Consider the following 57,671-nt stretch of genomic DNA (forward strand, 5'->3'; position numbering starts at 1 on the left):
GGGTCCGGTTGCGGGGGACGCCGTAAATACGTCCCTGTAGGCTTGGCCGCGGCATTCATGCCGCGGACACCCCCGCAACCGGACCCACCCCGCCTTCGACAGATCTCCGCAATCTGTTGGGATGGCATGACTTGCTCTTGGTGGGTGTCGACCTTGGTCGACACGTAGATCCACGCCATGCGTGGATGAATCTCCATCGAAATCGAACATTTCGACAATTGATTGAAGAGCATCCACGCATGGCGTGGATCTACCAGACACCTGGAAACTGTCAGAGGTGGGGTGGCGTCGGATTGCCGGGTGTCAGCCGCATGGATGCGGCTGCCAAGCCTACAGGGACGTATTTACGGCGTCCCCGCAATCCGACACCACCCCGCCATCCCACGGAACGCCGCTGTTGACGTTGCTTCGGCTGTTGCCTTGGCTCCGGCCTCTGCGGGGGCCGGGCGCAGCCCGGCCAGAGCCCTTACTCTGCCGGCTTGGCGGCCGCGCTCGCGGCCACGCTCGCTGCTCGCCGTGACAGCACTGCCTCGCGATGGGCGATATAGGCGTTGGCGGCGAGGATGATGCCGGCGCCAACGATCGTCCAGCGATCAACCGTCTCGGCGAACAGCAGCCAACCGCACAAGGTCACCAGCGGCAGCTGCAGGAAGCTGATCGGGGTCAGCGCCGAAACCTCGCCCAGACGCAATGCACGCGTCCACAGCAACTGGCCGATGGTGCCCAGCACGCCGGTGGCCAGCAGCCAGACCCAGGCGATGCCGGCGGGCCAGACCCAGACGAACAATGCCGGAATCAGTGACAGCGGCACCCAGAACACGTAGGTGTAGAGCACCACCGTATCGGCGCTGTCGATGCGGGTGAGCTGCTTGATCTGGATCGCCACCAGTGAGCTGAGCACGGCGGCAGCCACGGCGATCAGGCTGCCGGACGTGAAACCGGCAGTGCCTGGCCGCACGATCACCAGCACGCCGATGAAGCCCACCACCACCGCCGCCCAGCGCCGTACGCGGACCTTTTCGCCCAGCCACAGCACCGCAGCGATGGTGACGAACAACGGCGTGGAGTACGACAGCGAAACGGCCTGTGCCAGTGGCAGGTGGCCCAGCGCCCAGAACGCGCACAGCATCGACCCCAGGCCGATCGCGCTGCGCACGAAATAGCGCGGCAGCTGCTGGGTCTTCAACGGCGCGTGGCCCGGGCGCAGCAGCATCGGCAGCAGCGCGAGCAGGCCGAAGGCATTGCGGAAGAACGCTACTTCCTGGGTCGGCACGTAGCGGGTGGCATAGCGGATCGCCACCGCCATCAGGCCGAAGGCCATCGTACTGCCGAGCATCAGCAGCGCCGCCCGCAACGGGGTGGCGCTGACGGGTAGGGCGGGCGTGCTCACCACTGTGCGCCGAGCAGGCGGGGCTCCGGTTCGATCGGCACGCCGAACTTCTCCAGCACCGAGGCGGAGATCCGACGTGCCAGCGCCAGCAGTTCAGTGCCGGTGGCGTTGCCGTGGTTGACCAGTACCAGCGCGTGGCTGGGCGCAACGCCGGCATCACCCTCGCGGAAGCCCTTCCAGCCGCAGGATTCGATCATCCAGGCGGCCGAGACCTTGCGACGGTCGTCCCGGTCTGCCGGGAACACCGGCAGCTCGGGGAAGTGCTGCAGCAGGACTTCCACCTGTTCCAGCGGCAGCACCGGGTTCTTGAAGAAGCTGCCTGCATTGCCCAGCACATCCGGGTCGGGCAACTTGCGGCGACGGATCGCGATCACCGCATTGGCGACGTCCACAGCGCTGGGCAGTTCCACGCCCTGTGCCTGCAGTTCTTCGCGGATGCCGGCGTAGCCCATGCGCAGGTCATGCAGCAGAGGCAGCTTCAGTTCAATGGCGGTGATCAGGTAGCGGTCCGGCTGCTGCTTGAACACGCTGTCGCGGTAGGCGAAGCCGCATTGTTCATTGTCCAGCCGTACCCAGGTCTTTTCCTGGCAGTCCCAGGCCTCCACGGTCTGGATGAATTCGCCGACCTGGGCACCATAGGCGCCGATGTTCTGGATCGGCGATGCACCGGCCGTGCCGGGAATCAGCGCCAGGTTTTCCAGCCCGGACAGGCCTTCCTGCAGCGACCACATCACCAGCCCGTGCCAGGACACGCCGGCTCCAGCGCGGATCACGGCGTGGTCGGCGCGATGTTCAAGGAAGGTGATTTCACGGTTGCCGAACACCAGCACGGTGCCGGGCAGGTCGTCGGCGATCAGCACGTTGCTGCCGCTGCCGAGCACCAGCAACGGGCCATCGGCCACGTCCGGCAGGGCCAGGACCTCCGGCAGCAGCGCGGCATCGTGCAGTTCCAGCAACTGCGCGGCGCTGGCCTGCACGTGGAAGGTGTTCAGTGCCTGCAGGGGTGCGTTGCGGGTGAGGGTCCAGCGCAGCGGGGCTGCAGTGTTGTTGGTGTCATCCATGGGGGTACTCACAGCGGTGCCACCGCGCCGCGGCTGGGCGCCTCGCGTCGGCGGCGGATCGCCTCCACACAATCGGCGACCAGCGCCGGGCCCTTGAAGATCAGGCCGCTGTAGCACTGCACCAGCGCTGCACCGGCGGCCATCTTGGCCACAGCGTCGGCACCGGACAGGATGCCGCCGACACCAACCAGCGGCACCGATTCGGGCAGGCGCGCGCGTAGGCGGCGCAGCACCAGGGTGGACTGCTCAAGCACCGGGGCACCGGAAAGGCCGCCGGCTTCATTGGCCAGCGGATCGCCGGCAACCCGGCTGTGGTCGATGGTGGTGTTGGTGGCGATCACGCCGTCCACCTGCAGTTCGCCCAGCACGCGCGCGGCGGCATCGATATCGCGCTCGCTGAGGTCCGGCGCCACCTTCACCAGCATCGGCACACGCCGGCCATGCTGCGCGGCCAGCGCTTCCTGGCGATCACGCAGCTGGCTGACCAGCTGCCGCAGCGCGGTCTCTTCCTGCAGCTCGCGCAGGCCAGCGGTGTTGGGCGAGGAGATGTTGACGGTGATGTAATCGGCCAGCGGGTACACCTTGTCCATGCAGGCGATGTAATCATCGGCGGCCTGTTCGTTGGGGGTGTCCTTGTTCTTGCCGATGTTGATGCCGAGCAGGCCGCGCCGGTTGCGCGCGCGTTCTACGTTGCGCACCAGCGCATCCACGCCCGCGTTGTTGAAGCCCATGCGGTTGATGATCGCATTGTGCGCCGGCAGCCGGAACAGGCGCGGCTTCGGGTTGCCGGCCTGCGGTCGCGGCGTGATCGTGCCGATCTCCACGAAGCCGAAGCCCAGCGCGAACAGTGCATCGATGTGCTCGCCATTCTTGTCCAGGCCAGCGGCAAGGCCGACCGGATTGGGGAACGTCAGCCCGAACACCGTGCTGGGCATCGGCGCGATGCGTGCGGCCACCAGCGGCGTGGTGCCGGTGCGATAGGCCATGTCCAAGGCGGACAGGCCCAGACCGTGGGCGCGTTCGGCATCGAGCGAGAACAGGAAGGGGCGGGCAAGCGAATACATGCGTAGGTTTCAGTCCAGCGTGCCGAGGAAGGCTCGGGTTCGATATTCAAAAGCGACCTGGCCGTCGACCGCGTGGGCGGCGAACAGGTTCTGCAGCGCAGCCAGCATCGGCGCGTGGCGCGGATGGCCGGGCTGCGGCGCGTAGGAAGAAGACAGCAGGCGCCCACGCAGGGCGTCCAGGTCCAGGTGCTGCACGTTCGGCAGCTGCACCATGCCGCGCAGGCCGGGGCCGAACCAGGCCTGCATGGTGGCGTCGTCCTGGTAGCGTTCGGCCACCGCGGTGTAGTCGGTGCCGTAGTCCAGCAGCAGTTGTTCGTAGCCGACCAGGAACGGGCTGGCATCGAGCAGGCGCGAGTTCCAGTAGATCAGTGCCAGGCCGCCTGGGCGCAGGATGCGCTGCCATTCGGCGCGCACGGCCACGGTGTCGAACCAGTGGAAGGCCTGCGCGGCACTGGCCAGGTCAACGCTGGCATCGGCCAGACCGGTGGCCTCGGCGCGGCCATCGACGGCGGAGAAGTGCGGATACTGCGGCGCCAGCCATTGCTCGGCGGCGGCGCGCATGGCCGCATTGGGTTCGACGGCGACCAGTGGATGGCCGGCGGACAGGAACTGCCGGCTGGAGATGCCGGTGCCTGCGCCGATGTCGGCGACCAGCGCGTCGGTTGCCACGGCCATCGGGCCATGCAGCCAGTCCATCAGCGCGGCCGGATAGTCGGGGCGGTAGCGGACGTAGTCCGCGACGCGGCTGCTGAAGCGTTCAGTGCTGTCCGGGGAGGTCATCGTGCTTTCACCAGCGCAGTCCAGGTTTGGCGTCGGCGCCGGCGGCCACCATCGCGAAGATCAGGATGGCCACCAGGCCCACCGCAGCGAGGATGTTGAGCCAGCCCATGATCAACCCAGCCAGGGCCATGCCATCGCCGTCCTGTTCGCCAGCGCGGCGGCGGATTTCGGCGCGGGCCAGGTGCCCGGTGATGATGGCGACGAGGGCGGCGACACCCGGCAGCACGGTCCAGCTGCAGATGCCCGCGATCAGGCTGACCACGGCCAGGGCGTTGCTCTGTCGGGGTGGCACGCTCATCGAGTCCTCCGTGGCGGTGCCTACATGATAGTGCCTCTGCCCTGGCAATCCCATGGGCAGTGCCCTGTAGAGCCGAGCCCATGCTCGGCTGACGCTTCGGCTGGTACGGCATCGCCCGCGCTGCGCGCGCAAGCCGAGCGTGGGCTCGGCTCTACAGATTCAGCCCATCAACACCTGGCCGCCATCGACGTTGAGCACGTGGCCGGTGATCCAGCGTGCCAGCGGCGAACACAGGAACAGCGCGGCATCGGCGATCTCGCGCGGTTGGCCGAAGCGGCCGAACGGAATCTTCGCCAGGGTGCCGTGGTACAGGGCGGGATCTTCGACACGACGTCGATCCCAGAGACCATCGGCGAATTCGATCGAACCCGGAGCAATGGCGTTGACCCGGATCCGTTCCGGGGCCAGAGCCAGCGCCTGCGAGGTGGTGTAGTGCGAGAGCGCGGCCTTGGCCGCCGCATACGGTGCACCGCCGGGACGCGGCTGCTGCGCGGCGATCGAGGAAAGATTGAGGATGCAGGCGTCCGACGAGGCGCGCAGCCACGGCAACGCAAGGCGCGATGCGCGCACGGCGGCCATCAGGTCGATCTGCAGGCTGGCGGCCCAGCCGTCTTCGTCATCGGCCATGCCGTAGCCGGTGGCGTTGTTGACCAGCACATCGATGCCGCCGAGCGTGTCGGCAGCGGCCTGCAGCCAGGCGCTGATCAGGGCAGGGTCACCCAGATCGGCGGCGAAGGTGTGCAGCTGCGTGCCCTGTGCCTGCGCATCGGCCTGCAGGGCATCGAGCCCGGCCTGGCCACGCGCGCAGACCGAAACCTGCGCACCGGCGCCGGCAAATGCCAGCGCCAGTTCGCGACCGATGCCCTTGCTGCCACCGGCGATCAACACCCGGCGGCCGCTGAAATCGAGGGTCGGAGCCCCTGCGGGGATCCGACCCTGAGTGGTCGGCACGGCATGGGTCGGATCCCCGGAGGGGCTCTGACCCAGGTGCATGGCCGGACCGTTTGCCATCACAGGTCGAACTTGATGCCCTGTGCCAGCGGCAGCGAATCCGAATAGTTGATGGTATTGGTCTGGCGGCGCATGTAGACCTTCCATGCATCCGAACCGGATTCGCGACCACCGCCCGTGTCCTTCTCACCACCGAAGGCGCCACCGATTTCCGCGCCCGAGGTACCGATGTTGACGTTGGCGATGCCGCAGTCCGAACCGGCCGCCGACAGGAAGCGCTCGGCGGTCTTCAGGTTGGTGGTGAAGATCGAGGACGACAGGCCCTGCGGCACGCCGTTCTGCATGTCGATGGCTTCGTCCAGCGTGCTGTACTTCATCACGTACAGGATCGGCGCGAAGGTCTCGTGCTGCACCACTTCATCGCTGTTCTTCAGCCCGGTGACGATGGCCGGCAGCACGAAGTTGCCGGGGCGGTCGATGCGCGTGCCGCCGGTTTCGATGGTGCCGCCGCTGGCCTTGGCCTTTTCGATCGAGGCCAGGAACTGCTGCACGGCGCCGTCGCTGTTGAGCGGGCCCATCAGGTTGGCCGGGTCGGTCGGATCACCGATCTTGCCTTCCACCTGCTTGTACGCCTTAACCAGCGTGGCCAGCACGTCGTCATGGATGGATTCGTGGACGATCAGGCGACGGGTGGTGGTGCAGCGCTGGCCGGCGGTGCCGACCGCACCGAACACGATGCCGGGGATCGCCAGCTTCAGATCGGCGGTTTCGTCGAGGATGATCGCGTTGTTGCCGCCCAGTTCCAGCAGGCAACGGCCGAGGCGGTGCGCGACCTTCTCGGCGACCGTGCGGCCGACCTGGGTCGAACCGGTGAAGCTGATCAGCGGCACGCGCTTGTCGGCCACCATCTTTTCCGACAGCGCGGTGCCGGCGTCGTTGATCAGGAAGAACAGGTCCGGGAAACCGGCATCGCGCAGCGCTTCATTGCAGATGCGCATGGAGGCGATGGCGGTCAGCGGGGTCTTGTTGGACGGCTTCCACAGGCAGATATCGCCGCAGATCGTGGCCAGGAACGAGTTCCATGCCCACACCGCCACCGGGAAGTTGAACGCGCTGATGATGCCGACCAGGCCGAGCGGCTGGTACTGCTCGTACATGCGGTGGCCGGGGCGCTCGGAATGCATGGTGTAGCCGTACAGCATGCGGCTCTGACCCACGGCGAAGTCGGCGATGTCGATCATCTCCTGCACTTCGCCATCGCCTTCCGGCTTGCTCTTGCCCATTTCCAGCGCGACCAGCGAACCGAGGGCGTCCTTGTGCTTGCGCAGTGCTTCGCCGCACAGGCGCACGGCTTCACCGCGACGCGGGGCCGGGGTGGTGCGCCAGACCTTGAAGGCTTCCTGGGCACGCGCGATGACGGTTTCGTACTCGGCTTCGGTGGTGGCGCGGACCTGCGCGATCGGCTCGCCGGTGGTCGGGTTGATCGGGGTGATCAGTTCACCGCCGGTAGCGCTCGACCACTCCCCGTTGCCCAGGTAGGTGCCAGCGTTGATCGCGTCCAGACCAAGGGACTTGAGCAGCTCGGAAGACATGCAGACTCCTGTGTTTCGTTACGTTGTGTTTGGTGTCGTCGCGGGCAGATGGGGGCGCGACGAACTTAGCCGCCGATGGTAACAGAGCGACCCGAACTGCCATGGTGCGCCGCGCCAGTGGCAGTGGCGTGGCAGATGAATGCTTGGAGGGCAGGGCGGCTTGCCTGTAAACTTGACGACTGCATGGCCCCGTAGCTCAGCTGGATAGAGCGTCCCCCTCCTAAGGGGAAGGTCGCCCGTTCGAATCGGGCCGGGGTCACCATAAATCAGTCACTTACGCTTATTACTGTGTCGCCGATTTTCTGTATTCCTCGGCAATTCTCAATGCCTTGGTCACAGTGGTCACAACGGCGAATCAATAGGTTAGCTTCGCCAGCGCACCGTCATCGCCCTCAGGGGTCAGATGCGCGTAGTACTTCTCCGTGGTGGCGTAATCCGCATGCCCCGCCAGGATCTGCACCCGGCGAAGCGGAACCCCGGCCATGACCATGTGGGCGCAGAACGTGTGTCTCAGACGGTGAAGGCTCCCGCCGATTCCTGCCGCCTTGGCATCGGTTGAGAACCAGTCGCTCACCGTGTCCTTATGGACGCTCACCAGTGGATCGGGCAGCTCAGCAAGTGCAGCAGCGGCATGTTTGTTCAGAGGGACCTCCCGCCACTTGCCGGATTTGGTCCGTCCGTCGCCATCCTCGTCGGGGTCGCTTTCGACCAGTAGACGCCCGGCCACTACATTCTCATGGCTCAGGTGCATCAACTCGCCGCGCCGGATCCCGGTGTGAGCCATGAACAGCCACAGCGCTGCCCGGGCAGGGTTGGCACGATACAGCTTGCGCATCGCCGCCCGGTCGTAGAACCGCACCGCCACGCTACGAACCCCGCGCGGTGCCTGGGTTTCCTCCAGTGGGTTGAAGTCCAGCTCCTTCCATTTCACTCCGCGACGGAGCGCCGCCTGCAGCCTGCGCACTTCCTTGCCTACGGTTTCCGGGGCCACCTTGTCCTTGGTCAGGCGGTCCGTCTTGTAGGACTCCATTTCCATCGGCCGCAGGGTGTCGATCGGTCGATGGCCGAAGCGGGCAACGGCGTGGCCACTGCTGGCATTAGTGAGGATGACCTCGACGTTCCTTCGCACGGCCGCTGCCCGCGCAGCCGCCGCGTCATGGCCGCAGGAGATGACGCGTGAGCACTGGCACCGCTCTGGAAAAGGCCAAGAAGAAGCTCCGCACCCGGGACGTTAACCGCGAGGTGCGCAAGCTGGTCGACCCCGATACCGGCGAGATGATCGGTGCGTTGGTGCCTGCGCACCCGGTGGACCAACGTTCCCTGCCAGAGCGCAAGTTCGGCACAGGTCGGCTGCTGCGCGCTACGCTGCGCCAGGACCGCAACCCGATGTTCTATCGCAAGGCCCATGTCCTTGCCGGCTGGCTTGCTGACAACGTCGAGTTGTTCACGGGACTGTCGCAGCACGATGCCTTGAAGAAGTTGCAGGAAGAGTCAGGCATCGGGTGCGAGGCCGTCGAATACGATCTACCGGGTATTGGCACGCTCACTCGAACAGAGGCCGAGTCGCTGAACATTGCTGACATGGACGAGGGGCGGTGGAATGAGCTGTGGGACGGGGGTTCCGGTGAAGGCGCCTGGATAGGCTGGCTGCGCCGTGGAGTCTTCGGGGACTGACAGCGGAGCGCCGAGAGGGCGTTGAACTGATCATTCAGAAACACCGAGGTGAATCGTGATGCCAAGTTATGCCCGCCGAAAGCGCTTAGCTGTTTTTCTTCATGCCGATCCGTCTCCGCAGCGCGCTCGCACTGAGCCTAGGAAAAATCGACGTTTTGTACTCAGCGCTGATTACCTTTGCTTGGATGGAAATGAACTGGACGCTCACTCCGCTGATCTGGAGCGACGCGCTATGGAGACGTGCAGCAGCGTCGTTCGAGTCGGACTCCTTTACGATTTGGATGTTCTTCTCAAGCTTTTCGCAGATTTTTGCCGTCTGAAGTATCAACGGAAGAAGTCTGTAGTCAGGTGCGTCGTGAAGGGAGATAGCTCGGAGAGAACTGGTCACCTGTTTGAGTTCTTCCAAGTTGACATCTCTGTAAGTCTTCGACGGTCTATCAGCATTTGTCGACTTATCGATAGCACCTGCAGCCAACTCTGTCGCCATCTCAATCAGATGCACGTAAACGTCCACCTTTCTGGAAAGCTCCATACGAGCGGAAGAGCTCGCGATTCGGCCTGCCGACCAGATAGCCAGGCCCGCAAGAATGGCTTGCCAAGCGGCTGCCCACACTTCCGGCTTCAAACAGGGATATCCGATTACCCACGGACAGTAGAGAGGGTCGGTCATGTTGGATTCCATTCCAGGGCGGAGCCGAAAGCATGAGGCGCGGACGCTCCCCTGGCAACAAGACCAACGTCCAGCTGGCCAGTCTCGACGGAATCAGGGGCATCGCATGCGTCGCCTGCTATGTCAGTACTTTCAGTAGAGAAAGAGTGCAACCCTGTGCTTACGTCTGATGCGCTCCAGTTGAAAAAGCGCGAAGTGTCGCGTCGACTGAATGTGTGCGCAGAGGATATTGATAGCCGGTGCATACTCCGAGCAATCCGATCTGTAGGCTTTCTCCCACAGATCCTGCAGGCTACGTCCGCTCTCCGCTGCACTCGCTACGGGCTGCTGTATAGAGACTGGAAGGTTTCCGTTTTCAGATCGGAATTGGAGCGATCTGTTGACTATCGCAAGCTGGGGGTGCGGCGGGCCGCTCGGCAAGCCGAGCTCGATTGGTTTCCGGAAGTTATTTTCACTGATCCGAGCCAGTTCTTCGACCCACTCCACTGCTTCGCGATAGCGATCGAATCTGTCCGCGCAGCGGATTCGCACAGGGACATATATCGCGAGCAACAAAGCGCCAATGGATCCAATAGCTTGTACCCAAGCAGGCATGGAGTCGCCGATATTGATGGGGCCGATGATCGCCAGAAGAGTGAATCCGATCAGAATTCCGAACGAGATACATACAGCAAACGTCAGTGCGATTGGCCAGCTGATCTTGTGGGCGGTACTCAAAATGTTCCCCTGTTCAACAACTTGTGAAGCGGTTGGTACGCGAAGGCGATGGGGAGAATGCCTGATACGCACCAATAACGCCAAGCCAATTACCAAGCCTGAGCCCTATCCCACGAAGGCCGTACGATGATCCACATCACCCTGCCGTACCCAATCAGTGCGAACCGCTACTGGGCCGTTCGCGTGATCCCGAGGAAGCTGAAGCCGCTGGCGATAACCTACGTGACCGAGGATGAGAAGGCGCACAAGGCAGCGGTCGGTCACCTGGCCAAGGCCGCGGGCATCAGGGTGCCGGCTACCGGCCGGGTGGTACTGCACATCAAGCTGTTCCCGCATCGGCCACAAGACTGGGCGAAGCGCGCGCGGAAGGATCCGCATACCTGGTACGACACTGTGGAGTGCATCGACCTCGGGAACTGCGAAAAGGTGCTGTCCGACGCCTTAAACGGTATCGACTGGGTGGACGACAAGCAGATCCGACTGACGCTGCTGGAGCGCATGGAGCCGGACGAGAAGGGAGCGCGGTTGGAGGCCACCATCGAGTATCTCGCAGCGGCACCTTCACTCCTGGAGGGGCTCGCCGCATGACCGGGGCCGAGCTGCGCATGCAGAAGCGCTAACGATCCTACGTGCAGAAGCCCGGCCGTTGCTCGGTCTGCCAATTCCGGGCTGGCGGCGCCGCAGGTTTCCACTGCAAGGGCTGGCCCGATCGGGGCGGCACTTGCGATACCGACAGCAAACTGCCGGTTTTCCGATTCGATGACGCCGTACTGGAGGGCATGCGCGATGCGCAACACTGATCCGCTGACCGAAGAACTGCGATGCTGGGGCCACGCCCAAGTGAATCGGTTTGCGTTGAGCCGCGCCGACAGGAGCGTGCATGTCTTGGACAAGGTTCGCGACCACGCCCCGCTGACACGGGAGCGGGCTATCCAGGATCTGGTTGGCCGCGACGGTACCGACCGACGCCGCCTGATGGCCGCTGGCGCCGGGGTCAAGGGCCTACCCATGGTGCCCCTTTGGGCGGCAGATCCCATCCGGGCCTCGAACGATGCCTGCCACCCCCAGGATCTCCCAGAGATCGCTGTCGATATCGGCATCCCGGACGACCTGCGCTGGGTAGATCGGGCTCTGGCATCCATGGAGCGGCAGCATCCCCTACGGGAGGCGGTAGCCAGGCTGGTGGACCGTACGCCCACCGAGCTGCCGCCGCCGATGCCCGGCCTGCCGCCGACACCTGAGCAGCTGCAGCAGGCCCGGCGCTTGGCCGAGGCCGGGACGACGGAGCTGGAGCGTCAAGGAGGCGCTGGAGCCGCGCAAGCCACCGGCAGCGACCAAGCCCAGGGCGAGGGATCCGCAGAAGGCGCGGGTGAAGGCAGGGCTGCAGCAGATGCGTCGGGGCGTGTGAGCTAAAATGGACGCAAGCCGGTCCCGTCCGCCTTTGGGAAGGTCGCCCGTTCGAATCGGGCCGGGGTCACCATCCACATCGGGCGCATCGACCCGCGCCCGCAAAACGCCGGCGCCATGGATCACGTCCTGCAGCCCGTCCAGCCTTCGCATTTCGCGGTCATCGCCGGCTGGCTCGACTCGCCTGTGGCGACCCTGCGCTGGGCCGGCCCCGGCGTGCCGTTTCCCTTGCCTGCCGATGCCTTCGCCGCTGCGTTGGCGTTGCCTGCGCGCCCGGGGTGGGCACTGCTGGATGGCGACGGCACCTGCCTGGGCTTCGGCCAGTATTGGCAGACAACACCCGGCAGCACGCACCTCGGGCGCATCATCGTGTCGCCACAGGCACGTGGCCGTGGCCTGGGCCGGATACTGATGACCGCACTGTGCGCCGAAGCCGTTCGCCACACCGATGCAGTGCAACTGACATTGAAGGTCTATCGGGACAATCCGACCGCCGTTGCGCTGTACCGCGACCTTGGCTTCGTGGACATCGAGGACGCATCCACGCCGGAACTGCTGTTCATGGCCTGCGGTACGGCCTGAGCCGGGGAAGAGGCCTCTACACTCCCGCTGCACAACCTGTGCACGCGCTGCTGCAAGCGGACTCGGCAGTCTGGGGCTGTCCCCCTCGGTTGCCTAGGAGCGCCCCCATGAATACCCCCGGCACCCCCAAGCCTTCCTGGCGCCAGCGCAACGTGCTGCTGACCGTTGCCGCAGTACTGCTGGTGATCGTGCTGATCCTGCTTTTCATCCCCTGGTAGCAGCACGGCCGCCGCCAGGCGCGGCGCGATTCCTCTTCCACTTCAATGCCGCCGATAGCCCATGGCCCGGCGGTTTTTTCGTGTGCGCCCGCGCCGGTCGCCTCGCCCCGGCTCCGAAAATGCGTGACGAATTGCCGGAAAGGGCGGTCCGGCTGCCGGATCCGTGCACGAGCCCCCGGAGGCCGGTTGCTACAACTGTGCTCGTGGGGCCGGCGCCAGATTCTGCAAAATTAAATGTGACGTACATCACACAAATGTTTGCATTGTGTTATCCTCGTCACAGTTTTGCGCACCTGACCAACAGGGTCCAGGGATGGTTGTAGTCGCCACGGAGCCGGCAGACACGCATTCGTACGCGTCTCCGGGTCCGGGAGAACCATCCCCGGCAACCCACTGAACAGCGGCTCCCTGCGGGGCCGATGACGGGGAAAAAACCAACATGTGGCAGTCGACGACGTCGCGCATCAGCGCGGGCGGTGAATCCGTTCATCCTGAAAAAAGTGCACACCCCGGCCGGGCCGGACGATGGCTGGCCGCTGGCCTGCTGTTGCTGCTCTCGGTGCTGCTGCCATCGTCGGCCTGGGCTGCGGCCTACGCGACCGGCGGCACCAGCCCCTACCGCAACACGGTGCTGTGGCTGACCTGGGGCGGCGGCTCGGCGCTGGGCACGCATGGGGTGACGCTGAACAATGGCGATACCTCGTCGATCTCCATGCCCGTTGCCTCCGGCATCGACCTCAACGTCAGCTGCAGCCTGGCCAACATCAGCGGTGGTGGCATCCTGCAGAGCTACCGTCCCGGCAACTTCAGCGGCGACAGCCTGGATGACCTGTACAACGTCGGGGGCGCTGGCGGTACCAACCAGCTGATCGCGGGCATCTCGCGCAGCACCGGCACATCCTCTTTCGAAATCAACTGCGTCTCGACGCTGGGCGGCGCGCCCTATCGTCTGCGCGGCGTGGTGATGGCCGACGCCGAGTCGATCAACAACAGCGGCGAGTTCGTCGAAGCCAGTGCACTGGGCACCTGGAACGTGGTGGAGATGCGCAAGAACCTCGGCGCAGGTGCCTACAACGTGACCAAGTCCAGCAGCGGCGGCAACAGCGTGATCCGCTTCGGGCCCGGCAACGACAACAACACCGCTGCGGTCACCTTTCTCAATTTCGACAATGCCGCGCATGCGCCGGGCAACCTCGCGGTAAACATGGGCTTCTCGATGCGCGGCGGCGGCACCACCGCCATCGCCATCGGCCTGCTGGTGCCCTACGCCGACTTCGGCGATGCGCCGCAGAGCTATGGCGACGCCATGCACGTGGTGGACGATCTGCAGTTCCGCCCGGATGGCCTGCCGGTCAATGCCACCCCCACCAACATCAACACCGCCGGCTATACACCGGGCGGCCTGGCACCGCCGCTGACCGACTTCCTCGGCACCGTGGGCCCGGATACCGAGCAGAAGAGCAGCTACAGCGCCGATGCGAAGGGTGACGACAACTTCCCCGCGGGCAATCCCAACGAAGAGAACGCCTGGCCGGCGAGCTACGTGCTGACGGTGATGCAGGCCGGTACCCAGATCAGCCAACCGGTGGCGTGCGTGGGCAACGGCAGCGTGGCCGGCTGGATCGACTTCAACCGCAACGGCACCTTCGACCCGGGCGAGCGCAGCAACATCGCTGCCTGTAGTGGCGGCGGGGCCAATCTGAGCTGGACCGTCCCCGCGCAGGTAAGCGCCGGTACCAGTTACGTGCGCCTGCGCTATGCGACCAATGCGGCGCAGATCCAGCAACCGACCGGCGTGGCCGATGACGGTGAAGTGGAAGACCATCTGATCACCATCACCGCACCCGCGCTGAAGGTGGTGAAGGGCAACAATGCCACCGGCGGCATCTGGAACTACGGCCAGACCGGTACCCAGTACACGCTGACGATCAGCAACACCACCAGCGTGCCGACCGGCAATCCGCCGAACGTGCCGGCGGGTGTGATCACCGTGCGCGACCAGTTGCCGGCGGGTATCGTGCCGAACTGGACCGGAACCCTCAGCAGCGGCAGCTGGAGCTGTACGGCGAGCGGCCAGGCGGTGACCTGCACCAGCAGCCAGGTGCTGTCGGCAGCCGGCACCGCGGGTGACAGCAGCAGCTTCACCCTGCCGGTGATCGTGTCCCCATCGGCAAGCGGCCTGCTGCGCAACCACGCCAGCGTTGGTGGCGGCTACGATCCGTTCAATGGTGGCAATCCGCCTGCACCGGGCGAGGCGTGCACCGACGCCAACCACTGCACCCGCAGCGATGTGACCGTGCCGGTCACCCGGGTGAGCTATGCGAAACGCTCCAACACCACCGGACCGGTGACGGTCGGAGCGACGGTGAGCTACACGGTCGATGTCACCATTGCCGACGGCAACAGCCGCGACGTGCTGACCCTGACCGATACCCTTGGCACCGGCCTGGACTTCGCCAGCGTGACCAATGCCGGCGCCTTCACCTGCAATGCTGCCAATCCGTTGGTGTGCACGCTGCCAGCGGGCACCGTACCGGGCACCTACAGCCTGACCTACGCGGCCACCGTCAACGCACAGGCCAGTGGCCAGGTGGTCAATACGGTGGTGGGTACCGGCACCGACACTCCCACCTGCAGCAGCAACTGCACCACCACGACGCCGGTGGCGGCGCCGCGCATCTCGGTATCCAAGGCCAGCGGTACGGCCGGCCCGGTCGCGGTGGGCGACAGCGTTGCCTACACGGTGAGCGTGGTCGTGGCCGATGCGCGCACCACCGCTGTGACCACGCTGACCGACACCCTGGGCACCGGCCTGGACTTCGGCAGCTTGACCAATGCCGGCGGCTTCAGCTGCGTGCCCGGCAATCCGCTGGTGTGCACGCTGCCAGCCGGCACCGTGCCAGGAACCTACGCGTTCTCGTATACCGGCATCGTCAATGCACAAGCTGTTGGCCAGGTGCGCAATGCCGTTGTGCCGAGCGGTCCCGACAATCCGTCGTGTGTCGGCAGCTGTGATACCACCACGCCACTGGCCAGCCCGCAGGTGAGCTACGCCAAGCAGGCGTCCACCGGTGGACCGGTGCGGGTGGGCGACAGCATCGGCTATACGCTCAGCGTGACCGTTGCCCGTTCGCGCACCACCGATGTGGTCACCCTCACCGATACGCTGGGCAGCGGCCTGGATTTCAGCAGCGTGACCAGCGCCGGCATCTTTACCTGCAATGCGGCCAACCCGCTGGTGTGCACGCTGCCCGCCGGGACGGTGCCGGGCACCTACAGCCTGAGCTACACCGCCACCGTGAATGCGCAGGCCAGTGGCACGGTACGCAATGCCGTGCTCGGCACCGGCACCGACACGCCTTCGTGCACGACCAACTGCGATACCACTACGCCGGTGGCGACGCCGGGCGTGAGCTACGCCAAGTCGGTGAACAGCGCCGGCCCCGTGTCGGTGGGTGACAGCCTGACCTACACCTTGACCACGGTGGTGACCAACTCGCGCACCACCGACGTGGTGACGTTGACCGATACGCTGGGCAGCGGCCTGGATTTCGGCAGCGTGACCAGCGCTGGTGCCTACACCTGCAATGCGGCCAACCCGCTGGTGTGCACGCTGCCGGCCGCTACCGCACCGGGCAGCTACAGCCTGTCGTACACCGCAGTGGTCAACGCCCAGGCCACCGGCCAGGTGACCAATGCGGTGCTGGGCAGCGGCGGTGACAACCCGAACTGCACGGTCAACTGCGATACCACCACGCCGGTGGCAGGCAGCCAGATCGACTACCGCAAGACCTCGGCCGCCGCCGGCCCGGTCAAGGTGGGCGACAGCATCGCCTACACCCTGACCGCGGTGGTCAGCCGCTCGCGCACCACTGCTGTGTTCAGCCTGACCGACACCATGGGGCAGGGCCTGGACTTCGGTTCGGTCACCGCCACCACGGGCTTCACCTGCAACGCCGCCAATCCGTTGGTGTGCACGTTGCCGGCCGCCACCGCACCGGGGACCTACACGGTCAACTACACCGCGACGGTGAATGCACAGGCCAAGGGCAGCGTCAGCAACGCCGTGCTTGGCAGCGGCACCGGTACCAATACCTGCACCACCGATTGCACCACCACCACCCCGGTGCTGGCGGCGACGGTCACCTACCGCAAGTCCTCCAGCACCGCATCGCCGGTCAACATGGGGGATGCGGTGGACTACAGCGTCGAAGTGGTGGTCGCCAACTCGCAGACCACCGATGTGCTCACCCTCACCGATACCCTGGGCACAGGCCTGGACCTGCAGGCGGTGACCCAGCCGGGCGCCTTCACCTGCAACGCCAGCAATCCGCTGGTATGCACGCTGCCGGCAGGTACCGCACCCGGTACCTACACGCTGGGCTACCGCGCGCAGGTCAATGCGCAGGCCAGTGGCAGCGTCCGCAACGCGGTGCTGGGCCGTGGCGGCGACACCCCGAGCTGCACGGGTACCTGCAGTACCGAGCACGTGCTGGCCGAGCCGCGCGTGGTGCTGGAAAAGCTGTCCGGCCCCGCCAGTGGCAGTGAAGTGCGCCCGGGTGACCGGCTGCGCTACACCCTGCGGGCCACGGTCGAGCGCGCGTCGCTGCGGCAGCCGCTGCAGCTGCTGGATACGCCCGATGCTGGCCTGAGCGTGGACACGCTGCCGGCAGGCTGCGTGCAGCAGGGCACCGACATCGTCTGCACGCTGCCGACCGGTACGCCGGTGGGACAGCATGAATTCGTCTACCAGGCCATCGTCAACCAGGAAGCACGCACGGAAGTGCTCAACCGCCTGCGCGGCCAGTACCCGGATGGCTCGCCGCCGCCGGAGTGCACCACCTGCGAAACGCGGCACAAGGTGATCTCGGACTTCGCGCTGCGCATCACCAAGACCGCCAACCCGCGCCTGGTGAAGGTCGGCGACCTGGTGCGCTACCAGCTGGTGGTCGAGAACGTCGGCAGCAGTCATTGGCGCGACGGCGTGGTGGTCGATACACCGCCGCCGGGCTTCAGCTATGTGGATGGCTCGATGCGCGTGGCCGACGACGACGGCGCGTTCTCGCTGGGCGGCAGCCAGACCCCGCTGCGCATCGGCGCGGTCGACATTGCCGTGGGCCGCAGTGCCACCATCACCTACCTGTTGCGTGTGGGTGCGGGCGTGCGCGCCGGCAACCACATCAACCAGGCCGTGGCCACTGCCGACGACGGCGCCCCGCTGTCGAACGTGGCGACCGCTGAAGTGCGCATGGATGCCGATCCGCTGCTGGAAGACAGCCTGGTATTCGGCACCGTGTTCGATGATCGCGATGGCGACGGCTGGCAGGACAGTGCCGAACTGACGGGCGTGCGCGTGCAGGGTGGTTTCGCACCGGCTGCCTACGTGCCGGGTTCGACCACGCTGGATCGTGGCGATGGCCCGCAGCCGTTGGCCGATGCCAGCGCGCCGTTGCTGCATGGCGTGCAGGTGGGCGTGGTGCATGGGCTTGCGTCCACCTCGGACACGGTCGAGAGCCACCAGGTGGTGATCCGCCAGCGCCTGCGCGAACTGGCCTTCACCGATGATTTCGTGCTGGAAAGCGCACAGGGCCATCGCCTGCAGCTGGATGCGCAGGGCGTTGCAACCGTGCAGCGCAGTGGCGAGGCGGCGAAGGGCCTGACCGCGGCCGAGCCGGTCGTGCATCGTGAGATCGCGCGGGTGGCCGAGGGCTATGAAGTGGCCTACGTGATCCGCAACCACGGTATCCAGGAACAGGGCATTCCCGGCGTGCGCCTGGCCACGGTGGAGGGCCTGCTGATCGAAACCGATCCGTTCGGTCGTTACCACCTGGCCGATGTGCACGGCGGTGATGCACGGCTGGGCCGCAACTTCATCGTCAAGCTGGATCCGGCCACGGTACCGGGTGGTTCCGAGCTGACCACCGAAAATCCGTTGCTGCGTCGGGTCACCCAGGGCGTGCCGACCCGCTTCAGCTTCGGCGTGCGCCTGCCGCCGTCGCCGCAGGCGGCCGCCGAGCGCGCCGAGCTGGCATTGGGGGAGGTGTTGTTCGCCCCGGGCAGCAGCGAACTGCGCGCCAGCTATCGCCCGGTGCTGGCGAAGATGGCCGAGGTGGTTGACCGTTACCAGGGCGGTGACGTGGTGATTGCCGCCAACGGCGAAAGCCAGGCATTGGCCTTCGCCCGTGCGGTGGCCGTGCGTGATGCGCTGCAGGCCGAAGTGGCTGAGGGTTCGCGCGCTGGCCTGACGGTGCAGTTGCGTACCGATGTGCGCGATCCGCACTCGCTGGTTGCTGGCGTTGATGCCGGTGGCGCGTTGCTCGGCAACGTGCTGTTCGACACCGACAAGGCGGTGATCCGCGAGGAATTCAAGCCGCTGCTGGCTGCGATCGCCGCGCGCCTGGAGCAGATGGGAGGCGGCCAGGTCAGCCTGGTCGGCCATACCGATGTACGTGGCAGCCATGTCTACAACCAGGCGTTGGGCCTGCGCCGTGCCAATGCCGTGTTCGAAGCGCTGCGCGTGCAGCTCAGCCCCGCCGTGCAGCAGCGTCTGCGCGTGCGCAACGAGGAGACCGCCGCCACCCGCGCGGCGGCCCGCCAACAGGAGGCCCGCCGATGAGCGCCCATCACTCTGTCGTCCGGCGTCCCGCCCGCCTGCACCGCGCTGCGTTGTACCAGGCGCTGCTGTTGGGCCTGGCAGCAACCGCGCAGGCGGCGCCACCGCCGGCCAACGCCGCGTCCAGCGACGCCGCGCCGATCCACTGCGAGAGCAACCAGTGCAGCGCCGACGGCGACCTGCTGTTCACCCTGCGTTCGCGCAGCTTCGATGAGCCGGTGACCGAAGGTACGTCGACGCGTTCGTCGTCGCAGATACTGCAGCCGGACCGCCGCGTCAGCGTCGCGCTGGACGAGCCGGGCAAGGCGACCGTGCGCGGTGAGTTCATGATCCGCCTGCCGGAAGGCGGCGCGATCTGGGCCACCGAAGACCCTGCGATGGGCCAGCCCGAGCTGTCGATCTCGGCGCCGGGCCTGGTGGCGTTCGACCAGGGCCGCATCGTGCGGCCGGTCGAATTCTTCGTGCGAGGCAACTACACCGCGTTCATCAAACGCCTGGAAGTGAGCATCTACCGCGGCAGCGACAGCGACCGGGTCGCGCCCCTGGCGACCTTTGAACTGCCCGTGGCTGCGGTCGGGCAGGGCAGTTGGGACGGTACGCTGCCGGCGTCCACGCCGCTGCGTCGTGGCGATCGCCTGGTCTATGTGCTGCGCGCGTACGATGCCGAAGGCAATGTCGATGAGACCTCGGCGCAGTCCATGCAGCTGGTGACGCTGGCCGAAGTGGAGCGTGGCAACCAGCAGCTGCGTGACGCCCTGGAAGATCGCCGCGGTACTTCCGTGGATGCCAACCAGGCCGCTTCGTTGTCGCTGCTGGAGCAGGTGTTCGACAGCAACGGCCTGCGTCAGCAGAACATCCCGGTGTACGGGTCGCGCGTGCGCCTGCGGGGTCGTGACCTGCCGCTTGGCGCGGCACTGAAGATCAACGGCGAAAGCTATCCGCTGGACCAGGACCGCAAATTCGCCGCCGAATACCTGATGCCGATCGGTCATCACGCGTTCGATGTGCGGGTCGAGCGACCCGACGCCCCGGCGATCGCGCGTACGCTGGAGGTGGATGTCAGCGGCCGCTATCTGTTCGGTGTCGGCCTGGCCGATGTCACGGTGTACCAGAACAAGGCCAGTGGTGCGGGCCGCGATGTTGCCCGTGGCGAGCGCGATGACGACGTGCTCAGTGACGGGCGCCTGGCGTTCTATCTGAAGGCCAAGACGCGCGGCCGCTATCTGCTGACTGCACAGGCCGATACGCAGAACCGGCCGTTGGACGAACTGTTCACCGGCTTCACCACCGCCGATCCGCAGGACCTGTTCCGCAGCCTGGACCCGGACCTGTATTACCCCACCTATGGCGACGATTCGCTGACCCAGCGTGACGTCGACAGCATGGGCCGCTTCTACCTGCGCATGGACTGGGACAAGAACCAGGCACTGTGGGGCAACTACAACACCGGCCTGAGCGGTACCGAATACGCCCAGTACGTGCGTTCGCTGTACGGTGCGGCGCTGTCGTGGCGTTCGCGCGGCGCCAATGCCTGGGGCGATGCGCAGACCGAACTGCGCCTGTTCGGCTCGCAGGCCGAGACCGCGCCGGGCCACAGCGAGTTCATCGGCACCGGCGGCAGCCTGTACTACCTGCGCCACGCCAGCATCCTGCGCGGCTCGGACCAGGTGGTACTGGAGATCCGTGACCGCACCACCGGCCGTGTCGAGCAGCGGGTGTCGCTGGTGCGCGGTGCCGACTACGAGATCGACGCGCTGCAGGGCCGCATCCTGCTGACCCGGCCGCTGGCCCAGGTCAGCCGCGAGAACCTGCGCCGGATCAGCCGCGACGTGCCGCTGGACGGCTACGAGCAGCGCCTGATCGTCGATTACGAATGGGTACCGACCGGCTTCGACAATGACGACATCACCGCCGGCGTACGTGGCAAGCACTGGTTCGGTGATCACGTGGCGGTGGGCGCCACCTATGTGGACGAACAGCGCGCCGGGCAGGACTATTCGCTGCGCGGTGCGGACCTGACCCTGCAGGCTGGGCGTGGCACCTACCTGAAGGTCGAACACAGCCGCAGCGAGGCGACCAGTGCGCCGGTGTTCTTCTCCGACAACGGTGGCCTGAGCTTCACCCGGCTCAACCCCGAAGGGCCGCGCGAAGGCGAGGCGACCGCGGTGGAGGCCCGGGTGAACCTGCGCGAGCTGGGTTGGACCCAGCGCGACTGGAGTGCCGGTGCCTGGTGGCGGCAGGTCGACGGTGGTTACTCGGTGGGCCGCTTCGACACCGGCCAGCGCGTGCGTGAGCAGGGCGCCGAGCTGCTGGGCTACGTGACCGACGATTTCAGCCTGTACGCGCGTTACAGCGAAGCACGGCGCGGCAATGAATCGTTGATCCAGGCACAGGCCACTGCCGAATGGCGGATCGGTGACAACGACCGCGTGTCGGCCGAGCTGCGCCGGGTGCAGGAGGACCGCAGTATCGGCAGCAATGCCGGTGTGCTGGCGGCCGCGCGCTACACCCATCGCATCGGCACCGCGCTGGACCTCTACGGCGGTGGCCAGTTGACCGTCGATGACGATCATGGCCGTTACGCCGACAATGATGCGGTGGTCGCCGGGGGTACCTACACCTTCGCCAACCTGTCCACGATCGGTGCCGAGGTCAGTGATGGTGATCGTGGCAGTGCCGCGCAGGTCAATGCCGAGTACAAGCTGACCCCGCAGCACAGCTTCTATGGTGCGTTCACCCAGTCCACCGACCGCAGTGAGTACGACCCGCTGTTCAGTCCGAACGCGCAGGATGGCTGGACGCTGGGCCAGCGCTGGCGCCTGTCCGACCAGGTCAACGTGTTCAATGAGAGCCAGTTCCTGAAATCCGGCCAGGAATCGGGCCTGGCGAACACCTTCGGCATGGATTTCTATCCGGCAGTGGGCTGGAACGCGGGCTTCACCCTCAGCGATGGCAAGCTGGATGCGAGCAGTGGCCAGGTCGACCGCAAGGCCGTCAGCCTGTCCGGCGGCCGTACGTCGCCGGGTACCGAGTGGCAGAGCAAGCTGGAGTGGCGTCGCGACACCGGTGCGGAGCGGCGCACGCAGTGGGTCAGCACCAACCGTCTCAGCCATCGTCTCAATGACAGCTGGCGGATCGCCGCGCGGTTCAACTACGCCGATACCGACGATGCGATCAACCCGGTGGCCGGTGCGCGCTTCATCGAAGGCAATCTCGGCTTCGCCTACCGTCCCTGGGACAATGACCGCTGGGCACTGTTCGGCCGCTACAGTTATCTGTACGACCTGTCGACGATGGGCCAGGTCAACGGCGTGGACTACGATCAGCGCACCCAGGTGCTGTCGCTGGAAGGCGTGTACCGCATCGACCAGCGCTGGGAAGTGGCGGCCAAGCTGGCCCGCCGCGAAGGCGAGGTGCGCTATGGCCGCGGCACCGGCCCGTGGTTCGATTCAGCGACGAACTTCGGCGCCGCGCAGCTGCGCTATGACCTGTACTACCAATGGCATGGCCTGCTGGAATACCGCCTGCTGGACGTGCGTGACGGCGGTCGCCGGCAGGGTTGGCTGGCGGGTGTGGACCGTGATGTCGGCCGCAACTTCCGGGTCGGCGTGGGCTACAACTTCACCGACTTCAGTGACGACCTGACCAAGTTCGACTACACCCACCGCGGCTGGTACCTGAACCTGGTGGGCCGTTATTGAGGACCGGGCCACGCCAGGCCATGCCTGGCGGGCCGGAGACGGTCGCTGCGAGTAGTGCCAGGCCATGCCTGGCAAAAAAGCAACGCTCGCTACCCGGTAGTGCCAGGCCATGCCTGGCAGAACAGCGGTCCCTCACTCCTGCTTGAGCAGCTCCACCAGCTGCCGCAACCGATACGGCTTGGGCAGGAATTCCACCTGCTCGGGCAGCGGCGGCAACTGCGAGCGCGCGTAGCCGGAGGACAGGATCATCCGTGCCTGCGGCTGGTCCCGCGCCACATGCTCGCTCAGCTCGATGCCGGACATGCCGTTGGGCATGCTGATGTCACTGAACACTACATCGAAACGCGTGCCGCCCTGCAGCAGGGCGACCGCTTCCTGCGCATCCGCGGTGGTCGCCACGTCGATGCCGAAGTCGCGCAGGGCCAGCCCGATCATCTCGCGCAGATCGGTCTGGTCCTCCACCATCAATACGCGGATCGGATCATCGGTCATGTGCGGGGTCCTCGGTAGCAGGGAGCAGCAGGCTGACCGTGGTGCCGACACCGGGCGTGGTGGACACATCAACGAAACCGCCGCTCTGGGTGGTGAATCCGAACACCTGGCTCAGGCCCAGACCGCTGCCCTTGCCGATGTCCTTGGTGGTGAAGAAGGGTTCGGTCGCGCGCTCGGCGATGTCCGGGGCCATGCCATGGCCCTCATCGCAGACGCTCAACGTCACATAGGTCCGTTGCCGTGATGTTTCGGCGTCGGGGTCCATGCGGTGTTCCAACGCGGTGGCGATCAGTACCCGACCGCCCCCCACCGTGGCGTCCGCAGCGTTGCCGACCAGATTGGCGAGCGCTGTCTGCAGCTGCACGGTGTCACTGAGTATCGCAGGCAGGCCGGCCGCCAGCGCGGTTTCCAGGGTGACGCCGGCAGGGCAGGTGGCCTGCAGGGCGGGCAGCCAGTCGTGGATACGCGCATTGATGTCCAGCGTTTCGCGGATCAGGGTCTGCCCGGTACTGAAGGCCAGCAGCTGCCGGGTCAACAGGGCACCCCGATCGCTGGCCGCCTGCGCGGTGGTGAGCAGGGCATTGGCACGCTCATCATCACCCATGCGTGCCGACAGCAGGTCCAGTGCATTGACGATGGTGGTCAGCAGGTTGTTGAACTCGTGGGCAAGGCCGCGGCTGAGCTGGCCGACCGTCTCGAACTGCTGGGTCTGGCGCAGCGCCCGCTGCGCGTCGCGCAGGAGCCGTTGCGCCTGCCACTGCTCGGTGATGTCGCGGGTGATCTTGACGAAGCCCACCAGCTCGCCGTTCTCGACCACCGACTCGATGACCACGCTGGCGCGGAACGGCGACCCGTCACGGCGCACCCGCCAACCTTCGGCGGCCTGGTGCCCGCTTTCCGCCGCCAGTCGCAGCAGCCGCTGCGGCTCGCCGGCATCGCGCTCGGCCGGCAGGTAGAAGCGCCCGAAGTGGGTGCCGATGACCTCTTCCGACCGATAGCCCTTGATGCGCTCGGCACCGGGATTCCAGCTGCAGACGATGCCGTCGGGATCGAGCAGGTACAGCGCATGATCGCGCACGCTGTCGATCAGCAATCGCAGCTGTCGGGAGGGGTCCGTCAACACGGACGGCGTCGAAGCGGCAGCGACCACGATGGAATGCGTATTACCTCTGTGAGGGACGAGAACGTAGGCAGTGGAGTGTGAAGAAGACGTGCACACAGCGCCCGTGCCATTGGTCGTATGCGGCTGAATGCGACACGGAGTAACATCACCCCCCTTTTCCAATGTGGAACCGACCTGCATGCGTCCTGGTGCGACTACGCGTGACCGCTGGATCTGGATGACCTCGGCGGTGCTGGTGGCGGCTACGGCCGCGCTGGAACTGGTGGTGCCGCTGGGCTATGCCGTATGGCTGGCCTATTTCATGGCCATCGGCGTCACTGTGTTCCAGCGCAGCGCCCGGGTGCCGTTCGTGGTGGCCGTCTGCGCCTGCGTGCTGCTGGCGGTGGGCTACAACGTGGCGCCGGCCAGCACCAACTCGTCCTTCTCGTTCGTCAACCGGACCATCGGCGGCGCCGCTTTCCTGATGATCGCACTCATCGCATCACGTGCCATCCAGGCGCGGCGCGAGGCGATGCGCGCGCTGTGGCTGCAGGAAGCGGAGAACGCAGTGGCGCTTGGCCTGCGGGGCGAGCTGGCGCCCGAGCAGATCGCCGAGGCGGCGGTGACGGCGCTGGCGACCCACCTGCGCGCGGATGTCGGAGCGCTCTATCGGCTGGAGGGAGGCCGCCTGCAGCTGACCGGGGGGCTGGCGTTGCCGACCGGCATCCCGGCCACGCTGGGCCTGCAGGAAGGGGTGGCAGGGCAGGTCGCCCGCGACCAGCTGGCGCGGCACCTGCAGGGCGGCGACGCGGCAACGTTGGAACTGCAGACGGGCCTGGGACGCGTGCCTGTGCGCGAGCGCATCCTCGCCCCGGTCAGCAGTGACGGCGCTGTGGTCGGTGTGATCGAGCTCGGCCGTTCGGTGGTGGGCGATCAGCGCGCGCTCGACGACGAGCTGCTGGAGCGCTGCGCCGAAACGATCGGCATGGCATTGCGCACCTCGATGCTGCGCGGACAATTGATGGTCCTGCTGGAGGAGTCGCAGCGCCAGGGCGAAGAGCTGCAGGCACAGCAGGAAGAACTGCGGGTGGCCAACGAGGAGCTGGAAGAGCAGAGCCGCAGCCTGATGCAGTCGCAGAGCCATCTCGAACAGCAGCAGGCCGAGCTTGAGCAGAGCAATGTGCAGCTGGAAGAGCGCACCCACGAGCTGGAGGCGCAGAAGCAGGCGCTGCTGGTCGCGCAGGGCCAGCTGGTCCGCAACAGCAACGAACTGGCCGCCACCTCGCGCTACAAGTCCGAGTTCCTGGCCAACATGTCGCATGAACTGCGCACGCCGCTGAACAGTTCGCTGATCCTGGCCAAGCTGCTGGCCGACAACAAGGACGGCACGCTCAGCGACGAGCAGGTCAAGTACGCCCGCGCCATCCTGTCGTCCAACAACGACCTGCTGGCGCTGATCAACGACATCCTCGATCTGTCGCGCATCGAAGCGGGGCATGTTGAACTGGCCGACGAAGTGATCGTGGTCGACAGCGTGTTGCAGCGGCTGCGCGAAACCTTCGAGCCGATGGCGCGGCAGAAGGGCCTGGCGCTGCAGATCGAGGCCGATGGCCTGGCCCCCAGCCAGCTGGTGGCCGACAACCAGCGCCTGCAGCAGATCCTGAAGAACCTGCTGGCCAATGCACTGAAGTTCACCGAGCACGGCAAGGTCAGCCTGCAGGTGCGCAACGGCGGCAATGGCAGGATCCGCTTCGAGGTCTCCGACAGCGGTATCGGCATCGCACGCGACCAGCTGCAGCTGATCTTCGAGGCCTTCCGCCAGGCCGATGGCAGCACCCGCCGCCGTTACGGTGGCACCGGCCTGGGCCTGTCGATCTCGCGCGACCTTGCGGTACGCATGGGGGGTGATATCCAGGTGGACAGCGAGCCAGGCCGTGGCAGCTGCTTCATTCTCGAGCTGCCCCTGCAGGGCGCGCCGATGTCCGAGGCCGGCGGAGACACCGCAGTCGCAGCGCCCGTACAGCAGGCCCCCGCCGCGACAGCGGCCCCTGCGCCTGTTGCCCAGCGGCCCAGTGCCGCGCCGGCCGCCCCGGTGGCCGATGACCGTGGCCGGCGTCGCCACGCCGGGCGACTGATCCTGGCCGTGGAAGATGATGCGGTCTTCGCCGAAGCCCTGGTGACGCTGGCGCACGAGCTCGATTTCGACTGCGTGGTAGCCACGACCGCCGAAGAAGCGCTGGCGCTGGCGGCGGACCTGCGTCCGAACGGCATCCTGCTGGACATCGGCCTGCCCGACGTCTCCGGCCTGACCGTGCTCGAACGGCTCAAGCGCAACCCCGACACCCGGCACATTCCGGTGCACGTGGTCTCGGGCATGGACCGCAGCCAGGTGGCACGCGAGCTGGGCGCGATCGGTTTCGCGATCAAGCCGACCACGCGTGAACGGTTGGTGGCGGCCATCGAGCAGCTTGAACAGACCAGCCAGCGCGACGTACGGCGCCTGCTGATCGTGGAGGACGACAACGATCTGCGCCGCAACCTGGAACTGCTGCTGGGCCGCGATCAGCTGCAGATCGCCGCAGTCGGTACGCTTGCCGCGGCGGTGGAACAGCTGAGCACGGTCACCTTCGACTGCATGGTGATGGACCTGTCGCTGCCCGACGGCAGTGGCTATGACCTGCTTGAGCATATGGCCGGCAACGATGACGTCGGCTTCCCGCCGGTCATCGTCTACACCGGCCGTGCCCTCAGCCGCGAGGAAGAACAGCGCCTGCGCCGCTACTCCAAGAGCATCATCATCAAGGGCGCGCGTTCGCCCGAGCGCCTGCTCGACGAGGTGACACTGTTCCTGCACAGCGTGGAGGCCAACCTGCCCAGCGACCAGCAGCGCCTGCTGCGCGAAGCGCGCCGCCGCGACACCGTGCTCGACGGACGCACCGTGCTGCTGGCCGAGGACGATGTGCGCAACATCTTCGCCTTGTCCAGCGTGCTCGAGCCGCTGGGGGTAACGCTGGAGATCGCCCGCAACGGCCAGGAGGCCGTTGATCGGCTGGCCCAGCGCGAGGTGGACCTGGTGCTGATGGACATCATGATGCCGGAGAAGGATGGCCTGCAGGCCATGCGCGAGATCCGCGCGCAACGCCACCTGCAGGACCTGCCGATCATCGCGCTGACCGCCAAGGCCATGCCTGACGACCGTGAGCGCTGCCTGCAGGCCGGTGCCAACGACTACATCGCCAAGCCCATCGACGTGGACAAGCTGGTATCGCTGTGCCGGGTCTGGTGCTCGCGGCAATGAACGAGCAGGCGCTGTTCGACCTGGAGCTGAAGGTCCTGCTGGAAGCGCTGTACCAGCGCTACCACTACGACTTCCGCAGTTATGCGGTGTCCTCGCTGCGCCGTCGCGTCAGCCAGGCCATGCAGCGCTATGAGTGCGAGCGCCTGTCGGATCTGCAGCATCGGCTGCTGCACGAGCCGGAGCTGTTCGCCCAGGCCATGCAGTTCTTCACCGTGCAGGTCTCGGAGATGTTCCGTGACCCGGAGTATTTCCGGCAGATGCGCGAACAGGTGGTGCCGGTGCTGCGCACCTACCCCTCGGTGAAGCTGTGGGTGGCTGGCTGCAGTACCGGCGAGGAAGTGTGGTCGCTGGCAATCCTGCTGCATGAAGAAGGCCTGCTTGAGCGCAGCATCGTCTACGCCACCGATATCAACCCTGCGGCATTGGCCACGGCCGAGGCCGGCGCCTACGGCATCGACCGCCTGGCCCAGTTCAGCCGGAACTACCTTGCCGCCGGCGGCACCGCGTCACTGTCGGACTATTACACCACTGCCTACGACGGCGCGGTCTTCGACCGCCAGCTGCGCCGCAACGTGGTGTTCGCCGACCACAGCCTGGCCACCGACACGGTGTTTTCGGAAGTGCACCTGGTGTCCTGCCGCAATGTGCTGATCTATTTCAACCGCGACCTGCAGGATCGGGCGGTGGGCCTGTTCCGCGAGGCCTTGGTGCACCGTGGCTTCCTCGGCCTGGGCAGCAAGGAGTCGCTGCAGTTCGGTCGTCATCACGATGCGTTCGAAGCCTGTTCGCGGGAGCACCGCCTGTACCGGAAGGTGGCCTGATGGTGCCGGTCCCGCGCCCTGCAGTGGTGGTGATCGGCGCATCGGCCGGTGGCGTGGCCGCCCTGCAGATCGTGCTTGGCGCGTTGCCGGCCAGCCTGCCGGTGCCGGTACTGGTAGTGCTGCACCTGCCGCGCGACCGTTCCAGCCGCATCGCCGATGTGCTGGCGCCGTACTGCACGTTGACCCTGCGCGAAGCAGAGGACAAGCAGCCGCTGCAGGCGGGAACGGTAACGTTCGCGCCGCCGGACTACCACCTGCTGGTGGAGGACGCGCAGGCCATCGCCCTGTCGATGGACGAACCGGTGCTGTTCTCGCGGCCGGCTATCGATCCGCTGTTCGAATCGGCCGCCGTCGTGTTCGGCACGCGCGTGCTGGCGCTCCTGCTGACCGGTGCCAGCAGCGATGGCACTGATGGCGTGGCTGCAGTGCGCGCCGCGGGTGGCCAGGCCTGGCTGCAATGCCCCGAGGAGGCCGAGGCATCGCTGATGCCGGCCTCCGCCCTGCAGCACGCCGGCGCCGACGCCGTGCTGTCCCTTGAACTGATGTGTCGTCGCCTGAAGGAGTTGTTTGCATGAACCTGTTGCCACCGGACCCTGCCCAGTCGCAGGCCCCGGTCAACCTGCTGATCGTCGACGACGTGCCGCAGAACCTGGTGGCGATGGAGGCGCTGCTGCGCCGCGAGGGCGTCAACCTGCTGCTGGCCGATTCCGGTGCGCAGGCGCTGGAACTGCTGCTGGAGCACGAGGTGGCGCTGGCGCTGCTGGACGTGCACATGCCGGAGATCGACGGTTTCATGCTGGCCGAGCTGATGCGCGGCTCGCAGCGCAGCCGCGATGTACCGATCATCTTCCTGACCGCCTCGCCGGATGATCCGCTGCGGGTGTTCAAGGGCTACGAGACCGGCGCAGTGGATTTCCTGCACAAGCCGGTAGCGCCGCAGGTGATCCTCAGCAAGGTCAACGTGTTCATCGAGCTCTACCAGCAGCGCCAGCTGCTGAAGGCGCGCAACGAGGCGCTGGAGCGCGCGCTGAAGCTCAACGAGACCATGGCGGCGGTGCTGACCCACGACCTGCGCACGCCGCTGTCGGCGATCCTGCTGTGCGCCGACAAGCTGTCGCTGGAACTGCCGGCCGACAACACCGGTGCGCAGCAGACGCTGAGCTATCTGGAAGCCAGCACGCTGCGGATGGCGCGCATGGTCGAGCAGCTGCTGGACTTCTCGCGGATCCGCAGTGGTGGCCTGCGCCTGCAGAGCGGTGCCTGCGACCTGGCCGAGGTCACGCGTGCGGTGCTGGTGGAAGCCGGTGCCGGTCATCGAGCCGACCGCATCGCGCTGGATGTCCGGGGTGATTCGACCCTGCAGGGCGACATGGATCGCCTGGGCCAGATCATCGCCAACCTGGTCGGCAACGCACTCACCCATGGTGCCGACGCGGCGGTGCAGGTGCAGGTCGATGGCGGCGATGCTCGCGTGGTCGCGCTGCGGGTAAGCAATGCAGGCCATGTCGATGAGGCGTTGTTGCCACGATTGTTCGAACCCTTCAAGGCAAGCTTCCACCAGAGCAACGGGCTTGGGCTGGGCCTGTACATCGTTGACCAGTTCGTGCGTGCCCATGGCGGGCAGTTGAGCGCGCGCAACGACGCCGGGCAGGTGGTGTTCGAGGCGTTGCTGCCGCGTCGCAGCGATGGGCGCAGCGTGGTCGTTTCCTGAATTCTTCAGCTGGCGCGTGAGCGTACTGAGACGAATTCGTCCGCAACTGCTACCGTGGCACCACTCTTGCAAAGGAAGCTCCATGCCACTGCGTGCCATCGCCTATGTCAGCCAGGCCAAACCGGATCTGTCCGCCGAGCGTCTGCAGACCCTGGTCGAGGATGCGGCGCGCTTCAACAAGATGGCAGGGGTGACCGGGGTGCTGCTGCATGACGGCGATCGCTTCCTGCAGTACATCGAAGGCCCGCCCGATGGCATCGATTCGGTGTACGAGCGCATCCTGCAGGCTGGCAGCCATGTCGACATCGTCGAGCTCGCGCGCGGCCGGGTTGGCCAGCGCCAGTTTCCCTATTGGGGGATGCGCGCGTTGCCGGTCGACGCTGCGCTGCTGCGCCAGCTTTCGGCAGGCGACTGGTCGGGATTCGCGCGCACGGCGCGTGGCGACAGTGGGTTGCCGACTGCGGTGGACCTGTTGACCGAAGTCGTGCGGCCGGCCCTCAGCGCCGGCTGACCGCTAACGCTGCGGTGCGCAGTACGCCGCGTGCAGTGCCTGCAGCACCCCCAGCGCCGGACCGTCCAGCAGCCGATAGTGCAGTGTCTGTGCCTGTCGTCGCGTTGCCACCACTTCCAGAGTGCGCAGCACGGCCAGATGCTGTGACAGCGCCGATGCGCTCAGCCCAGTGACGGTCAGCAGTTCCTGCACCGGTGCTTCGCCTTCCACCAGACGGCACAACACCCGCAGGCGCGCCGGGTGGGCCAGCGATTTCAGCAGGGCGGCCGCCTGCGCGGCATGCGCGGCCATCGCGGCGCTGTCCGTGGTGATGCTGGGCATGGCTTGACCGGGTAGTTCAGGAAAGTCTAATTTAGAGAAATCTAAATTGAAGGGCAAGCCGATGCGCACGATGCAGAGGGGCAGGGCATGAACCTGCCATGGGCGGCAATTGCCGGCGGCGGCCTGATCGGTGCGTCGGCGGTGCTGCTGCTGGCCACGCTCGGTCGGGTGGCGGGCATCAGCGGCATCACCGCCGGCACCGTGGCCGCACCACGTGGTGATCGTGGCTGGCGCTGGGCGTTCCTGCTCGGACTGATGGTGGCGGCTGCAGCGGTGCTGAGCTGGCAGGCGGGCGCGGGGCAGCCAGCGCGCGCGTTGTTGCGTGACGCACTGCCGGCCTGGCAAGTGATCGGTGCCGGTTTGCTGGTCGGCTTCGGTACGCGGCTGGGCAATGGTTGCACCAGCGGCCACGGTGTCTGTGGCCTTGCCCGGGGTTCACGACGATCGCTGGTGGCGGTGTTGGTGTTCATGGCCTGCGCGATGCTCACCACGTTCCTGGTGCGCCACGGCGGAGGCCTGGCATGAGCCGCAGCTTGTGGGCCGCCTGTGCTGCTGGTGGCCTGTTCGGTGCCGGCCTCGCGCTGGCCGGCATGACCGACCCGCGTCGCGTGCTGGGCTTCCTCGATGTGGCTGGCGACTTCGATCCCACGCTTGCCTGGGTGCTGGCGTCGGCGCTGCTGGTCAGCGCACTGGGCCAGTTCTGGCTGCGGCGGCGGCAACGTCCATGCTGCGCCGAGCGCTTCCAGCTGCCGACGGCGCAGGCGGTCGACGGGCGGTTGCTGCTGGGCGCGGCAGTGTTCGGTATCGGCTGGGGCTGGGTCGGCTACTGCCCTGGGCCGGCGCTCGCCGCGTTCGCGGTGGGGGCGCGCGAAGCCCTGTGGTTCGTGCCCGCGATGGCAGCCGGTTTCTGGCTGCATGACCGCTGGCTGCGCTGAGGTTTCACGTTTGCCTCACCGGTGCGGGGTTCAGATCACTTTTCCCGGGGAACGGAGCACGACATGGCACGGATGAAATGGAAGGGCAGCGCGTTGTTGATGGCGGCACTGGCGACGGCGGCGATGCCGGCGCTGGCCTGCACACGCGCGGTGTATCTGGGCGACAACGGCGATGTCATCACCGCCCGCTCGATGGACTGGAAAGTGGACGTCGCCACCAATCTCTACGTATTGCCGCGTGGCATCGCGCGCACCGGAAAGGCCGGGCCGGGGTCGATCGCCTGGACTGCGCGCTACGGCAGCGTGGTGGCCACCGGCTATGACATCTCCACCACCGACGGCATGAACGAGAAGGGCCTGGTCGCCAATCTGCTGTGGCTGGTCGAGTCCGAGTATCCGGCCCAGCGCAGCGGCAAGCCTGGCCTGTCGATCTCGTTGTGGGCGCAGTACGTGCTGGATAATTTCGCGACGGTGGACGAGGCCGTGACCGCCCTGCAGCGCGAGCCGTATTCGATCGTCACCGACAAGGTGCCGGGCGAGGACCGCCAGGCGACGCTGCACCTGTCGCTGTCCGACGCCACGGGTGACAGCGCGATCGTTGAATACATCGGCGGGCGCCAGGTGATCCACCATGACCGCCGCTACCAGGTGATGACCAATTCGCCGGTCTTCGACCAGCAGCTGGCGTTGAACAGCTACTGGCAGCAGATCGGTGGCACGGTGATGCTGCCAGGCACCAACCGTTCGGCCGACCGCTTCGCGCGCGCCTCGTTCTATATCAATGCGATTCCGAAAGCGGAAGATCCGGTGGAGGCGCTGGCCAGTGTGTTCAGCGTTATCCGCAACGTTTCGGTGCCGTTCGGCATCACCACGCCGGGCGAGCCCAACATCTCGTCCACCCGCTGGCGCACGGTCGCCGACCACAAGCGGCGCCTGTACTTCTTCGAGTCGGCGCTGACCCCGAACACCTTCTGGGTGGATCTGAACAAGGTCGATTTCGGCGGCAAGGTGCTCAAGCTCGATCTCGGCCGCGACCAGCGCAATACGTTTGCCGGCGATGCACTGGGCCATTTCGTGCCCAGCGCACCGTTCACCTTCCTTGGCGTGGAGGGTTAACGCGAGGCTGTGCCGCCAGCGCCTGGCAACGTTGCGGGCCGGCAGCGGCGCGCGCACACTCGTTGAATGGGCGCGATCTTCCATCTACGGCACTACGGCCAGGCCACCGGCCTGGATCGCCACGACTACGCGCAGTGGGTGTTGCCCCTGCAGGGTGAGCTGCAGTTCGAGATGGAGGGCAGGGGCGGCCGTCTTGACCTGTTGCAGGGCGCCTTTGTAGCTGCCGGCGAGGCGCACGACCAGCTGGCCGATGGGCCCAACGGTTTCGTGATTGTCGACTGCGGGCCGGGCGTGCTTGATGACGCAACCCAGGAGCACCTGTGCCGGCAACGCTGGCTGCACCTGCCGTTGTCGCTGCGGCAGCGGCTTGCCCGGGTGCAGGCAGGGCAGCCGGTGCCGGCGCTGTTGCCGGACCTGCTGCACATGTTCGCCCCGGCCGGCAGCGGCGCACGCCTGCAGGGCCTGTGCGCCGCCGTCGAGGCGATGCCGGGGCAGGCGTGGTCGGTCGCGCGCATGGCCACCTTCGTCGGCATCAGCGAAAGCCGTCTGCATGCTGTGTTCCGGCGTGAGTTCGGGGTCAGCCCGCAGGCCTGGCTCAGTGCCAGCCGCCTGCGTTGGGCCAAGCACCAGTTGCGGGTCAGCCCGGCATCGATCAGCGATATCGCACTTGCCGCAGGGTATTCCGAGCAAAGTGCACTGACTCGTGCGTTGCGCCGCGAATGCGGGCAGACGCCGGCAGCATGGCGGCGGGCGGGCGGCCAGTAGCCTCGGTCAATACGGCGAACCCTCTGCCGCCTACACTTCGCGGCCTGTGCTCTCCCGCCAAGAACCCGCAATGCGCAACAACCCGATTGCTCTGGGCATCGTCAATGGCATCGCTGCCGGAGCGCTGTGGGGCGTGGTCTTCCTCGCCCCCGCCGTGCTGGACACCTTCAATGCACTGCAGCTTTCCGCCGGCCGCTATCTGGTCTATGGCCTGATCGCGGTGGCCCTGCTGCTGCCGCGCTGGAAGCGCTTGGCGCCGAAGCTCGGTCGCGCCGAATGGATCGGCCTGTTGTGGCTGAGCCTGGCCGGCAACCTGGTGTACTTCCTGCTGTTGGCCACGGCCGTGCAGTGGGCCGGTGGCGCCGCTGCTTCGTTGATTGTCGGCCTGATTCCGGTCGTGGTTACCCTGGTGGGCGTGCGCGAGCAGGGCGCGGTGCCGTTGAAGCCGCTGCTGCCGGCGCTGGGCCTGTGCATGCTCGGGGTGGCGATGGTCGGCTGGGAAGCGCTGATGTCCGAACACCTGGGCACTCCCTGGCGCCAGCGCCTGATCGGCCTGCTGTGCGCGTTCGGTGCGTTGTTCTCGTGGGCGCTGTACTCCATCGGCAACAGCCGCTGGTTGGCGCGACGGCCTGACCTCTCCAGCCACGACTGGTCGCTGTTGACCGGCGTCACCACCGGCGGTTTGTCACTGCTGCTGGTGCCGATGGCGTTCATCGGACACGGCGGGTCTCATACGGCCGCGCAGTGGAGTGGGTTCTGGACCATCAGCGCGGGCGTTGCGGTGGTCGCTTCGATCCTCGGCAATGCGTTCTGGAACCGGGCCAGTCGCCTGCTGCCGCTGACCCTCACCGGCCAGATGATCGTGTTCGAAACCCTGTTCGCGCTGCTGTATGCCTTCGCCTGGCAGCGACGTTGGCCAAGCCTGCTGGAACTGCTGGCGATCGTGCTGCTGGTCGGCGGCGTGCTGTTGTGCGCGCATGCGCACCGCACGCCACGCGCGATCACCGAACATGTCGGCTGAATCGGCGCATTGAAGCCGACGATCACCGGTTTGTCTCAATTGCAACCAAATAGCGGCACGTTGGCCGATGATCGCCGCAAGGAAATATTGCGGCGCAACACTTGACAGCGGCCATCGTGCCGGTGTTTTCTGTACGCCATGGTCCTTGATGCCGCCAACGCCCGTCTGATCGCACCCGCTACCGCGGGCCGTTCGACTGCGCCGGTCGCCATCACCACCATTACCACCACCACCGTCACCACTGCCCTGGTGCGGCCCGTCGTCTTCGTGTAACTCCCGAAAACAACGGCCCCGCACCATCCAGGTGACGGGGAAACTCGACCACCTGCATGCGACGGGGCCTCCAACCGAGGTCTGCATGTCTTCCATCGCCCCCGCCCATCCGCCCGCTGCGTCCGCACTGGCCGCGCCGTCCACTGTCGTGCACAAGTTTGGCGGCACCTCGGTGGCCGATGCCGAGCGCTATCGCCATGTTGCCGGCCTGCTGCTGGCCCGCCCCGAGTCATTGCAGGTCAGCGTGGTTTCGGCCATGAAAGGGGTTACCGACGCGCTGATCGAGCTGGCGCACCTGGCAGCCCGGGGCGATGCCGGCTGGCAGGAAGCCTGGCATGCACTGCGCGCGCGCCATCGCGGTGCCGCGGTAGCGCTGCTCGGCGAACAGGTGGGCGACACCGTGGAGTGGATCGATGCACGTTTCGACCAGCTGGCCGAGGTGCTGGCCGCCCTGGCGGTGATCGGCGAGCTGCCACGCGAAGTGCTCGACCGCGTGCAGGGCCTGGGCGAAGTGTTCTCCGCGCAGTTGCTCGGCACTCATCTGCGTGGGCTGGGTGAGGACTGCGCGGTGCTGGATGCACGCGATGTGCTGGTGGTCGGCCATGGCGAACTGGGCGTGGATGTCGACTGGGATGCCAGTGCCGGCCGTCTGGCCGCATGGCGGCTGCAGCACCCGCAGCTGCGCGTGGTCGCCACCGGTTTCGTCGCCCGCGACCGCCAGGATCGTGTCACCACGCTGGGCCGCAACGGCAGCGACTATTCCGGTGCGATCTTCGCTGCGCTGTTCAACGCCGACGAGCTGCACATCTGGACCGACGTCGACGGCGTGCTGTCGGCCGACCCGCGGCTGGTGCCGGAGGCTGTGCAGCTGCACGCGCTGAGCTACGACGAGGCCTGCGAGCTGGCCTACTTCGGAGCCAAGGTGGTGCATCCGCAGACCATGTCGCCGGCGATCCGGCTGGGCCTGCCGATCTTCATCCGCAATACGTTCCAGCCCAGCCATCCAGGTACCCGCATCAGCGCCGAGCGCTCACCACGTGGCCCGGTGAAAGGGCTGACGCTGAGCGCGGATCTGGCCCTGCTGAACCTGGAAGGCACCGGTCTGATCGGCGTGCCGGGTACCGCCGAACGCGTGTTCGCCGCGCTGCGCCAGGCGCAGGTCTCGGTGGTGATGATCTCGCAGGGGTCCTCCGAACATTCGATCTGCTGTGTGGTCCGTGCGGGTGAAGCGGCGCGTGGTCGCGATGCCGTGGTGCAGGCGTTCTCGCACGAACTGGCAGCCGGCCAGGTGCAGCGCGTGCAGGTCAGCGACGGCGTCAGCGTGCTGGCTGCGGTCGGCGATGGCATGGCAGGCCAGCCGGGCGTGGCCGCGCGGCTGTTCGAATCGCTGGGACGGGCGCAGGTGAACATCCTGGCGATCGCGCAGGGGTCGTCCGAACGCAACATCTCGGTGGCGGTGGGCAGCGCCGATGCGACCCGCGCGCTGCGTGCCGCGCATGCGGGGTTCTGGCTGTCGCCACAGACGTTCGCGGTGGGCGTGATCGGTCCGGGCAATGTCGGTGCGGCGCTGCTGGACCAGCTGCTGGCCGCGCGCCCGCAACTGCTGGCCAAGGCCAACGTCGATCTGCGCCTGCGCGCGCTTGCGTCACGCTCGCGCATGCGCCTGGAGGCCGATGGCCTGCATGAAGACTGGCGGCAAGCGCTGCAGGACGCCGGACAGCCCAGCGACCTGGACCACTTCACCGAGCACCTGCTGGCCGCACATCTGCCGCATGCGGTGGTGATCGACTGCAGTGGCAGCGCCGAGGTCGCCGAGCGCTATGAAGGCTGGCTGGCCGCAGGCATCCATGTGGTGACCCCGAACAAGCAGGCCGGCGCCGGGCCGCTCGCGCGCTACCAGCGCATCCGCGCGGCGGCCGCCGCCAGTGGTGCGCGCTTCCGCTACGAGGCCACGGTGGGCGCCGGCCTGCCGGTGATCACCACGCTGCGTGACCTGGTGGATACCGGTGACGAAGTGCTGGCGATCGAAGGCATCTTCTCCGGCACGCTGGCCTGGTTGTTCAATCGCTTCGACGGCAGCCAACCGTTCTCGGAACTGGTGGCACAGGCGCGCTCGATGGGCTACACCGAGCCGGATCCGCGCGACGATCTGTCCGGTGTGGATGTTGCGCGCAAGCTGGTGATCCTGGCCCGTGAGGCCGGCCATGCACTCAGCCTGGAGCAGGTGCAGGTGGAGAGCCTGGTGCCGGCGCTGCTGCGCGAGGGAAGCGTGGACGACTTCATGGGGCGCCTGGGCGAATCGGACGACGCGCTGTCGGCACGGCTGCACGCCGCCCGCGAGCGCGGTGCGGTGCTGCGCTATGTCGCGCGGCTGGGCCCGGATGGTGCCTCGGTCGGCCTGCAGGAGCTGCCGGCCGACCACGCGTTCGCCAACCTGCGGCTGACCGACAACGTGGTGCAGTTCCGTACCCGCCGCTACTGCGACAACCCGCTGGTGGTGCAGGGCCCGGGCGCGGGTCCGGAAGTGACCGCTGCCGGCGTGTTCGCCGATCTGCTGCGGGTGGCGGCCGGCGAAGGGGCGCGGCTGTGATCGCACGCGCCTTCGCGCCCGCATCGGTGGCCAACGTGGCCGTGGGCTTCGACATCCTGGGTCACGCCATCGCCGGTATCGGCGATACGGTGAGCGTGCGCCGCATCGACGAACCTTTGGTACGCATCGACGCCATCCGTGGCAGTGCGGTCGAGCTGCCGCTGGATCCGGCCGGCAACACCGCTGGCGCTGCGCTGATCGCGCTGCGGGCGGCACTGGGGCTGGGCTTCGGTTTTGCCATCGAGATCGACAAGGGCATTCCCTTCGGCTCCGGCATGGGCGGATCGGCCGCCTCCTGCGTTGCCGCGCTGGTGGCGGCCAATGCGCTGTTGGACGTGCCACTGTCGCGCGAAGCGCTGTATCCGTTTGCACTGGATGGCGAAGCGGTGGCCAGCGGTGGCCGCCATGGTGACAACGTCGGCCCGCTGTTGCTGGGGGGCGTGGCGTTGTGTACGGCTGATCGCCTGGTGCCGATTCCGGTGCCGGCCAGCTGGCACAGCCTGCTGGTGCATCCGCACGCGGTGCTGGAAACCCGGCGCGCGCGGCAGGCGCTGCAGGGCAGCTATGCGTTGGGCGAATTCGTTGCGCAGAGCGCCAACCTGGGGCTGGTGTTGAGTGGTTGCCATCGCAGTGATGCATCGCTGGTGCGCGCGGGCCTGCGTGATGTGCTGGTCGAGCCGCGGCGGGCGGGCCTGATCGTGGGCTTCGACGCGGCGCGCGATGCGGCATTGGCGGCAGGTGCGATGGGCGCAGGCATTTCCGGCGCCGGGCCCAGCTTATTCGCCTGGTTTGAAGATGCCGACCAGGCGCGCGCGGCAGCGGAACCCGTGCGTGCGGCGTTCGCCGCGGCCGGTTTCGACAGCGATGCCTGGGTCTCGCCGCTGGATGCAGCCGGAGCCCGTTTGTGCTGACTTCTTCCTCCCTACCGGATATCGATCCCATGCAATTTGTTTCGACCCGTGGCCAGTCGCCGGCTGTTGGACTCAGTGCGGCCATCGCCGCGGGTCTTGCGCCCGATGGTGGGCTGTACGTGCCGCAGGTGCTGCCGGCACCGCGCACGCTGCAGGCCGGTGCGACCCTGGCCGACACCGCCGCAGACCTGCTGGCGCCTTTCTTCGACGGGGATGCGCTGGCCGATGCCTTGCCATCGATCTGCCGTGAGGCCTTCGATTTCCCCGTGCCGTTGCGTGCGCTGGGCAACAGTGGTGATCACGTGCTGGAGCTGTTCCATGGGCCGACGGCGGCGTTCAAGGACATCGGTGCGCGTTTCCTCGCCGGCGTGCTGTCGCGGCTGCAGACCGGCAAGGAGCGCGACCTGACCATCGTGGTGGCCACCTCCGGTGACACCGGCGCGGCGGTCGCGGCAGCCTTCCACCAGCAGCCTGGTGTACGCGTGGTGGTGCTGTACCCGGATGGGCGGGTGTCGCCGCGACAGGCGCATCAGCTCGGCTGCTTCGGCGACAACATCCAGGCGCTGCGGGTGGCCGGTTCGTTCGATGATTGCCAGGCGATGGTCAAGCAGGCACTGGCCGATCGCGATCTGCAGGCACAGGTACCGCTGAGTTCAGCCAACAGCATCAGCCTGGGCCGGCTGCTGCCGCAGATGAGCTATTACGCGCACGCGGCACTGAGCCATCATGCGCAGCACCAGCGGCGCTTGAACCTGGTGGTGCCGACCGGAAATCTCGGCAATGCGATGGCGGCGGTGCTGGCGCGTGCGCTGGGCGTGCCGATCGGACAGATCGTGCTGGCGACCAATGCCAACGCGGTGCTGCCGCGCTACTTCGGCGGCAATCAGTACCAGCCAGCGGCCAGCATTGCGACCGTGGCCAACGCCATGGATGTCGGCGCTCCCAGCAATTTCGAGCGGCTGCGCTGGCTCTACCACGGCGACGATGCGGAGCTGCGCGCGGCGTTCCGCGCCTTCGCAGTGGATGACGTGACCATCCGCGCGACCATTGCCAGCGCCCATGCCAGCGACGGTGAACTTTTCTGCCCGCACACGGCCACGGCGGTGAAGGTGCTGCAGGATCTGCGCACAGGCGGCGCCAAGGGCGATTGGGCGGTGGTCGCTACCGCGCACCCGGCCAAATTCGAGGCGGTGGTGGAACCGTTGGTCGGTGAAACGGTGGCGGTGCCGCCGGCACTGGGCGCGCTGCTGCAGCGTCCAGCGCATGCCGAGCCGCTGGCGGCCGATTACGCAGCGTTGCGCGGGGTGTTGTTGCGTTGACGGAGGCGTCTGCGTGGTTGCCGGCCGCTGGCCGGCAACCCGATACCGATCGGGCACTCAGCCCAGCACTTCACCGGCCAGGCCGCGCAGGCCATCCTCGTCGAGGATCTCAACGACGTTCAGATGGGGCAGGGCGATCAGGCCCTGCTGGCGCAGCTTGGTGAAGGTGCGGCTGACCGTCTCCATGGTCAGGCCCAGATGGTCGGCAATGTCGCCGCGGCCCATCGGCAGCGAAACGCGCAGGCCATCGCCGCCCAGCTTGGCCTCGCGGGCGGCCAGGCGAAGCAGGAAATCAGCGAGTTTTTCCGCCGGTTGCAGGCGCGCCAATGCCAGCGCGGCATCCTGCGCGGCATCCAGTTCCTGGCAGGCGCGTTGCAGCAGCTTGCGCTCAAGGTGCGGATAACGGGCACGCAGGCCCTTCATCTGCGGCAGGGCAACGCGGCACACGCGGCTGTCGGCGATGGCCTCGATGTCGTAGCGATGGTGGTCGCTGCCGCTCAGGCCCAGGTAGTCGCCGGGCAGCACGAAGCCATTGATCTGGCGGCGGCCATCGGCAAGCGTACGCACCAGCCGCAATGCACCACCGGTCAATGTATAGACATGCAGGCGCTCTTCACCGCTGCGGGCGAGGGTGCTGCCCATCGTCACCTGCTGCGACACGGTCACCTGTTCCAGCGCCTGCACCTCATCGGGCGACAGCGCAGAGCACACCGCCAGGTGGCGTACCGAGCAGTGCAGGCAGTCCAGCGTGGCGCAGGACGGCGCGGCGGGGTCGTTGGTGGCGGTCGGAGCGCCGGAAGGCCGGGACATGTTGCGTGGGCGTATCGCGGGCGGGGAGGGCTTTATGATACTTCAAGCGGCCGTTGGACCCGGTATTCCACGGCAATGCGATGTGGGGCGCTAGAATGTCGGCCCCTCCCACGTCCCCGTTCCCGCAGGAGTTCCGCCCGTGATCAAGCCCCGTACCCCGCCCGGCACCCTTGAACTGCTGCCGCGCGAGCAGATTGCGTTCCAGCGCATGCTGGACGTCATCCGCCGCAACTACGAGCGCTTCGGGTTCCTGCCGGTGGAGACGCCGGTGTTCGAGCTGTCCGATGTGCTGCTGACCAAGTCCGGCGGCGAGACCGAGCGCCAGGTGTATTTCGTGCAGTCCACCGGCGCGTTGGCCAACGCCGCCGAATCCGGCGACCGTTCGCTGCCGGAGATGGCACTGCGCTTCGACCTGACCGTGCCGCTGGCGCGCTACGTGGCCGAGCACGAACACGAGTTGACCTTCCCGTTCCGTCGCTACCAGATGCAGCGCGTCTACCGCGGCGAGCGTGCCCAGCGCGGTCGCTTCCGCGAGTTCTACCAGTGCGACATCGACGTGATCGGCAAGGACAGTCTGAGCGTGCGCTACGACGCCGAAGTGCTGGCGGTCATCCACGCGGTGTTTGCCGAACTGCGCATCGGTGACTTCAGCATCCAGCTGAACAACCGCAAGCTGCTGCGCGGCTTCTTCGAGAGCCTGGGCGTGGCCGAAGGCGAGCGCCAGCTGGCGGTGCTGCGCGAAGTGGACAAGCTGGACAAGCGTGGCCCCGACTACGTGCGCGAAACGCTGGTGGGCGAGGGTTTCAACATTCCGGCCGAACAGGTCGAGAAGATTCTTGCCTTCGTCGCCGTGCGTTCGCAGGGGCATGCCGATGCGCTGGCGCAGCTGGCGGCACTGGAAGCCGGTGCCGGTTCGTCGGAGATCCTGCGTGCCGGCGTGGCCGAGCTGCGCGAAGTGCTGCAGCTGGTGCAGGCATTGGGCGTGCCGGAAACCGCGTACTGCCTGAACTTCTCCATCGCACGTGGCCTGGACTACTACACCGGCACGGTGTACGAGACCACGCTGACCGACCACCCGCAGATCGGTTCGATCTGCTCGGGCGGCCGTTACGAAGACCTGGCCAGCCACTACAGCAAGTCCAAGTTGCCAGGCGTGGGCATTTCCATCGGTCTGTCGCGCCTGTTCTGGCAGCTGCGCGAAGCCGGCCTGATCGAGGGCATCGAAGCCAGCAGCGTGCAGGCGCTGGTGGCACTGATGGACGAGCAGGGCATGCCGCAGTCGCTGGACATTGCCCGTCGCCTGCGTGCCGGTGGCATCAACACCGAAGTGCAGATGGAGCCGAAGAAGATCGGCAAGCAGTTCCAGTACGCGGCCAAGGCAGGTATCCGTTTCGTGGTGCTGGCGGGCGAGGACGAACTGGCGCGTGGCGTGGTGGCGGTAAAGGACCTGCTGCGCGAGCAGCAGTTCGAAGTTTCCCGCGACGAGCTGGCCAGCACCCTGCAGGTCGAACTGGAGCAGTCGCGGGTCATGGCATGAAGCCTGCCGCCGCAGGGGCGCTGATGCTGCTCCTGCTGGCGGGCTGCCAGAGTGATCCGGCGCTGCGCAGCACCCGGATCGGCCCGGCCCAGTATCAGCTGATGGTTGATCGCTGCCATGTGATCGACCGGGCGCAGCTGGAGCAGGATCTGCAGGCCCTGGCCGAGCGTGCGTGCGCGGGTCGGGCAGGGGGGCTGCAGAACCTGCAGTCCCATCCCAGCCGGCAGGGCAGCCTGTTCGGCGAATGCCTGCGGCGCGGCGCGCTGCAGGCGGAGGTCCGCTGTCTGCCCTGATGGGGCCACGTCCATCGCAGCATCCGAACGCCCACCGCCCGGTGGGCGTTTTCGTTTCCGCCGCCCGGTTCCGGGGTCAGATCCGTTTTCCCCGGGAAAACGGATCTGACCCCATGGCCTCGCGGTTTGACGCAGTGCGCAAGAATGCGTTAATGTACTAACACGCTATTACATTGATGCAAGAGTCCTGCCCGTGAAAGCCCGCCCCGACATCGCCGTCAAAGACCCGCAAGCCGATCTGGACGCCCTGGCCCAGGCCTTTGCCGCCCTGCGCGAGCCGGAACAGGTGGTCGCCTTCCTGCGTGACCTGTGCACGCCGGCCGAGCTGGAAGCCATGGCCGACCGCTGGAAGGTGGTGCCGCTGCTGCAGCAGGGCGTGCCCTACCGCGAGATCCACGAGCGCACCGGCGTCAGCGTGACCACCACCGGGCGCGTGGCACGCACGCTCGAGCATGGCCATCGAGGCTATGCCGCCGCCGTCGACCGCCTTGCTTCGCGCTGATCCGCGCCCCGTTCCGAACTTCGAGACCTCCCCCATGAGTGCAACCCAGGCAGCGCCGGCGCGAGACCGGCTGCGTATCGCCATCCAGAAGAGTGGCCGGCTGGCCGAACCCGCCCGCAACCTGCTCAGCGCCTGTGGCCTGAGCTGGCGCGAGAGCCGCGACAAGCTGTTCTGCTATGGCGAATCGCTGCCGGTGGACCTGTTGCTGGTGCGCGACGACGACATCCCCGGCCTGATTGCCGATGGCGTCTGCGACCTCGGCATCGTCGGCCGCAACGAACTGGACGAGCAGGCCGCTGCACGTCGCCAGATCGGCCTGCCGGATAGCTACCACGCGCTGCGTGGGCTGGGTTTCGGTAAGTGCCGGTTGATGCTGGCGGTGCCGGAAGAGTGGCAATGGCAGGGGCCGGCGCAACTGGCCGGCACCCGCATCGCCACCAGCTACCCGGCCATCCTCACGCAGTGGCTGGCCGCGCAGGGCGTGGATGCGCAGGTGGTGGAGCTGTCCGGCTCGGTGGAGATCGCGCCGCGACTGGGCACCGCCGATCTGATCTGTGACCTGGTCTCCAGCGGCGCCACCCTGCGTGCCAACCAGCTCACCCCGGTGCACAACCTGCTCGACAGCGAAGCCGTGCTGGCCGGTGCGGTGCGCGTTCCCGATGATGCCCGTGGCGCCCTGCGCAGCATGCTGCTGCGTCGCCTGGACGGGGTGGTGCAGCGGCAGGACCGCAAGCTGCTGATGTTCCGCGCCAGCGAGGACCGCGTCGACGCGCTGGCGCAGCTGCTGGCCGATGCCGAACCGTTGGTGCGTTTGCCTGCCGATGGCGGTGCGTTGCGCCTGCAGACCATGTGCCCCGGCCCGTTGACCTGGCAGCGCATGGAAGAACTGGAGCGCGCCGGCGCCCAGGGCCTGATGGTACTGAGCGTGGAGCGGTCGCTGGCATGAATCGTCTTATCTGGTCGCAACTTGATGAGGCCGCGCGCAGCGCGGCGCTGACCCGCCCGGTGCAGACCGTGGCGCAGCAGACCCGTGATGCGGTGGCCGCGCTGATCGCGCGGGTACGTACACAGGGTGACGTCGCACTGCGCGCGATCACCGCGGGCTTCGATGGCGTGGACCTGCAGGATTTTGAAGTCTCCGACAGCGAGTTCGCTGCCGCCGAAGCCACCGTGCCGGCCGCGCTGCGCCAGGCCATGGTCGAGGCGGCCGAGCGCATCACCCGCTTCCACAAGGCGGGGATGGGCCAGGGCTATGCAGTGGAAACCGCGCCGGGTGTGGTCTGCGAGCGCATGCTGCGGCCGATCGGCCGGGTTGGCCTGTATGTGCCGGCCGGCAGCGCGCCGTTGCCGTCCACCGCGCTGATGTTGGGCGTGCCGGCGCAGTTGGCCGGTTGCCCGCAGGTCGTGCTGTGCACGCCGCCGCGTGCCGACGGTACGGCCGATCCTGCAGTGCTGGTGGCCGCGCGCCTGACCGGCGTGCAACGTGTGTTCAAGCTGGGTGGCGCGCAGGCGATCGCGGCGATGGCGTATGGCACCGGGAGCATCCCGGCGAGCGACAAGCTGTTCGGGCCGGGCAACAGTTTCGTCACCGAGGCCAAGCAGCAGGTGGCACAGGACGGTGCCGCCGCCATCGACATGCCAGCCGGTCCGTCGGAAGTGCTGGTGATTGCCGATGCCGGCGCCAATCCGGCGTTCGTCGCCGCCGATCTGCTGTCGCAGGCCGAGCACGGCCCGGATTCGCAGGTACTGCTGCTGACCGATGACGCGGCGATGCTGGCCGCCGTCGAGGCTGAAGTGGAACGCCAGGTGGCCTTGCTGCCGCGGCAGGACATCGCCCGCCAGGCACTGTCGGCGTCGCAGTTGATCCAGGTGGAATCGCTGGCGGATGCGTTTGCGATCAGCAACCGCTACGCGCCCGAACACCTGATCCTGGCCCTGCGTGAACCGCGCGGCTGGCTGGACCAGGTGCAGGCGGCCGGTTCGGTGTTCCTCGGCGATTACACGCCGGAAGCACTGGGCGACTACTGCAGCGGCACCAACCACGTGCTGCCCACCGCCGGTGCCGCGCGTGCCTACAGCGGTGTCAGCGTGGCCAGTTTCCAGAACCTGATCAGCGTGCAGAGCGCGAGTGCCGCCGGCTTGGCCGCGATCGGTGGCTGCGCGCGCATCATCGCCAGCGCCGAAGGGCTGGACGCGCACGAACGTGCGGTGGCGCTGCGCATGGAGGTGGCCGCATGAGCGCAGACATCGACGGCGTGCTGGCCTTGGTACGGCCGGACCTGCAGGCCTTCGCCGGCTACAGTTCGGCGCGCAGCAGCGCTGTGCAGGGTGAAGTGTGGTTGAACGCAAACGAATCGGCGTGGGCCAATCCGGCCGATGCCACCGGCGGCAGCCGCCGCTACCCGGAGCCGCAACCGGCTGCGCTGTGTGAAGCGCTGGCGTCGCTGTACGGCGTGCAGCCGCAACAGCTGCTGGTAGGCCGTGGCAGCGACGAAGCGATCGATCTGCTGGTGCGCGCCCTGTGCGTGCCGGGCCGCGATGGCGTGCTGGTGACGCCGCCGGTATTCGGCATGTACGCGGTCTGCGCGCGGTTGCAAGGTGCGCCGTTGATTGAAGTGCCGCTGATTGATGATGGCGAGGGCCTGCGCACGGACCTGGATGCGGTGATTGCCGCTGCGAAGGGGCAGGGCGCCAAGCTCGTTTTCCTGTGCGCGCCGTCCAATCCTGCCGGCAGCGATATCGCGCTGGCGGAGATCGAGCGCGTTGCTGTTGCCCTGCGTGGGCAGGCGCTGGTGGTGGTGGATGAAGCCTATGTCGAGTACGCCCAGCGCGCATCGGCGGCCACGCTGCTGGCTACGCACGCCAACCTGGCGGTGCTGCGCACGTTGTCGAAGGCGCACGCGCTGGCCGCCGCACGTATCGGCACCCTGATCGCCGCGCCGGAACTGATTGCCGTGCTGCGCCGTTGCCAGGCGCCATACCCGGTGCCGACGCCGTGCGCCGAGCTGGCCGTGCAGGCACTGCAGCCGGCCGCGCTGGCACGCACCGCCGAACGCGTGGCCACCGTCATCGCCGAGCGCGAGCGCCTGCGTACCGCGCTGGCAGGGTTCCCCGGCGTCCGCCGAGTGTACGCCTCGGCCGGCAACTACCTGCTGGTCCGCTTTGCCGATGCCCAATCTGCGTTCGACGCGCTGCTCGCTGCCGGTGTAGTGGTGCGCGACCAGCGCGCTGCGCCGCAGCTGGGCGATGCACTGCGTATCAGCATCGGCAGCCCCGAGGAGAATGACCGCGTGCTTGCGGTCCTGTCGGCACGGAGGGCCGCCGCATGACGCCCATCCTGTTCATCGACCGCGACGGCACCCTCATCGAGGAACCGGCGGATTTCCAGATCGATGCCTACGAGAAGCTGCGCTTCGTGCCGCAGGTGATCCCGGCGCTGCTGAAACTGCGCGATGCCGGCTACCAGTTCGTGATCGTCACCAATCAGGATGGTCTGGGCAGCGAAGGCTATCCGCGCGCCAGCTTCGATGGCCCGAATGACCTGATGCTGCAGATCTTCGAAAGCCAGGGCATCGTCTTCCGTGATGTGCTGGTCGACTGCAGCTGGCCGCACGACAACGCGCCGACGCGCAAGCCGGGCATCGGCCTGATGACCGCCTACCTCCAGGACCGCAGCATCGACTGGGCGCGCTCGGGCATGGTCGGCGACCGCATCACCGACCTGCAGTTCGCCGACAACCTCAACATCCGTGGCTTCCAACTGCGCACCGAGCAGTTCGGCGGCGAGTGGGACTGGCCGGGCATTGCCCACGCACTGGCCGATGCGCCGCGTACGGCGGTGGTCCAGCGCAATACCAGGGAAACGAAGATCCGTGTGGAACTGGATCTGGATCGTGCCGGCGATGCGCACATCCACACCGGCCTGCCTTTCTTCGACCACATGCTGGAACAGATCGGCAAGCACGGTGGCTTCGCGCTGGACATCCGCGCCGAGGGCGACCTGCACATCGACGAACACCACACCATCGAAGACACCGGCCTGGCGCTGGGCCAGGCCCTGCGCGAAGCGCTGGGGGACAAGCGCGGGATCGGCCGCTACGGTTTCACCCTGCCGATGGACGAAACCCTGGCCAGTGCTGCGCTGGATTTCAGTGGCCGCCCGTATTTCGTGTTCGAGGGCGAGTTCAAGCGCGAGCGTGTGGGCGACATGCCGACCGAACTGGTCCCGCACTTCTTCCGATCACTGTGCGATGCCAGCGGCCTGAACCTCAACCTGCAGGTGCGTGGCGACAACGACCACCACAAAGTCGAAGCCTGCTTCAAGGCCTTGGCGCGTGCGTTGCGGCCGGCGCTTGCGCGGCAGGGCACCGCGTTGCCGACCACCAAGGGGGCGCTGTGAGCGAGGTCGTGCTGATCGATGCCGGCGGCGCCAACCTGGGCTCGGTGCGCTACGCACTGGAACGGCTCGGTGCTACGGTGCGCCTGGTCCGCGACCCCACTGGCCTGGCCGACGCGCAACGGGTGATCCTGCCCGGCGTCGGTGCGGCCGGCCCCGGCATGCAGCGCCTGCATGCGCAGGGCCTGGTCGAGCCGCTGCGCCAGCTGCAGGTGCCGCTGATGGGCATCTGCCTGGGTATGCAGTTGTTGTTCGATCGCTCCGAAGAGGCTGGCGTGGATACGCTTGGCTTGATCCCCGGGGTGGTGCGCAAGCTGGTGCCGGCCTGTGGCATCCGCGTGCCGCACATGGGCTGGAACCGGCTGCTGCCGTTGCGTCCCTCGCTGCTGCTGCAGGGGGTGCCTGAGCGCGCCAGTGCGTACTTCGTGCACAGCTACGCTGCACCGCTGAACAGCCATACCGTCGCCGCCTGCGATCACGGCGGCCTGTTCACCGCCGTTGTCGAGCAGGGCCGCTACTTCGGCGCCCAGTTCCATCCCGAGCGGTCCGGCGATACCGGTTCGCTGATGCTGCGCAATTTCCTTGAGGGCACCGCTGCATGAGTTTCATCGTCTATCCCGCGCTGGATATCCGTGATGGCCGCGTCGTGCGGCTGCGCCAGGGTGACTACGCGCAGGAAACCCACTATGGCGACGATCCGTTGCCGCGTGCGCAGGCGTTCGCCGCGCAGGGCGCACAGTGGATGCACCTGGTCGACCTGGATGCTGCACGTGCCGGTGGCTATACGCTGGCGCCGCTGTTGGCGGCGATCCGTGCGCAGACCCCGCTGCAGGTGCAGACCGGTGGCGGTGTGCGTGGCCGCGACGACGTGGCGCGCATCCTCGAGGCCGGCGCCAGCCGCGTGGTGATCGGGTCATTGGCGGTGCGCGAGCCCGAACAGGTGATCGGCTGGCTGGCCGAGTTCGGCCCGGAACGGCTGACCATCGCCCTCGATGCGCGCCAGGACGCGCAGGGGCAGTGGCAGTTGCCGGTGCACGGCTGGACCGAAAACGCGGGGGTGACCCTGGATGCCCTGGCCGAACGCTACGCGCAGGCCGGCATGCGCCACCTGCTGTGCACCGACATTGCGCGCGACGGCATGCTGGCCGGCCCCAACATCAGCCTGTACCAGCATCTGGCGGCGTTGCTGCCGGGCGTGGCGGTACAGGCGTCGGGTGGTATCCGCGACGTGGCCGACGTGGCGGCGGCGAAGGCCGCTGGTTGTGGCGGCGCGATCCTCGGCAAGGCGCTGCTGGAACAGCGGATGGACCTGGCGGAGGCGCTGGCATGCTGAGCCGCCGCATCATTCCCTGCCTGGACGTACGCGATGGCCGCGTGGTCAAAGGCGTGCGCTTCCGCGATCACGTCGACATGGGGGACATCGCCGAACTGGCCCAGCGCTATCGCGACCAGGGCGCCGACGAGCTGGTGTTCTATGACATCGGCGCCAGCCCGGAGGCACGGTCGGTGGACGTGGCCTGGATCGAACGCATCGCGCGCCTGATCGATATCCCGTTCTGCGTGGCCGGTGGCATCGACAGCGTGGAGACCGCGCGCCGCGTGCTGTTCGCGGGTGCGGACAAGATCTCGATCAACTCGCCCGCGCTGGGCCGCCCGGAACTGATCAGCGAACTGGCTGAGGAGTTCGGCGTGCAGTGCGTGGTGGTGGGTGTCGACTCCGTGCGCGAGGCCGACGGCCAGTGGCGCGTGCGCCGTTTCAGTGGCGATCCGGACAAGACCCAGGCGGTGCCGTTGCGCACGCTGGACTGGATCGTCGAGGCGCAGCGCCGGGGTGCCGGCGAGATCGTGCTGAACTGCATGGACAGCGATGGCGTGCGCCGCGGCTATGACGTGGAGCAGCTGCGGCAGGCGCGTGCGCTGTGCCAGGTGCCACTCATCGCTTCCGGTGGTGCGGGTGCGATGGAGCACTTCGCCCAGGCCTTTGACCAGGCCGACGTTGACGGTGCGCTGGCGGCCAGTGTGTTCCACAGTGGCGCCATCGCCATTGCCGACTTGAAGCGCTACCTGCGCGAGCAGCAGATCGAGGTACGAGATGTCTATTGACGTGCGGCCGTCGCCGCAGGCGCTGGAAGCGCTGGACTGGGACAAGGGGGATGGGCTGTTGCCGGCCGTGGTGCAGGACGCCGACACCCTGCAGGTGCTGATGCTGGGCTACGTCAGCGCCGAGTCGCTGGCGGCGACGCTGGCGATCGGCCACATGACCTTCTTCAGCCGCAGCAAGCAGCGTCTCTGGACCAAGGGCGAGCAGTCCGGCAATGTGCTGGCGGTGCAGTCGATCAGCGTCGATTGCGATGCCGATACGCTGCTGGTGCTGGCACGCCCGGCAGGCCCCACCTGCCATACCGGGGCGGAGAGCTGTTTCGATGGTGCGCCGAAGGACTTCCTTGGCGGCCTGGACCAGTTGGTCGCGGTACGTGAGGCGCTTCGTCCTTCCGGCAGCTATACGACGTCGCTGTTCGAGGGCGGCATCCGCCGCATCGCGCAGAAGGTGGGCGAGGAAGGCGTGGAGACGGCGCTGGCCGGGGTGGCGCAGGACGATGAGGCACTGCTGGGCGAGGCCTCGGACCTGCTGTACCACCTGCTGGTGCTGCTGCGCGCACGCGGGCTGTCGCTGGAAGATGCGCGCGACGTGCTGGAAAAGCGCCATCGTTGAACAAGGTGTGCGGACCAACGGTCCGCACCTACAATATGGCGTCTTCTTTTTCCCGGACCGCCCCCATGAAACTGCCTGCCGCCTGGCTGTGCTGCCTGTTGCTGACCTCGCCGGCCTGGGCCGCGGACACCGTGGTCAGCGGCAAGGTCTATCTGGAGCGAGACGGCAAGCCGGGCCGCGGTGCGACCGATCCGGGCCTGGCCGGCGTGCAGGTGTCCAATGGCGAAACCATCGTCAAGACCGCTGCCGACGGCAGCTACAGCCTGCCGGTGCGTGACGGGCAGACGGTCTTCGTGATCAAGCCTGATGCCTATTCCTTCCCGAAGGCCGCCGACGGCCTGCCATCGTTCTGGCGGCACTACCGGCCGAACGGTTCCCCTGCGCTGAAGTACGGCGGCATCGCGGCCACCAGTGACGTCGCCCGCAACTGGGACTTCGCGCTGCAGAACGACCGGCATGACAGCCGTCGTGGCTTCCAGATGCTGGTTTTCACCGATTCGCAGACCGCCAGCCTGCAGGACATCGGCTACTACCAGCAGTCGATCGTGGCGCCGCTGGTGGGGCAGACCAAGGCGCGTCTGGGTACCACGCTCGGTGACATCGTCAACGACGACCTGACCCTGTACCCGGCGATCAACAAGGTCACCACCGAGCTCGGCGTGCCGTGGTTCCACGTGCCCGGCAACCACGATCTGGACTTCGACGCGGCCAATGACGCGCATTCGCTGGACAGCTGGCGCAACATCTACGGCCCCGATACGTACGCGGTGGAAGAGGGCGGCGCCAGCTTCGTATTCCTCGACGACGTGGTGTACGACCCCACTGCCAAGCCGAAGTATGTCGGTGGCCTGCGCGAGGATCAGTTCGCCTTCCTGGCTGCGTATCTGAAGGGCCTGCACAAGGACCGCCTGCTGGTGCTGGGCATGCATATTCCGCTGTTCGACGCGGCACCGGGGCGCGAGACCTTCCGCCATGCCGACCGCCAACGCCTGTTCGACCTGCTGAAGGACTTCCGCAACGTGCTGGTGCTCAGTGGCCACAGCCACACCCAGCAGCACGTCTACCACGGCAAGGCTGACGGCTGGCAGGGTGCCGGGCCGCTGCACGAGTACAACGTCGGTGCCAACTGCGGTGCGTTCTGGTCGGGTGTGAAGAATGCCGCCGGCGTACCGGACAGCACCATGAGCGATGGCACGCCGAAGGGCTATGCGCTGCTGGACGTGGCTGGCAATGGCAGCTACCGCCTGCAGTACCGGGTGGCCGGTGCAGCCGCCAGCGAGCAGATCGGCCTGCATGCGCCGAAGGTGCTGCGCAAGGGCGCGTACCCGGCGTGGGGCATCTACGCCAACGTCTACATGGGCGAGGACGCCAGCGTGGTCGAGTACCGCGTCGATGGTGGCGCCTGGCAGCCGATGAAGCAGGTCAGCCAGGCTGATCCGCGGCTCATGGTGGAGAACGTCGCCGACGATCTGGCCTCGACGTTGCGCGGCTACGACCGTTCGCCGGAAGCCACCGCTTCGCCGCACCTGTGGCGTGGTGCGTTGCCGACCGATCTGGCCGTGGGCAGCCACAAGGTCGAGGTGCGTTCCACCCAGCCCGATGGTGCGGTATTCACCGCCAGCACCAGCTACAGCCTGCAGACCGCGCAGCCCTGAGCGCGGGCAGGGCTGTCCTCACGCACTTCCATCACGAAAGGACGCAGCATGGATATCCGCTTCATGGCCGGCACCACGCCGGTCACCCTCAGCCGCCACTGGTTCACCGGCGCGATGATGCTGCAGAGCGCCAGCGAGAAGGTCTGGGTGCAGCATCCACTGCATCCGGGCACGCACTTCTCGTTCTCGCTGGTACAGTCGTGGCAGCGCCATATCGCCGGCCATGAAGTGCTGGTGGAGCGGACCCGGCCGCTGCTGTTCGCCGGGTTCCGTCCGCAGCGCCTGCGGGTGCTGGTGGATGGTGTGCAGGTGGCCGAGCAGGAAGGGATGTGATCCCGGGTGCCGCTGTCGCCGCGCTAGGCAAAGGCCGGCCGATGCCTGAGAATCGGGACGATTCAATCGATCCAAGCAGGCCAGCGTGAACGTTGCAGCAGTGTCCCCGGTTCCATCCGAACCCGCCCGCAGCGGCGTTCCACGCAGCCTGGTCGTAGCCGATGTCGGCGGTACCTTCGCCCGTCTGGCTGTGGCCGAGACCCTGCCGGGGCAGGCGCCGCGGCTGGGCAGCTACCGCACCTACGCCTGTGCCGACCACCCCAGCCTGGCGGCGATCCTCGCCGATTTCACCGACAGCCTCGGCCAGCCGATGGCCAGCGCGGTGGTCGCCATCGCCGGCCTGCTCGACGGCGACACCCTGATCAACGCCAATCTGCCGTGGACGGTATCGCTGTCGGCAACGCGCCGCGAGTCGGGCCTGCCCGACCTGCAGCTGATCAATGATTTCGAAGCGGTGGCGCTGGCCATCCCGTATCTGCAGGCCGACACGCTGGTGCCGCTGAACGGCGACGCCGATCCGGCCAAAACCTTCCCGGCGCTGGTGCTCGGGCCGGGCACCGGCCTGGGTGCGGCACTGCGCTTTGCCGATGGCGAGCGCCCGGTGCTGGCCAGCGAGATCGGCCACGCTGCGTTGGGCGCCGGCAACGCGCTGGAACTGCACGTGCTGGGCCAGCTGCTGCAGCGCTGGCCGCACGTGGACAACGAACGCGTGCTGTCTGGCAGCGGCCTGATGAACCTGTACCCCTGCCTGTGCGAACTGCGCGGCGTAGAGCCGCAATGGACCAGCACCGAAGCGCTGATCGCAGCCGCACGGCTGGGCGACGATGCGCTGGCGGTGGAAACCCTGCAGGTGTTCTGCGCCTGGCTGGGCAGCCTGGCTGGCGACGCCGCGATCGCGGTGGGCGCGCGCTCGGTGTACCTGGCCGGTGGCATTTCCACCCATGTGCAGGACTTCCTGGCCGACGGCCGTTTCCGTGAGCGCTTCCTCAACAAGGGTGTGCTGACCGACGTGCTGCGCCAGGTGCCGGTGTGGCGGGTGGAACATGGCCAGCTGGGCGTGCTCGGTGCAGCGGCCTGGCACGCAGCGCGGACGCCCGCGCACGATTGATCGGCGCTGCCGGCATCGGGCCGGCGGGCGCAGCATGCAGACGGAGGCGAAGATGGTGGATCGCAGGCAGTTCCTGCAGGCCGGTGCACTGGCCGCGGGTGTGGCAGCGTTGCCGGTGGTGAAGGCGCGCACGCAGGGCGGGGCCAAGGTGGTATCGACCTGGGACTTCGGCGTGCCGGCCAATCAGGCCGCGTGGAAGGTGCTGGCGCAGGGCGGCAGCGCGCTGGATGCGGTGGAAGCCGGTGCGCGCTGGGCTGAGAGCGAGCTGTGCAATCCCACCGTCGGTCATTGCGGCAACCCGGACCGCGACGGCGTGCTGAGCCTGGACGCCAGCATCATGGATGGCGACGGCCGCTGTGGCGCGGTCGCTGCGCTGGTCGACATCCTGCATCCGGTGTCGGTGGCCCGCAAAGTGATGGAGAACAGCCCGCACGTGCTGCTGGTGGGCGAGGGTGCCCAGCAGTTCGCCGTGCAGCAGGGTTTCGAGCGCCAGCACCTGCTGACCCCGAAGGCCGAAGCGGCGTGGCGCGAATGGTTGAAAACCGAGAAGTACGCGCCGCAGATCAATGCCGAGCGCCGCGGCCTACCCGGCAACAGCGACAACCACGACACCATCGGCATGCTGGCACTGGATACCAAGGGCAACCTGGCCGGCGCCTGCACCACCAGCGGCATGGCCTGGAAACTGCACGGCCGGGTGGGCGACAGCCCGATCATCGGCGCGGGCCTGTACGTCGACAACGAAGTGGGCGCCGCCACCGCCTCGGGTGTGGGCGAAGAGATGATCCGTAACGCGGCCTCGTTCCTGGTGGTCGAACTGATGCGCCAGGGGCGCTCGCCGGCACAGGCCTGCCGCGAGGCGATCGACCGCGTGGTGCGCAAGCGGCCTGAAGCCAGCCGCACGCTGCAGGTCTGTTTCCTGGCGATGAACAAGCAGGGCGAGGTCGGTGCCTATGCGCTGCATCGCGGCTTTGTCTACGCAGTGTGCGATGGGCAGCGCCAGGACGACCTGCGTGATTCGCCGTCGATCTATACGAGCACGCAGGCGTGAGCGTGCGCCTGACGCTGGAGATCGCCAGCAACTCGGTGGCCTCGGCGTTGGCCGCGCAGGCCGGTGGCGCAGACCGCATCGAGCTGTTCGACAATCTCGCTGAGGGCGGCACCACGCCGTCGTTTGCCAGCATCGCCATTGCCCGCGAGCGGCTGCGGATTCCGTTGTTCGTGCTGGTGCGACCACGCCCGGGTGATTTCCACTACGACGCGCTGGAAACCGAGCTGATGCTGCGTGACATCGCGCAGTGCCGCGCGCTGGGCTGCGACGGCGTGGTGATCGGTGCGCTGGATGTGCAGGGCGATATTGACCTGCCGCTGTGCCGGGAACTGGTGCAGGCGGCCGGCCCGTTGCAGGTGACCTTCCACCGTGCGTTTGATGCCGCGCGCGATCTGCCGGCGGCGCTGGAACAGGTGATCGGGCTGGGCTGCCAGCGGGTGCTGACCTCCGGCGGCCAGGCCAGCGCCGAAGCCGGGGCCGAGGTACTGGCCGCGCTGGTCGCACAGGCGGGCGGCAGGATCAGCGTCATGGCTGGCGCCGGGCTTGGCCCGGGCAACATAGCCGCCGTGGCGCGGCGGACCGGCTGCCCCGAACTGCATGCCTCGGCCAAGGGGCAACGACGCTCGGCCATGCAGTTCCAGAACCCGGACCTGCGCGGGCTGGACCCTGACTGGAGCCAGACCGCGACCGCCACCGTGGCCGCACTGCGGCAGGCGCTGGACGGCTGATCGCTGCCGGGGTCGGATCCCTTCGAAGAAGGGCTCCGACCCGGACCAGGCGTTATTGGGTCAGAGCCCCTCTACGAGAGGATCCGACCCGGGTACCTGGTTCGCCACGGACAAAACCGTTCCGCGCGCGTTTGTCGCAATCGTGTCATCGCTTCGTGCGCCGTTCTCTCAGCGATGTTTCGCAACCCGTTGAATTCTTTCGACACCGGGAGCCGATAGCGACGTGTTGCAGCGCGTTGCTGCGTCGCCGCATGCCGGGCGTGGTTCAGCTGTGCTTTAGTTTGGATCGATCCACAGGGGAGGGTGATCGAATCGAGATGGATCGATTCAACGCCCGGGATCGCCATCCGACCGCGCGCCCACCATCCAAGAGCAACCACCCATGGCTCAGTCCGTCCGCAACCGTCGTCATCTGCTGTCCCAGGCCCTCGTGCTTGCCTTGCTGCCCTTCGCAGCGGGCGCACAGGAAGCGGCCCCGTCGTCCACCAAGGACCTCGATGCCGTCACCGTTACCGGCTCGCGCATCAAGCGCGCCGGCGTCGAGGGGCCGGCCCCGGTCAACGTGATCACCGCCGCACAGATCCAGAAGGAAGGCTTCGTCACCGTCTACGACGCGCTGAAGACGCTCACCGAAGCGACCGGCACCGTTGAAGCGGCATCGCAGTGGGGCTCGCACACGCCCAACGCGAGCGGCCTGAACCTGCGCGGCATGGGGCCCAACCGCAGCCTGCTGCTGGTCAACGGCCGCCGTGTGGCCGACTACCCGCTGCCCTATGGCGGCGAGACCAATTTCTCCAACTACAGCAACATTCCTGCCGCTGCCGTGGAGCGCATCGAAGTGCTGACCGGCGGCGCGTCGGCGATCTATGGATCCGACGCCATCGCCGGCGTGGTCAACGTCATCCTGAAGACCAACTACGACGGCGACGAAGTGCGCGTGCGCGGTGGTACCTCCACCGAAGGCGGCCGCGATACCTGGGATCTGTCGTGGGCGGGCGGCAAGACCGGCGACAACTGGAGCGTGACCTACGCCCTGCAGTACACCAAGCGCGATCCGCTGTTCGGCCGCGACCGGCCGCAGATGGACGACGCTGACGATGCGCTGTACCCGTCCTGGAACATGGAACAGCGCAAGGTCGGTTTCCGTCCCACGGCGGGCCTGGCGCTGATCGACCCGAGCACAGGCCAGCGCCTGGCACCGCCGGACGGCACCTGCGAGAAATTCGCTGGCGAGTACTACACCGCCGATCGGCTGGTCTACAACTACAACGCCAATACGGTGAGCAACACCGGCCGCCTGTGCGGCATGAGCGCCGACTACGCCAACTGGCTGCTGACCGGTGGCTCGGAGAACGTGTCGGGCAATCTCTATGGCACCTTCGATTTTGGTGACGGCCTGCAGGCCTGGAGCAACCTGGCGGTGTACCGGTCCGAGGCGATCTGGGGCACCAACCCACCCAGTGTTTCGTTGATCGACGATGCCAACGGTTATTACTGGGACGCCAACCGCAATCGCCCGGTGCTCGGCGTGCGCCAGTTCACCCCGGACGAAGTCGGTGGCCTGGACACGCTGCGCAATACCAACCGCGAGTTGTCGTGGGATATCAGCGCAGGCCTGCGTGGTCGCCTGGCCGATCGCTTCGACTGGAGCGCTACGGTCGGCCGTTCCTACTACCGCGTTGAAGAGCGACAGAATGTGGTGGACGAACAGAAGTCGTACGACTTCTTCCTCGGCCCACGGCTGGGCACCACCGGCGACGGTGAGGCCATCTACGCATTGAACGAGGCGCGCTGGTGGAACCCGATCACCCCGGACCAGTACTGGCAGATGGGCACGGTCGCCAAGAATCGCGCGTCGTCCTACGTCAACCAGGCCTCGGCCGACATCACCGGTGAACTGTTGCAGGGCTGGGCCGGGCCGATCTCGTTCGCAGCGGTGGCCGAAGTAGCGAAGCAGGGCTATCACCTCAGCCCGGATCCGCGTGCCGGCATCGATTTCGACCTGCAGAACGTGGATCGTGGTGGTGGTGAGCGCACCCGCTATTCGGCCGGTGTCGAGTTCAAGATCCCCTTGGCCGACAGCCTGATCGCCACCGCTGCCGCGCGCTACGACCGTTACGGCAGCTACAAGGCCGACGGCGGCAGCGAGGCGCTGGATGTCGGCAGCCAGAAGGAAACCACCTGGAACGCCGGCCTGGAATGGCGTCCGTTCGAGTCACTGTTGGTGCGCGGCTCCTACGCGACCAGCTTTCACGCGCCGGACATGCACTACCTGCTGGGCCAGGCCAGCAGCTCCGAAGTGCTGACCTACGACCGCCTGCGCTGCATCGAGAGCGGCGCGTATCTGGTCAACAACTGCGGCGTGGGCAATACCGATGTCTGGTATGCGTTCGACGTGAACCGTCGGGGTACGCCGCTGCTGCGCTCGGAAACCGGCAATTCGTGGACGGTCGGCTTCGTCTGGGACGTACTGCCTAACCTGTCGATGAGCGCGGATTACTGGGCGATCAAGCTGGAAGACATGATCGTCGACGTCGGTGCGGACGAAGTGCTGGCCAGCGAGGCCGGCTGCCTGACCGGCAAGAACATGGACGGTACGCCGTGGGCGAATCCGGCGGGTGAGGCTTACTGCGCCGGCATC

General features: G+C 67.1%; 49 protein-coding genes, 1 tRNA gene and 1 pseudogene (1 of these 51 running past the window's edge). 37 read left to right on the top strand and 14 right to left on the bottom strand.

The window, feature by feature from the left end; genetic code table 11:
• Nucleotides 1-466 precede the first annotated feature (466 nt).
• The 7 genes from AC13GI_RS10350 to amaB all read right to left on the bottom strand — a co-directional run bounded on the left by AC13GI_RS10350 (nt 467) and on the right by amaB (nt 7,136).
• A complete protein-coding gene (locus tag AC13GI_RS10350; RefSeq protein WP_265953415.1) occupies nt 467-1,354 on the bottom strand; it encodes a DMT family transporter in 888 nt (295 codons plus the stop codon).
• A gap of 32 nt (nt 1,355-1,386) precedes the next feature.
• Nucleotides 1,387-2,451: a UDP-N-acetylmuramate dehydrogenase gene (gene murB, locus AC13GI_RS10355; protein ID WP_482996210.1), complete on the bottom strand. Its 1,065-nt coding sequence runs from the start codon at nt 2,449-2,451 to the stop codon at nt 1,387-1,389.
• Between the two features lie 8 nt (nt 2,452-2,459).
• Nucleotides 2,460-3,515: a quinone-dependent dihydroorotate dehydrogenase gene (locus tag AC13GI_RS10360; protein ID WP_099818279.1), complete on the bottom strand. Its 1,056-nt coding sequence runs from the start codon at nt 3,513-3,515 to the stop codon at nt 2,460-2,462.
• 9 nt (nt 3,516-3,524) lie between these two features.
• Nucleotides 3,525-4,295 (bottom strand): class I SAM-dependent methyltransferase, encoded by a 771-nt coding sequence (locus tag AC13GI_RS10365; RefSeq protein WP_482996211.1) that lies wholly within the window; start codon nt 4,293-4,295, stop codon nt 3,525-3,527.
• A 7-nt stretch (nt 4,296-4,302) separates the two neighbouring features.
• Nucleotides 4,303-4,593 carry a DUF4190 domain-containing protein gene (locus AC13GI_RS10370; RefSeq protein ID WP_025874887.1) on the bottom strand — a complete coding sequence of 97 codons (291 nt, stop codon included), beginning with the start codon at nt 4,591-4,593 and terminating at the stop codon, nt 4,303-4,305.
• Between the two features lie 159 nt (nt 4,594-4,752).
• A complete protein-coding gene (locus AC13GI_RS10375; RefSeq protein WP_482996212.1) occupies nt 4,753-5,604 on the bottom strand; it encodes an SDR family NAD(P)-dependent oxidoreductase in 852 nt (283 codons plus the stop codon).
• A complete protein-coding gene (gene amaB / locus AC13GI_RS10380) occupies nt 5,604-7,136 on the bottom strand; it encodes an L-piperidine-6-carboxylate dehydrogenase (RefSeq protein ID WP_032976092.1) in 1,533 nt (510 codons plus the stop codon). The genes AC13GI_RS10375 and amaB overlap by 1 nt, the downstream gene beginning before the upstream one ends.
• Before the next feature lie 185 nt (nt 7,137-7,321).
• Between amaB and AC13GI_RS10385 the strand changes: the two genes are divergently transcribed.
• A tRNA-Arg gene (locus tag AC13GI_RS10385) sits at nt 7,322-7,398 on the top strand.
• 93 nt (nt 7,399-7,491) lie between these two features.
• On the opposite strand, the gene AC13GI_RS10390 is transcribed toward AC13GI_RS10385, so the two are convergent.
• Entirely contained in the window at nt 7,492-8,265 is a 774-nt protein-coding gene (locus AC13GI_RS10390) for a tyrosine-type recombinase/integrase (protein WP_482996213.1), read from the bottom strand.
• Between the two features lie 47 nt (nt 8,266-8,312).
• Between AC13GI_RS10390 and AC13GI_RS10395 the strand changes: the two genes are divergently transcribed.
• Nucleotides 8,313-8,810, top strand: a complete 498-nt coding sequence (locus AC13GI_RS10395) for a hypothetical protein (RefSeq protein ID WP_482996214.1) — start codon at nt 8,313-8,315, stop codon at nt 8,808-8,810.
• A gap of 85 nt (nt 8,811-8,895) precedes the next feature.
• Here the strand turns inward: AC13GI_RS10395 and AC13GI_RS10400 are convergent, their stop codons facing one another.
• Nucleotides 8,896-9,480 carry a hypothetical protein gene (locus AC13GI_RS10400; RefSeq protein ID WP_482996215.1) on the bottom strand — a complete coding sequence of 195 codons (585 nt, stop codon included), beginning with the start codon at nt 9,478-9,480 and terminating at the stop codon, nt 8,896-8,898.
• Between the two features lie 132 nt (nt 9,481-9,612).
• Entirely contained in the window at nt 9,613-10,197 is a 585-nt protein-coding gene (locus tag AC13GI_RS10405) for a hypothetical protein (protein WP_482996216.1), read from the bottom strand.
• A gap of 126 nt (nt 10,198-10,323) precedes the next feature.
• On the opposite strand from AC13GI_RS10405, the gene AC13GI_RS10410 reads away from it, so the two are divergent.
• From AC13GI_RS10410 to AC13GI_RS10430, 5 genes and pseudogenes are all read left to right on the top strand, one after another.
• On the top strand, nt 10,324-10,785 hold the full coding sequence (locus AC13GI_RS10410; protein ID WP_482996217.1) for a RusA family crossover junction endodeoxyribonuclease: 462 nt from the start codon (nt 10,324-10,326) through the stop codon (nt 10,783-10,785).
• Nucleotides 10,786-10,983: 198 nt separating this feature from the next.
• Nucleotides 10,984-11,605 (top strand): annotated as a pseudogene (locus tag AC13GI_RS10415) (hypothetical protein).
• A gap of 116 nt (nt 11,606-11,721) precedes the next feature.
• The gene (locus tag AC13GI_RS10420; RefSeq protein WP_482996218.1) at nt 11,722-12,186 is read left to right on the top strand and encodes a GNAT family N-acetyltransferase; all 465 of its coding nucleotides are present in this window, start codon (nt 11,722-11,724) and stop codon (nt 12,184-12,186) included.
• A 657-nt stretch (nt 12,187-12,843) separates the two neighbouring features.
• On the top strand, nt 12,844-19,020 hold the full coding sequence (locus tag AC13GI_RS10425; RefSeq protein WP_482996219.1) for a CshA/CshB family fibrillar adhesin-related protein: 6,177 nt from the start codon (nt 12,844-12,846) through the stop codon (nt 19,018-19,020).
• Nucleotides 19,017-22,718 carry a TonB-dependent receptor gene (locus AC13GI_RS10430; RefSeq protein ID WP_482996220.1) on the top strand — a complete coding sequence of 1,234 codons (3,702 nt, stop codon included), beginning with the start codon at nt 19,017-19,019 and terminating at the stop codon, nt 22,716-22,718. The genes AC13GI_RS10425 and AC13GI_RS10430 overlap by 4 nt, the downstream gene beginning before the upstream one ends.
• Before the next feature lie 132 nt (nt 22,719-22,850).
• Here AC13GI_RS10430 and AC13GI_RS10435 read toward each other — a convergent pair whose 3' ends face one another.
• Nucleotides 22,851-23,210, bottom strand: a complete 360-nt coding sequence (locus AC13GI_RS10435) for a response regulator (RefSeq protein ID WP_353099819.1) — start codon at nt 23,208-23,210, stop codon at nt 22,851-22,853.
• Nucleotides 23,200-24,360 (bottom strand): two-component system sensor histidine kinase NtrB, encoded by a 1,161-nt coding sequence (locus tag AC13GI_RS10440; protein ID WP_406779683.1) that lies wholly within the window; start codon nt 24,358-24,360, stop codon nt 23,200-23,202. The genes AC13GI_RS10435 and AC13GI_RS10440 overlap by 11 nt, the downstream gene beginning before the upstream one ends.
• A 151-nt stretch (nt 24,361-24,511) precedes the next feature.
• On the opposite strand from AC13GI_RS10440, the gene AC13GI_RS10445 reads away from it, so the two are divergent.
• The 5 genes from AC13GI_RS10445 (at nt 24,512) to AC13GI_RS10465 (ending at nt 30,653) form a co-directional block, all read left to right on the top strand.
• Nucleotides 24,512-27,610 carry a response regulator gene (locus tag AC13GI_RS10445; protein WP_346578675.1) on the top strand — a complete coding sequence of 1,033 codons (3,099 nt, stop codon included), beginning with the start codon at nt 24,512-24,514 and terminating at the stop codon, nt 27,608-27,610.
• Nucleotides 27,607-28,431, top strand: coding sequence for a CheR family methyltransferase (locus AC13GI_RS10450; RefSeq protein ID WP_089240793.1), 825 nt, complete (start codon nt 27,607-27,609; stop codon nt 28,429-28,431). The genes AC13GI_RS10445 and AC13GI_RS10450 overlap by 4 nt, the downstream gene beginning before the upstream one ends.
• Nucleotides 28,431-29,006, top strand: coding sequence for a chemotaxis protein CheB (locus tag AC13GI_RS10455; protein ID WP_482996221.1), 576 nt, complete (start codon nt 28,431-28,433; stop codon nt 29,004-29,006). Before AC13GI_RS10450 ends, AC13GI_RS10455 begins: the two co-directional genes overlap by 1 nt.
• Entirely contained in the window at nt 29,003-30,142 is a 1,140-nt protein-coding gene (locus AC13GI_RS10460; RefSeq protein ID WP_482996222.1) for a hybrid sensor histidine kinase/response regulator, read from the top strand. Before AC13GI_RS10455 ends, AC13GI_RS10460 begins: the two co-directional genes overlap by 4 nt.
• An 82-nt stretch (nt 30,143-30,224) precedes the next feature.
• Nucleotides 30,225-30,653 (top strand): BLUF domain-containing protein, encoded by a 429-nt coding sequence (locus AC13GI_RS10465; RefSeq protein WP_482996223.1) that lies wholly within the window; start codon nt 30,225-30,227, stop codon nt 30,651-30,653.
• Between the two features lie 3 nt (nt 30,654-30,656).
• Here the strand turns inward: AC13GI_RS10465 and AC13GI_RS10470 are convergent, their stop codons facing one another.
• A complete protein-coding gene (locus AC13GI_RS10470; RefSeq protein WP_482996224.1) occupies nt 30,657-30,974 on the bottom strand; it encodes an ArsR/SmtB family transcription factor in 318 nt (105 codons plus the stop codon).
• Nucleotides 30,975-31,061: 87 nt separating this feature from the next.
• On the opposite strand from AC13GI_RS10470, the gene AC13GI_RS10475 reads away from it, so the two are divergent.
• The 8 genes from AC13GI_RS10475 (at nt 31,062) to thrC (ending at nt 39,904) form a co-directional block, all read left to right on the top strand.
• On the top strand, nt 31,062-31,499 hold the full coding sequence (locus tag AC13GI_RS10475; RefSeq protein WP_482996225.1) for a YeeE/YedE family protein: 438 nt from the start codon (nt 31,062-31,064) through the stop codon (nt 31,497-31,499).
• Nucleotides 31,496-31,909 (top strand): DUF6691 family protein, encoded by a 414-nt coding sequence (locus AC13GI_RS10480; protein WP_482996226.1) that lies wholly within the window; start codon nt 31,496-31,498, stop codon nt 31,907-31,909. Before AC13GI_RS10475 ends, AC13GI_RS10480 begins: the two co-directional genes overlap by 4 nt.
• 63 nt (nt 31,910-31,972) lie before the next feature.
• Nucleotides 31,973-33,025: a linear amide C-N hydrolase gene (locus tag AC13GI_RS10485; RefSeq protein WP_482996227.1), complete on the top strand. Its 1,053-nt coding sequence runs from the start codon at nt 31,973-31,975 to the stop codon at nt 33,023-33,025.
• A 66-nt stretch (nt 33,026-33,091) separates the two neighbouring features.
• Nucleotides 33,092-33,790, top strand: coding sequence for a helix-turn-helix domain-containing protein (locus tag AC13GI_RS10490; protein ID WP_482996228.1), 699 nt, complete (start codon nt 33,092-33,094; stop codon nt 33,788-33,790).
• Nucleotides 33,791-33,860: 70 nt separating this feature from the next.
• The gene (locus AC13GI_RS10495) at nt 33,861-34,811 is read left to right on the top strand and encodes a DMT family transporter (protein ID WP_482996229.1); all 951 of its coding nucleotides are present in this window, start codon (nt 33,861-33,863) and stop codon (nt 34,809-34,811) included.
• Between the two features lie 358 nt (nt 34,812-35,169).
• Nucleotides 35,170-37,674, top strand: coding sequence for a bifunctional aspartate kinase/homoserine dehydrogenase I (thrA, locus tag AC13GI_RS10500; RefSeq protein WP_482996230.1), 2,505 nt, complete (start codon nt 35,170-35,172; stop codon nt 37,672-37,674).
• Nucleotides 37,671-38,585: a homoserine kinase gene (locus AC13GI_RS10505; protein ID WP_482996231.1), complete on the top strand. Its 915-nt coding sequence runs from the start codon at nt 37,671-37,673 to the stop codon at nt 38,583-38,585. The genes thrA and AC13GI_RS10505 overlap by 4 nt, the downstream gene beginning before the upstream one ends.
• A gap of 29 nt (nt 38,586-38,614) precedes the next feature.
• Complete coding sequence (gene thrC / locus AC13GI_RS10510; RefSeq protein WP_482996232.1) at nt 38,615-39,904, top strand: threonine synthase; 1,290 nt, start codon at nt 38,615-38,617, stop codon at nt 39,902-39,904.
• A gap of 57 nt (nt 39,905-39,961) precedes the next feature.
• Here thrC and AC13GI_RS10515 read toward each other — a convergent pair whose 3' ends face one another.
• Nucleotides 39,962-40,714 carry a Crp/Fnr family transcriptional regulator gene (locus AC13GI_RS10515; protein ID WP_482996233.1) on the bottom strand — a complete coding sequence of 251 codons (753 nt, stop codon included), beginning with the start codon at nt 40,712-40,714 and terminating at the stop codon, nt 39,962-39,964.
• Nucleotides 40,715-40,853: 139 nt separating this feature from the next.
• Between AC13GI_RS10515 and hisS the strand changes: the two genes are divergently transcribed.
• The 17 genes from hisS to AC13GI_RS10600 form a co-directional block, all read left to right on the top strand.
• Entirely contained in the window at nt 40,854-42,251 is a 1,398-nt protein-coding gene (gene hisS / locus AC13GI_RS10520) for a histidine--tRNA ligase (protein ID WP_482996234.1), read from the top strand.
• Nucleotides 42,248-42,544, top strand: a complete 297-nt coding sequence (locus tag AC13GI_RS10525) for a hypothetical protein (RefSeq protein ID WP_482996235.1) — start codon at nt 42,248-42,250, stop codon at nt 42,542-42,544. The genes hisS and AC13GI_RS10525 overlap by 4 nt, the downstream gene beginning before the upstream one ends.
• Before the next feature lie 193 nt (nt 42,545-42,737).
• The gene (locus AC13GI_RS10530) at nt 42,738-43,046 is read left to right on the top strand and encodes a YerC/YecD family TrpR-related protein (RefSeq protein WP_346565074.1); all 309 of its coding nucleotides are present in this window, start codon (nt 42,738-42,740) and stop codon (nt 43,044-43,046) included.
• A gap of 34 nt (nt 43,047-43,080) precedes the next feature.
• Nucleotides 43,081-43,992 carry an ATP phosphoribosyltransferase gene (hisG, locus tag AC13GI_RS10535; protein WP_482996236.1) on the top strand — a complete coding sequence of 304 codons (912 nt, stop codon included), beginning with the start codon at nt 43,081-43,083 and terminating at the stop codon, nt 43,990-43,992.
• Entirely contained in the window at nt 43,989-45,284 is a 1,296-nt protein-coding gene (gene hisD, locus AC13GI_RS10540; protein ID WP_482996237.1) for a histidinol dehydrogenase, read from the top strand. The genes hisG and hisD overlap by 4 nt, the downstream gene beginning before the upstream one ends.
• Entirely contained in the window at nt 45,281-46,375 is a 1,095-nt protein-coding gene (gene hisC, locus AC13GI_RS10545; protein WP_482996238.1) for a histidinol-phosphate transaminase, read from the top strand. Before hisD ends, hisC begins: the two co-directional genes overlap by 4 nt.
• A complete protein-coding gene (hisB, locus tag AC13GI_RS10550) occupies nt 46,372-47,445 on the top strand; it encodes a bifunctional histidinol-phosphatase/imidazoleglycerol-phosphate dehydratase HisB (protein WP_482996239.1) in 1,074 nt (357 codons plus the stop codon). Before hisC ends, hisB begins: the two co-directional genes overlap by 4 nt.
• Entirely contained in the window at nt 47,442-48,044 is a 603-nt protein-coding gene (gene hisH / locus AC13GI_RS10555) for an imidazole glycerol phosphate synthase subunit HisH (protein ID WP_482996240.1), read from the top strand. Before hisB ends, hisH begins: the two co-directional genes overlap by 4 nt.
• Nucleotides 48,041-48,775 (top strand): 1-(5-phosphoribosyl)-5-[(5-phosphoribosylamino)methylideneamino]imidazole-4-carboxamide isomerase, encoded by a 735-nt coding sequence (hisA, locus tag AC13GI_RS10560; RefSeq protein WP_482996241.1) that lies wholly within the window; start codon nt 48,041-48,043, stop codon nt 48,773-48,775. Before hisH ends, hisA begins: the two co-directional genes overlap by 4 nt.
• Nucleotides 48,769-49,545, top strand: coding sequence for an imidazole glycerol phosphate synthase subunit HisF (hisF, locus tag AC13GI_RS10565; RefSeq protein ID WP_099818308.1), 777 nt, complete (start codon nt 48,769-48,771; stop codon nt 49,543-49,545). The genes hisA and hisF overlap by 7 nt, the downstream gene beginning before the upstream one ends.
• Nucleotides 49,535-50,155, top strand: a complete 621-nt coding sequence (gene hisIE / locus AC13GI_RS10570; protein WP_482996242.1) for a bifunctional phosphoribosyl-AMP cyclohydrolase/phosphoribosyl-ATP diphosphatase HisIE — start codon at nt 49,535-49,537, stop codon at nt 50,153-50,155. The genes hisF and hisIE overlap by 11 nt, the downstream gene beginning before the upstream one ends.
• Before the next feature lie 65 nt (nt 50,156-50,220).
• Nucleotides 50,221-51,810: a calcineurin-like phosphoesterase C-terminal domain-containing protein gene (locus AC13GI_RS10575; RefSeq protein ID WP_482996243.1), complete on the top strand. Its 1,590-nt coding sequence runs from the start codon at nt 50,221-50,223 to the stop codon at nt 51,808-51,810.
• 48 nt (nt 51,811-51,858) lie between these two features.
• Nucleotides 51,859-52,143, top strand: a complete 285-nt coding sequence (locus tag AC13GI_RS10580; RefSeq protein ID WP_025874818.1) for a hypothetical protein — start codon at nt 51,859-51,861, stop codon at nt 52,141-52,143.
• An 85-nt stretch (nt 52,144-52,228) separates the two neighbouring features.
• Complete coding sequence (locus AC13GI_RS10585; RefSeq protein ID WP_482996244.1) at nt 52,229-53,251, top strand: glucokinase; 1,023 nt, start codon at nt 52,229-52,231, stop codon at nt 53,249-53,251.
• A gap of 52 nt (nt 53,252-53,303) precedes the next feature.
• Nucleotides 53,304-54,302: a glycosylasparaginase gene (locus AC13GI_RS10590; protein WP_482996245.1), complete on the top strand. Its 999-nt coding sequence runs from the start codon at nt 53,304-53,306 to the stop codon at nt 54,300-54,302.
• Entirely contained in the window at nt 54,299-55,030 is a 732-nt protein-coding gene (locus AC13GI_RS10595; protein WP_482996246.1) for a copper homeostasis protein CutC, read from the top strand. The genes AC13GI_RS10590 and AC13GI_RS10595 overlap by 4 nt, the downstream gene beginning before the upstream one ends.
• A gap of 382 nt (nt 55,031-55,412) precedes the next feature.
• A protein-coding gene (locus tag AC13GI_RS10600) for a TonB-dependent receptor plug domain-containing protein (protein WP_482996247.1) crosses the window boundary here: on the top strand, nt 55,413-57,671 show its 5' portion. The gene runs 699 nt beyond the window's last position; 2,259 of the gene's 2,958 nt are visible here — the first part of the coding sequence; it begins with the start codon at nt 55,413-55,415; its stop codon lies beyond the right edge, outside the window.

This window comes from Stenotrophomonas sp. 82F1 (genome assembly GCF_056861525.1).

Excerpts from the sequence above, each read along its gene's own strand:
- murB (WP_482996210.1), bottom strand. The coding sequence starts at position 2,451 with ATGGATGACACCAACAACACTGCAGCCCCGCTGCGCTGGACCCTCACC.
- AC13GI_RS10360 (WP_099818279.1), bottom strand. The coding sequence starts at position 3,515 with ATGTATTCGCTTGCCCGCCCCTTCCTGTTCTCGCTCGATGCCGAACGC.
- AC13GI_RS10365 (WP_482996211.1), bottom strand. The coding sequence starts at position 4,295 with ATGACCTCCCCGGACAGCACTGAACGCTTCAGCAGCCGCGTCGCGGAC.
- AC13GI_RS10370 (WP_025874887.1), bottom strand. The coding sequence starts at position 4,593 with ATGAGCGTGCCACCCCGACAGAGCAACGCCCTGGCCGTGGTCAGCCTG.
- AC13GI_RS10375 (WP_482996212.1), bottom strand. The coding sequence starts at position 5,604 with ATGGCAAACGGTCCGGCCATGCACCTGGGTCAGAGCCCCTCCGGGGAT.
- amaB (WP_032976092.1), bottom strand. The coding sequence starts at position 7,136 with ATGTCTTCCGAGCTGCTCAAGTCCCTTGGTCTGGACGCGATCAACGCT.
- AC13GI_RS10400 (WP_482996215.1), bottom strand. The coding sequence starts at position 9,480 with ATGACCGACCCTCTCTACTGTCCGTGGGTAATCGGATATCCCTGTTTG.
- AC13GI_RS10410 (WP_482996217.1), top strand. The coding sequence starts at position 10,324 with ATGATCCACATCACCCTGCCGTACCCAATCAGTGCGAACCGCTACTGG.
- AC13GI_RS10420 (WP_482996218.1), top strand. The coding sequence starts at position 11,722 with ATGGATCACGTCCTGCAGCCCGTCCAGCCTTCGCATTTCGCGGTCATC.
- AC13GI_RS10425 (WP_482996219.1), top strand. The coding sequence starts at position 12,844 with ATGTGGCAGTCGACGACGTCGCGCATCAGCGCGGGCGGTGAATCCGTT.
- AC13GI_RS10430 (WP_482996220.1), top strand. The coding sequence starts at position 19,017 with ATGAGCGCCCATCACTCTGTCGTCCGGCGTCCCGCCCGCCTGCACCGC.
- AC13GI_RS10435 (WP_353099819.1), bottom strand. The coding sequence starts at position 23,210 with ATGACCGATGATCCGATCCGCGTATTGATGGTGGAGGACCAGACCGAT.
- AC13GI_RS10445 (WP_346578675.1), top strand. The coding sequence starts at position 24,512 with ATGCGTCCTGGTGCGACTACGCGTGACCGCTGGATCTGGATGACCTCG.
- AC13GI_RS10450 (WP_089240793.1), top strand. The coding sequence starts at position 27,607 with ATGAACGAGCAGGCGCTGTTCGACCTGGAGCTGAAGGTCCTGCTGGAA.
- AC13GI_RS10455 (WP_482996221.1), top strand. The coding sequence starts at position 28,431 with ATGGTGCCGGTCCCGCGCCCTGCAGTGGTGGTGATCGGCGCATCGGCC.
- AC13GI_RS10460 (WP_482996222.1), top strand. The coding sequence starts at position 29,003 with ATGAACCTGTTGCCACCGGACCCTGCCCAGTCGCAGGCCCCGGTCAAC.
- AC13GI_RS10465 (WP_482996223.1), top strand. The coding sequence starts at position 30,225 with ATGCCACTGCGTGCCATCGCCTATGTCAGCCAGGCCAAACCGGATCTG.
- AC13GI_RS10470 (WP_482996224.1), bottom strand. The coding sequence starts at position 30,974 with ATGCCCAGCATCACCACGGACAGCGCCGCGATGGCCGCGCATGCCGCG.
- AC13GI_RS10475 (WP_482996225.1), top strand. The coding sequence starts at position 31,062 with ATGAACCTGCCATGGGCGGCAATTGCCGGCGGCGGCCTGATCGGTGCG.
- AC13GI_RS10480 (WP_482996226.1), top strand. The coding sequence starts at position 31,496 with ATGAGCCGCAGCTTGTGGGCCGCCTGTGCTGCTGGTGGCCTGTTCGGT.
- AC13GI_RS10485 (WP_482996227.1), top strand. The coding sequence starts at position 31,973 with ATGGCACGGATGAAATGGAAGGGCAGCGCGTTGTTGATGGCGGCACTG.
- AC13GI_RS10490 (WP_482996228.1), top strand. The coding sequence starts at position 33,092 with ATGGGCGCGATCTTCCATCTACGGCACTACGGCCAGGCCACCGGCCTG.
- AC13GI_RS10495 (WP_482996229.1), top strand. The coding sequence starts at position 33,861 with ATGCGCAACAACCCGATTGCTCTGGGCATCGTCAATGGCATCGCTGCC.
- thrA (WP_482996230.1), top strand. The coding sequence starts at position 35,170 with ATGTCTTCCATCGCCCCCGCCCATCCGCCCGCTGCGTCCGCACTGGCC.
- thrC (WP_482996232.1), top strand. The coding sequence starts at position 38,615 with ATGCAATTTGTTTCGACCCGTGGCCAGTCGCCGGCTGTTGGACTCAGT.
- AC13GI_RS10515 (WP_482996233.1), bottom strand. The coding sequence starts at position 40,714 with ATGTCCCGGCCTTCCGGCGCTCCGACCGCCACCAACGACCCCGCCGCG.
- AC13GI_RS10525 (WP_482996235.1), top strand. The coding sequence starts at position 42,248 with ATGAAGCCTGCCGCCGCAGGGGCGCTGATGCTGCTCCTGCTGGCGGGC.
- hisG (WP_482996236.1), top strand. The coding sequence starts at position 43,081 with ATGAGTGCAACCCAGGCAGCGCCGGCGCGAGACCGGCTGCGTATCGCC.
- hisD (WP_482996237.1), top strand. The coding sequence starts at position 43,989 with ATGAATCGTCTTATCTGGTCGCAACTTGATGAGGCCGCGCGCAGCGCG.
- hisC (WP_482996238.1), top strand. The coding sequence starts at position 45,281 with ATGAGCGCAGACATCGACGGCGTGCTGGCCTTGGTACGGCCGGACCTG.
- hisB (WP_482996239.1), top strand. The coding sequence starts at position 46,372 with ATGACGCCCATCCTGTTCATCGACCGCGACGGCACCCTCATCGAGGAA.
- hisA (WP_482996241.1), top strand. The coding sequence starts at position 48,041 with ATGAGTTTCATCGTCTATCCCGCGCTGGATATCCGTGATGGCCGCGTC.
- hisF (WP_099818308.1), top strand. The coding sequence starts at position 48,769 with ATGCTGAGCCGCCGCATCATTCCCTGCCTGGACGTACGCGATGGCCGC.
- hisIE (WP_482996242.1), top strand. The coding sequence starts at position 49,535 with ATGTCTATTGACGTGCGGCCGTCGCCGCAGGCGCTGGAAGCGCTGGAC.
- AC13GI_RS10575 (WP_482996243.1), top strand. The coding sequence starts at position 50,221 with ATGAAACTGCCTGCCGCCTGGCTGTGCTGCCTGTTGCTGACCTCGCCG.
- AC13GI_RS10580 (WP_025874818.1), top strand. The coding sequence starts at position 51,859 with ATGGATATCCGCTTCATGGCCGGCACCACGCCGGTCACCCTCAGCCGC.
- AC13GI_RS10590 (WP_482996245.1), top strand. The coding sequence starts at position 53,304 with ATGGTGGATCGCAGGCAGTTCCTGCAGGCCGGTGCACTGGCCGCGGGT.